This is a genomic window from Modicisalibacter ilicicola DSM 19980, from assembly GCF_900128925.1.
In the GTDB taxonomy this organism is placed as follows: domain Bacteria; phylum Pseudomonadota; class Gammaproteobacteria; order Pseudomonadales; family Halomonadaceae; genus Modicisalibacter; species Modicisalibacter ilicicola.
The window spans coordinates 1-55953 of record NZ_FQUJ01000018.1; the positions used below are offsets into that span (position 1 = coordinate 1).

The following is a 55953-nucleotide window of genomic DNA, read 5'->3' on the forward strand; positions in this document are numbered from 1 at the left end:
GGGAGGCCTACCATGCATCAGGAACATCGCCTTGGCGTCAGCGAAGCCAACCTAGTTACTCGGAAACTGAAGCTCGAGCCCTGCAGCCAACGAGAGCTCGAGATAGCGCTCCAGGAAATCGATCAGCTTTATGGACTCGACAGCGTGGCTTTCGATGAAAATAAGCGAATGCTTCGTCTGGCTTACGATGCATCGCGTATTTGTATCGAATGCGTCGAAGAGGTTCTGACAAGACATTCGATCGACATCAGCCACGGCTGGTGGAACCGCTTCAAGGAAGATCACTACCGGTTCGTCGACCAAAACATCAAGGACAATGCCGCCAAGGATCCCTGGAGCTGTCATTGATCCTTGTCGTCGGTTAAGACACCGAGCAATCGTTTATCAGGAGGTCAGTCAATGTCGACGACGCCAGCCATTCTGGTGGTCAACTGTGGCTCGTCCAGTCTGAAGTTTGCCGTGTTTGGTCTGGCTAATGGCCTCAACCGTCAGTGGTGGGGAGCGGCCAGTGGCATCGGTACCGAGCAGGGCCGGCTTCGCGTGATGGATACACGGGGGCAAGTACTCGTGAACAGCGACGTGCGACTCGAGGGTCATGCGGCGGCCATCGCGCGCCTCGACGAGATCCTGCGCCAGCAAGGCGAAGGGCTGGCTCTGGTCGGTATCGGGCACCGAGTGGTCCATGGTGGGCCGGACTGCGATTGTTCGCAGCGTATCGACGACGCGCTGCTACGCCGGCTAGAAACGCTGATCCCGCTAGCCCCGCTGCATCTGCCGCACAACCTGGCCGGCATCACCGCCATGCGTGTGCATTTCCCCGATGTGCCCCAACTCGCCTGCTTCGATACGGTGTTCCATCATGGCCTACCCGAGGTCGCCCGACACACCGGGCTGCCGCGCGAGTACGAGGCCCAGGGCGTGCGTCGCTATGGCTTTCACGGGCTCTCCTACGAATTCATCGTCGAGGACCTGGTGCGTCGCCACGGCCCTGCGGCACTTTACGAACGTCTGATCGTCGCGCACCTGGGCAACGGTGCTTCCCTGGCAGCCATTCGCGGTGGGCACAGCGTCGAGACGACGATGGGGTTCAGCGCCCTGGGTGGCATGCCCATGGGGACCCGCAGCGGCGATCTGGATCCCGGCATCCTACTGTATCTAGGCGGGCAGCAGGGGCTCGATCCCCAGGCGTTACAAACGCTGCTCTACCGGCGCTCCGGTTTGCTGGGCCTCTCCGGCGTCAGCGCCGATATGCGCGAACTTATAGCGCGCCGTAATGATATCCCGGAGGCCGCCCAGGCGATCGACTTCTTCTGCCATCGTGCCCGCCACTTCATCGGTGCCCTGAGCGCCGCGCTCGGTGGACTGGACCGGCTGGTCTTCACCGGTGGCATCGGCGCGAACGCGCCGTCCGTCCGTGCGCAGATCTGCGATGGCCTGGCGTACCTGGGCGTCACGCTGGACCCGCAGCGCAACCGCGAGCCGGAGCCGCTGATCTCCACCGCCGATGGTCCGGTCCAGGTGGAAGCCGTGACCACCGATGAAGAACTGATGATCGCCACGCACGTGCAACGCTTGTATGGCGACAGACGGGAGGACACATGACTCACAGAGCAGTTCAACGACTTGCCACGCTCGATGACCTGGTTCAACAGGCCCGGGGCGGGGACCCGATACGGGTCGCCGTGGTCAACGCGGCCCAGTCGGCGGTGCTAGAGACGCTGCAAGAGGCGACGCGGCTCGGGATCTCCGAGCCCCTGCTGATCGGACGTTCGGCCGAAATCGCCGAGGCCGCCTCAGCACTCGGCTGGGACCTCGACCTGGAATCGGTGATCGAGGCGAACTCGGAGATGGATGCTGCCCGCCGGGGCGTGGAGCTCGTGCGTGACGGCCACGCCGACGTGTTGATGAAGGGGCACATCCACACCGATACGTTCATGCGCGCCCTGCTCGATGGTGAACGCGGCCTGCGCCAGCCTGGCAGCCGCGTCAGCCACGTCTTCCTGCTGGACCTGCCCAATTGCCCACGCCTGCTCGCCATCAGCGACGCGGCGGTGAACATCGCGCCGGACCTCAACGCCAAGGCACAGATTCTACAGAACGCCATCGCGCTGATGCACATGGTCGGCGTCGAGACGCCTCGGGCGGCGGTGATCTCGGCGATAGAGACTGTCAACCCGGCACTTCCCTCCACCCTGGACGCCGCCTGCCTGACGCTGATGGCCCGTCGTGGGCAGATCGCCGGCGCCGAGGTCGATGGGCCGCTGGCCTTCGATAATGCCATCTCCGAGCGTGCGGCTCGGGAGAAAGGCATCGAGTCGCCGGTGGCGGGCCAGGCGGACATCCTGCTGATGCCGGATCTGGTCTCCGGCAACGTCCTCGCGAAGAACTTGGAGTACCACGCCGGCGCCACCGCGGCGGGGGTGGTCATGGGGCTGACGGTGCCGGTGGTGTTGAGCTCTCGGGCCGATCCGCCGGCGGCACGCCTGGCGGGGCTGGGAGTCGCGGCGCTGATGTACCGGGCGGGCCTTCGCCTGTCGGTTTCGGCTCCAACCGTATCGGAGACGGAATCCGCGTTCCCCTGCGCGCCGCAGCCCGAGTCGGCCTGCTGCCCCAAGGAGGTGTGCTGATGGACGCCACCGTCAAGAGGAACGATGCCACCACCAAGGCGAATACCACCGAAGCCTCGACAATGACCACATCAAAAGCGACCGTCGATCAGCAGCTGAACGCGATGTTCAGCATGCTCTCCGGCGGTCTGTCGCCGAGTGCCGTCCAGCAGGCCTGGTGGGACTGGGCACAGCATCTCGCCACCTCGCTGGACACGCAGGCCAGGCTTGCCAAAAAGGCGACCCGCCAGTGGGAGCGCTTTCGGGCCTACTCCGAGCGAGCTTGCCACGACCCCGGGTGCGAGCGTTGCATCGAGCCGCTGCCTCAGGACAAACGCTTTCGTGGCGACGCCTGGCAGCGCTGGCCCTTCAATGCCCTCTACCAGGGCTTTCTGCTGCAGCAGCAGTGGTGGCACGCGGCGACCACCGGCGTGCCGGGCGTCTCGCGCCATCACGAAGCTATGGTGGCCTTCGGCGTCCGGCAATGTCTCGACGTCTTCTCCCCGTCGAACTTCCTTGCCACCAACCCGGAACTGATCGAGCAGACGCTGCGCGAGGGCGGCGCCAACCTGGTCCGAGGCGCCGCCAACCTCCGGGAGGACTGGCAACGCCAGCTGGCGGGGCAAGGTCCGGCGGGGGTGGATAACTATCGGGTCGGCCAGGAGGTGGCGGTGACGCCGGGCCAGGTGGTCTACCGCAACCGGCTCATCGAGTTGATTCAGTACGCTCCTGTCACGCAGGTGATCCATGCCGAGCCGGTGCTGATCGTGCCGGCCTGGATCATGAAGTACTACATCCTCGACCTCTCTCCCGAGAACTCCTTGGTGCGCTATCTGGTGGCACAGGGCCACACGGTGTTCGTCGTCTCCTGGAAGAACCCGGGTAGCGACGAGCGGAATCTGGGCATGGCGGACTACCGGCGTCTGGGGGTCATGGCGGCGCTGGACGCAGTTACGGCCATCTGCCCGGAACAGCGCATCCATGGGGTGGGCTACTGCCTGGGAGGGACCCTGCTCTCCATCGCCGCCGCCGCCATGGGCCGGGACGATGACGAGCGCCTCGCCAGCCTCACGCTGTTAGCCGCACAGACCGACTTCAGCGAGGCCGGTGAGCTGATGCTGTTTATCGACGAGGACCAGGTGCGCTTTCTCGAGGATATCATGGCCGTGAAGGGGTATCTGGATACCCGGCAGATGGCCGGGGCCTTCCAGCTGCTGCGTTCCAAGGACCTGATCTGGTCGGCGATGGTGCGCAGCTACTTGGCCGGTGAGCGTTCCCCGATATTCGACCTGATGGCCTGGAACGCCGACGGCACTCGAATGCCGGCGCGCATGCACAGCGAGTACCTGCGCAGGCTGTTCCTCGACAACGATCTCGCCGGTGGGCGTTATGCCGTGGATGGCCGCCCCGTCTCCCTGACCGATATCCGCATCCCCGTGTTCGCCGTCAGCACTTGGAAGGATCACGTCGCCCCCTGGCGCTCGGTCTACAAGATTCAGTGGCTGGCCCGGGCGGAGGTAACCTTCGTGCTCTCCAGCGGTGGGCACAACGCCGGCATCGTCAGCCCTCCCGGCCACCCTCATCGCTTTCACCAGATCTCGACCATCTACCAGGGGGATCCATTCGTCGACCCGGATAGTTGGCAGGCTGAGGCAGTACACCACAACGGCTCTTGGTGGCCCTGCTGGCAGGGCTGGCTGGAGACGCACAGCGGCGAACGCGTCTCAGCCCGGGAGCCCGGCGTGACGGCCGACTACCCGGTCTTGGACGAGGCGCCAGGGCGTTATGTGCTAGAGCAGTGAGCCCGTTCCACGGGCTGGAAAGGGGCCGCTGCCATCGATGGCCCCGAGCAGCCGTCCCGAAGGGTACGGCCAATGCCATAGTCAGCGAGGTGAGCATCCATGAAAGAATCCAACGTCGTTCTCTGCGCCCCGGTACGCACGGCCATCGGTACCTACGGCGGCACACTCAAGGGTACGCCGGCACCCGAGCTCGGCGCCACCGCCATCGCCGAAAGCCTGCGCCGTGCAGGCCTGACACCCGAGGATGTGCAGAGCGTGATCCTGGGTCAGGTGGTCCAGGCCGGCGCCAAGATGAACCCGGCGCGCCAGGCCGCGATCCACGCCGGCTTGCCGGTGTCGGTGCCGGCGATGACGGTCAACCGGGTCTGCGGCTCCGGCGCCCAGGCCGTGGCCAGTGCCGCCCAAGAGGTGATGCTCGGGCATCTCGACTGTGCCATCGCCGGCGGGATGGAGAACATGGATCTCGCGCCCTATCTGGATCTCGCCGGGCGCTGGGGCCATCGCATGGGCAACGCCGAAATCTACGACAGCATGTTGCGCGACGGGCTCAATGATGCCTTTTCCGATCAGCACTCGGGGTGGCACACCGAGGATCTGGTCAGCCGCTTCGGCATCAGCCGCGAGGATCAGGACCGCTGGGCGGCGCGCAGTCAGCAGCGATTCAGCGAAGCGCAGGCAGCCGGGCGTTTCAACACCGAGATCGTGCCGGTCGAGGTCAACTCCCGCAAGGGTACGGTGGCCTTCGAGCGCGACGAGCACAACCGTCCCGACGCCACCGCCGAGGGCCTCGGTAAGCTGCGCCCGGCCTTCCGTAAGGAGGGCACCATCACCGCCGGCAACGCCCCGGGGCTGAACACGGGCGCGGCGACGATGATCGTCGCCGATCGCGCCTGGGCGGAACGCCAGGGTCTCGCGCCCATGGCGCGGCTGGTAAGCTACGGCGTCGGTGCCGTCGAGCCCGACTACTTCGGCCTCGGCCCGGTGCCGGCGGTGCAACAGGCACTGGCACGCGCCGGCTGGCGCATGGGTGATGTCGAGCGCATCGAGATCAACGAGGCCTTCGCGGCCATCGCCCTTGCCCTGGTTCGGGAGCTCGGGCTGGCCGAGGACATCGTCAACGTGGAAGGCGGCGCGATCGCCCATGGCCATCCCATCGGCGCCACCGGCGCGGTGCTGACCACCCGGCTGCTGCACGCCATGGCCCGAGATGACGTGCGCCGTGGCGTGGTCACCTTGTGCATCGGTGGTGGTCAGGGGGTGGCGCTGGCGCTGGAGCGTCTAGCCTAACCGCAAATTAACGCTTATGCGCGGCTCGCTATAAGGTGCCGAGCCGCACCACTCAAGGAGAAAGCATCATGAAAGCATTGGTATTTCATGGCCCTGGCAAGCGCCGCTGGGAGGAGAAGCCGCGCCCGGGCATCGACAAGCCCACGGACGCGGTGGTGCGCATCACCCATACCACCATCTGCGGCACCGACCTGCACATCCTCAAGGGCGACGTACCCGCCGTGAAGGATGGCCGCATTCTGGGCCACGAAGGCGTGGGAGTGGTCGAGGAAGTCGGTGATGGCGTGAGCAACATCCAGGTCGGCGACGAAGTGCTGATCTCCTGCATCACTTCCTGCGGCCGCTGCGACTACTGCAAGCGCGGCGTCTATTCCCACTGTCGAGATGGCGGCTGGATCCTCGGCCACCTGATCGACGGCACCCAGGCCGAGTACGTGCGCATCCCTCATGCGGACAACAGCCTCTACCCGCTACCCAAGGGGATCGATCACGCCGCGGCGGTGATGCTCAGCGATATCCTGCCCACCGGCCACGAGATCGGCGCCCTGAACGGGGAGGTCAAGCTCGGCGACACCGTGGCCATCGTCGGCGCCGGCCCCATCGGCCTGGCGGCGCTGATGACCTCACGCTTCTACTCGCCCGCGCGAATCATCATGATCGACCCGGACGAGAACCGCCTGGCCATGGCCAAGCAGCTCGGCGCCACCGACACCATCGCCCGGGACCCGCTCGAGGCCATCGACAAGCTGACCGGCGGTGAAGGCGTGGATGTGGCCATGGAGGCGGTGGGCATTCCCGAGACCTTCGATGTCTGCCAGCGCATCGTTCGACCGGGCGGCCATATCGCCAACATCGGTGTGCATGGCAAGAGCGTCGACCTCCAGCTTCAGGATCTGTGGATCAAGAACATCACCCTGCGTACCGGCCTGGTGAACACCGACACCATCCCGGTGCTGATGCGCGTCGTCGAGAGCGGCGGCGTCGAGCCCGCAGGACTGGTGACCCACCGCTTCAAGCTCGATGACATCGAGAAGGCCTACGATATCTTCAGCGAGGCGGCAAAGGAGCAGGCCATCAAGATGCTGTTGACCGCCGAGTGATGTTCACCCTCATCGGCAATGACGGCCACTTCGAGGCCACTGATATCGATCCTGTGAATAAGGAGCGCAAGCATGGAATTGAAAAACAAGACGATCGCGATCACCGGGGCCACCCAAGGGCTTGGCCGCGCCATGGCGGTACACCTCGCACAATACGGCGCGCATGATTGAGGCCCGAGCGGATGACACCACCCGCCAATCCCTTGGGCTGATCCTTACTATCGAGTATCAGCCGTGCGGGCAATATCGGCCAAACCAACTACTCGGCGGCCAAGTCGTGGGTGGATGCAATGACCGTCAACTGGGCCAAGGAGCTCGCCCGCCACAACATCCGCGTCGCGGCCATCGCTCCCGGGTTCTGCCGCACGGCCATGATGGAGGCAATGCCCGACAAGTCCTCGACAAGCTGTGGGCCCAAATTCCTGCGGGACGGTTGGGGGACCCCGAGGAAGTCGCACACGCGGTGCAGTTCATCTTCGAAAACGACTATTTCAATGGCCGCATCCTGGCGTTGGATGACGGGGTGCGTTTGTAGACAGGGGCGCAGCCAGCATGCGCCGTTCCGAATAATGAAAAGGAGTGAACAGCAATGAAACGCGAACGCGTGGAGCAAAAGTCTTTCGTGGACCCGGTGTGTGGTATGACGATCAGCTTCGAGACCGCCGCCACGGGGAGCGAATACCAGGGCAAGCGCTATTATTTCTGCGCGACGGCTTGCCGCGACCAGTTTCAGGCGGATCCCGAGCGATATGTTCATACGCACCGACAGCATGGGTCGAGACATGGGTGAACGTAGAGGCCTTCAGCCATGATCCAGGCCCCGCAGGTCTGCGCCGACCCCACGCGACGCCACGCCCAGCACGATCCCGACTGCTGCGACAATGTCTGCACTTGCCTGCGTTGCCTGTGCAGGCGCCATATCACCTCGAGGGCTGTCGCGTCGCGTTAGGATCCTCGGCCGCTGGAATTCTAGGGGGATAGAAAACGAACATGGAAACCATTGACCTGGAAGGACGCAAGGGCCTGGTCGTGGGCATTGCCAACGAACACAGCCTGGCCTGGTCGGCCGCTCGCCACTTCCGTAATGCCGGTGCGGAGCTGGCGCTCACCTATCTCAACGACAAGGCTAGGCCCCATGTCGAGCCTCTGGCCCGGGAGGTGAATGCGGGGCTCTTGCTGCCCTGCGGCGTGACGGTGCCGGGACAGCTGGAGGCGGTGTTCGAGGCGATCCGTCAGCGCTGGGGGCGGCTGGACTTTCTCCTGCACGCCGTCGCCTGGGCCCGCAAGGAGGAACTGCACGGGCGACTCACAGACTGCTCGGCAGAGGGCTTTGCCGAATCGATGGTGATTTCCTGCCACTCGCTGATCCGCATGGCCCAGCTGGCCGAGCCATTGATGGACCGCGGCGGCAGCCTCATGACGCTGAGTTACGTCGGCGCCGAGAAGATCGTCGATCATTACAACGTCATGGGCCCCGTCAATGCCGCGCTGGTGCTGGCCAGCGACTACACCACCGCGATCACCGGCGAGGTACTCTATGTCGACGCCGGCTTCCATGTCGCCGGGATGGTCTTTCACTGAGGTTTTCATGAGGTCATCAGCACTTCTCAGCCGCTTCATCCACGTGCCTGGGTTAGCAGGCGTGAAATGGAAACCTCCGGTAGCGGTGATAGCGGTATGAGTCTCGACCCTAGCCTTCTATCAGGCCCGCGCGACGATAAATCCGATCGTTCGATTCGTGGGAGGACGAACTCCAACGGTGGTTTCACCACATTGCTCGCCGCCACCTTCGTCGTCTTCCTCGGCTATGGCACGGTGTTGCCGATCTTGCCGCTGTTCCTCGATCGGGTGTTGTCGATGACCGGAGCCGACGAGGTCGCGCTGCACACCGGGTTGCTGACCGGGGTGTATACGCTGGCCTTGTTCGGCTTCGCTCCGTTGTGGGGCGGCGCCTCCGATCGGCTGGGCCGGCGGGCGGTCCTGCTGTGGGGTCTGGCGGGATTCGCGCTGGCGATGCTAGGATTCAGCTTGACCCGTAATCTGCCGCTTGCCTATGGCGCGCGGGCGCTGGCCGGCGCCTTCGCGGCCGCGGTGATCCCGGTGGCGCAGGCCCAGGCGGCCGAATATGGCGGCGCGGTGCTCCGCGCACGCCGTTTTGCCTGGCTCAGTGCCGCCGCTACCCTGGGTTTCTTGTCCGGCCCCATGCTCAGCGGTTGGCTTGCCAGCATTCCGATGGTGATGCCTCAGGCCGAGATGGTGCTCGGCGGGCCGGTGGCCTGGCCCTTCGTGGTCACGGCGGGCCTTGCCGGTGCGGTGTGGCTGGTGGTCTACCGTCACGTTCCCGGACGACCGGCTCGCCTCTACCCTGCCGGCAGGCATGCCCCTGAGGTGGCGTCGACCTGGCCAACGGGGGGACTCCTGACGCTGACGTTGCTGGCGATGCTTGGCCTGGGGGCCTTCGAGGTGGGCCTCAGCCTGCAGGCACGACAGTCGATCGGACTCGATCCCTTCAGGATCGGCTTGCTGTTCACCGTGTGCAGTCTGGTAATGCTGGTGGTGCAGATTCTGTGGTCGACGCATCCGCCCAAACGCCTGTCTAGCGGTCACCTGATTGGCGGGGCCTTTCTACTGATGGCGGTGGGCGTCCTAGGCCTCCCCTACGCCACGAACTTCTGGGGGGCATTCGTTGCCGTGGGACTTCTCGGCGCCGGGTCGGGGGTGTTGATTCCGTTGCTGGCCTATCAAGTCTCGCTGGCCAGCGGATCGGCGCAGGGTGCCGCGCTAGGCAAGCAGACCGCCCTGGCCAGTCTTGGGCAAGCCGCGGGTTCCACGGGTGCGGGATTGCTATTCGTCGGCAGCGCGCTAGGTACGTACTGGGGGCTCGCGATCCTGCTTTTTATTACCGCGGCGACCGCCTTCTGCGCCCGGCATCGGCTAATCGCACCGTCCTCATAAAGCTGATGGATTTTTCCATGCCAACCACGGCTGCTGCAGCCGTTTCAAGGAAGTCCGTTACGAGGTTGTCGACCAAAATATCACCTGATTACGCATATGACTCAGCTAGTTTCAGGAGCCGATACGGCATCGGCGGTGTTCTGGCCGCCACCGTCAGCAAGCGCGGCACCATGGCCTTGAGGTCATAGCGCCGATTGAAGCGGTACTCGAACTCGGCCAGGTAGCGCGGGGCATGGTGGCCACGGATCGCGTGATAAGTGCCGGTGATGGCGTTCTTGCGTTGGGTCAGCAGGTACATGGCCAGGAACCAGGTGGTCAGCGGTAAGTGCGTGGCGTGGAAGATGGTACCGGCGGTGAGCGAGGTCTGATGATGGCAGTGATGGCACTGGTAGAGGCCCCGGGAGAGCCGGCAGCCGGTGGTATTACCACAGTCGGGACAGACGAACCCCTTGGGCCAGCGGTGCTGGAAGAGGGCCGCCTGACACTGCGCTTCGGTGCCGTACTGCTCGAGAAATGCCGGCAGTGACAGGCCTGACTGGAACTGGATAGGATTGCGAGCCATGACGTTAACTCCTTGACCTACTATCTGATTCCAGTATAGCCGCCGGCTGGCGTGATGGCGGATCAACATGAGTAATCAAGACAGTCTTTGCAACAGCCCCGCTAAATACGTTGCACCGACTGGTTTTGGCTCACGGGCGATAGTGTTTCAGCACGGCATGGCACCACTGCGACTGTCCGCTGCGCACTGCTTGTCCTCTTGGCTCGCCTCCTTGACGCGGTGGGCCCAGGTCACAAGCCCGATGCTCGAGAAGACCAGTGCGAAACCTATCAGATGAATTGGATGGAACTCATCTCCGAGCCAAAGGTAGGACAGAACAAGCGCCGCTGCGGGCATAGCGCTCATGTAACCCGAAGCCGTACTTGCAGGCACTTGGCTCAGGCCACGGAACCAGATCAAAGTGCCGACTGCGAGCGGACCCATACCCCACACAACCAGTGCCAGCCACGCATTCAGCGAAGGTGTGGAGAAGTCGAAGCTCGTGGCTTGGTAGATACCGGGCCCGGCAAAAAGCAACGTCGCGACCCAGACGATGAGCGGCAAGGCAACCAGGGGGCTCAACTCCCTGATCATCTGCTTGCCCAGAATTGAGTAGAGCGTCTGGCTGGCCACCGCGCAGAAGACCAGCACGCTGCCAAGGATCAGATCCCAGCCCGTGGACTGAATCGACTGGCCCGAAACGTTGATTACAAGCACGCCAGCCACGGCCAGCATAACGGCCAGGATCTTTCGCCACCCCATGCTGTCACCCATAAAAAGCACTGCAGCGGTGGCCATCGCGGCGGGACTCAAGCTCATCACGATCGAACCGACCACGCCGTTCACGCGCTGCATACCGTTGAGTAGAAAGAGCGTGAATGCGACGATGCCCACGCCACCAATCACGATGATCTTGATCCAGTTCTGTCTGGATATCTGCGGCAGGCGCTTACGGTAGATGATCAAGAAGGGCGTCAAGGCAAGGGCGGCCACCCCAAGGCGGAGAAATGGCCCGAGAAACATGGGAAAGGCCTCTGATACGATTTTGGCGGCCGGGGTGCCGGTACCGAACAGCGCCATGCCGACGAAAAGCTGGGCATATGCCGTCAGCTGTTGCTTGAAATTAGCTTCCATTAAACTTTTCATCCCAGGCTATTTTGAGTTTCCTTTCAAGATTTTCCACAACAATCCGTAAGTCCACTTCAGGTAGGAAGGACGGTGTATCCTGTTGATTGATCACGTCCAAGATATCAACCAACATGAGTGGATACACCATGACCTACTCTACCCTCCGAGCACTTTCACAACCAGGCCCCCAGGTCACTGATCCTCTGCATGAACTGCTGCGCCAAGCGCCCGCGACCTGATTACCAAGGCCGTGGAGGCCGTGGAGGCCGTGGAGGCCGAGCTGGCCACCTTCCTGGCCCAATATGCCGATACGACCCCGGACGGAGTACGCCAATCTCCTCTGGCGTGCGGACCTGGTGGGTGAGTCTCTCGAAAGCCTTGCCGCCACGCTCGATATCACCATAAGTCATCTGCGGGTGCGCCTGCATCGCGCTCGCCAGGCGCTACGGCGGCGCCTGGAGGAAACCTGTCGAACCTGTCCCGTGCACGGCTACCTGGATTGTCAGTGTGATTACAGTCAAGGAGTGCGAGCCGGGATCCAGCAGGAGCCGGATGCACGATAACGCTATCGTGGCTGGCGCATCGATTGGACTGACCGTTCAGTATCGACAAAAATGCTTTATCAACGGCCACCCCTGCTGAGCCAAGCGTCGTAGATTTTATCGTTCCATTGGCTTTGGAAATAGGCGATGGCCGCCTCTTTGTCGTCTTCCGAAAACTTGTCCTAGAAGGCCGGCATTTGCCCGCCCACCGGCGCGCCACCCTCGTTGATAGTACGCATCAACATATCGAAGGAGTGATGCACCACCTTTGCTTCGCCGCAACCGCTAAGCAGAAATACCGAAAAAAGTAACAATATTCCCCTTGCTATTCGAATCGCCTTCCACCCCCGTTTTCTTTATATCAAGCACCTGACTCGCCCAAAAGTAGATGAAAATTCTATAAATGCCATCAAAGAATCAAGAACATAACGTCCTACTGGTGACTTCCGATGAAAAACGCATGGGAAGTTTTTGCTAGTCCCTTATTTCCATTCAGCGTTAATTCAGCTTGGCTGCATAGGCTGGCTATTGACGAGGATCACGAGAAGCCTACTTGCCCGCTTTTTTTGCTTGTTCCTTGGGTTGCCCATAAGTTCTAGCCTGAACATAAGCTTGCTTGTGCAACACCGCACGAGGCTGATGATAAAGGAGAAAAGTGATGAACGAACTGGTGTATTTCATGCTCTGGGCAGGAATCATCTTCCTGATGATGCGTTTTGGCTGTGGCGCTCACGTGATGGGCCATGGGCGTGGCAAGGCCAAGCATGGCAAGGGGGCACCGGAGCGCCAGGCGACCACCGAGGGCCTGCGTTGGATTCCGCCCGCCGACGACGTGGATCCCGTGTGTGGCAAGACCGTCAGCACCGAAACGGCCAAACCGAGCGTCCACGACGGTCATGTCTATTACTTCTGCTCCCGTGACTGCCGCGAGCGCTTCGAGGCCGCTCCCGAGCAATATCTCGCCGGTGATGACGCCACGCCCCCGCCCGCCCAACCGGAGAACGAGCATGCCTGACCTCGAGACCACTTCGAGCGCCAAGCCCAAACCGCGTTATGGCACCCCCTTGCCGGGGCAAGCCGTACCAAGAATCTCGGTGATCGCCCTGGGGATGAGCCTGGGGCTCTTCCTGGCCGTGACCTTCATCCTATGCGTCGGCTTCGATCTGCTGTTTCCCGACCAGGCGATGTATGAGAGTTGGTTGCGCCTGCTGCCCGGCTTCACCTGGTTGAGCTGGCCCAGTTTTTTCCTGGGGCTGGCGGAAAGCTTCGGCTATGGCTGGTACGTGGCGTTGGTTTTCGGCCCGCTCTATAACTTCTTTGTCGCTCGTACTCATCGTCGTAGTGACGCATAAGTCGATCTCGGCGCCCTGCATGCCTCGCCTAGCGCCAAGCTCGGCCCGGTACCAGCGTGTCCTGAGGGCATGTGCGCACTATCAATGCTGATCAATATAAGAGCAAGTTTTATGGGTTCTGAAAGCAGCAATCAGGGCCATGCGGGACACATGCCCACTAGCGGCCCCGGCATGGCGATCTCGGCCTGGCTGACAGGTATTTATTTCATTATCGAAATGGGCATTGGTCTCTGGACCGGATCGGTCGCGGTGATCTCGGATGCCTTTCATACCTTCTCGGCCGTTGGCGGCGTGCTGGTGGCGATCATCGCCGCTCGGCTTGCGCGGCGCCCTGCGGACGAGGCTCGCAGTTTCGGCTGGTACCGGGCCGAGATCGTCGGTGCGCTGGTCAATGGTGGCTTTCTACTCGGCATGGCACTCGTCGTGATCGCGATGGGCGCGATGCGGCTCACGAATCCCATCGATTTGCCCACGGGACCCATGTTGTGGGCGGCCGCCGGCGGTCTGCTGACTGAGTTCATCTCGCTGGGCCTGATCTGGAAGCAGAGCCAAAGCGATCTGAACGTGCGGGGCGCACTGTGGCATATCATCCAGACCTTCGTGGGTAGCATTCTGATCATTGTGACCGCCCTGGTGATTCGCTTCACCGGTTTTTTGCTCATCGACCCGATCCTCGGTATCGGCTTCGGCCTGGTGCTGCTCTGGGCGAGTTGGGGCATCCTGCGCGACGCCGCCCATTTGCTGATGGAAGGCACACCCGCCGAGATCAGCCTGGTCGAGGTGGTCGACGCCCTGGAAGCGCTCGACGGAGTTGCTGATGCACACCACGTTCATGCCTGGGCGCTGACCAGCGGACGCTACGTATTCTCTGGCCATCTGCGTATCGTCGAGAATGCCGATCCCGAGGGCGTCCTCAGGACAGCACACCACACGCTAAAGGAAAGATTTGGTTTTTTCTTCGTCACCTTGCAGGTGGAGCGCGGTTGTCTTGATGAATCCGGCGCCGAGGCGATCGATGTGACGCGCACTGCAGGCGCTGGGGGCTGGCCATGAAAACCCTGCTCCTGCTGTTGCTCATCACGGTTTCCGAGGCAACGATCGGGGTATTTGTGAAGCTCACCGACGGGCTCATCCCGATTCAGACGCTGACGTTCTATGCGATGGCCTTCGCGGCGGCGTTCCTGTTCGTCGCGCGCGCTCTGGCGAGCGGAGAATGGCCGCGATTCCCCAAAGGCAATGTGCGGGACACAGCCATTATCGGCGCATTGATCGCGGCTCAAGGCAGCGCCTTCAATTTCGCCATGACGCTGGTACCGATTGCCAATGCGGTAATCTTCTGGAGTATCGCGCCCTTTTTCGTATTCATTTTCTCGGCGCTGTTTTTGGGGGAAAAGGCGCGCAAGAGTTACCTTCTTATCTTCGCCATCGCCCTAACCGGCATTGCCATTGCCAATCCGCTCGGCAATGGCAATGCGCTGGGCAACTTCGTTGCACTGGCCACCGGCGCGATCTATGCCGCGATGGTGACCTATATGCGCTATGAAGGTAAGACCGAGACCGGTAACGACATTGCCTGGTCGCTGTTGGCCGCCGCGCTGGCGCTCTCTCCCGCCCTGATAATTGCCGGCCCCGGCAAGGTGGCGGCAACCATTTCGTATACGGCCCTGGGGATGGAGGTGCCGGTCATGCTCTGGGCAGCCGGTCTGGGCATCATCTCTACCGGGTTTGCCTACTTCGGCATCTCCATTGTGCTGAAGTCGATCAACGCCAATGTCTATGCACTCACCGATATCATCGTCTCTCCGGTCGTGGCCGCGACCTTGGGCTATCTGATCTTTGCCGAGATACCCGGAGAAGGGATGCTTTATGGCGGTGCGATGCTGCTCGGTGCCGGGTTCTGGCTATCATGGGAGATGTCGAAAACGGATCGGCAGCGTGCTGTTCATGCCTGCCAGTGTGCATAGGAAAGCCTTCTATGCCCAGTCCCATCCTTCTCCGGCTCCTTAACCTGGCGCGGTCTCGTAAAAGACAGCATCGGATCAGCCGATTTTTTAATCGACAAAATTAACGAGTTAAAACCATGAACGACGCTATCAACCATACCGGAGCCTGGGGCCTTGCACTGATCGTCATCGTGTTGGTGTCCTGGTTCTTCTATCGCTATTTCGCCCCGAAAAACTGGCGAGAATGGGCCGGTGCCGGCGCGGTGCAGGCGTTCATCATCGCGCTCTATGCCGAGATGTACGGCTTTCCGCTGACTATTTATCTGCTGGTGCGTTTCTTCGGTCTGGATAGCGAGTATGTCAGCGCCAGTCTCTGGTCGACGCTGGTGGGGCTGGGCGAGACCGGCATGCTGATCTCCATGCTGCTCGGTTACGGCCTGGCGTTTACCGGCATCGGGATATTTATCCAAGGCTGGCGGCAGGTGTACAAGGCGCGACGCGAGGACCATTTGGTGACCGGCGGCCTGTATGCCCTCGTACGCCATCCCCAATACACCGGTTTATTCATCGCCTTGTTCGGCGAAGGCGTGGTGCATTGGCCAACGCTGTTTTCGGTCGGTCTGTTTCCGGTGATCGTACTGGCCTATGTCTGGCTGGCCCATCGTGAGGAAAAGCAGATGCTGGCCCGCTTCGGCGATGCCTACCGCGCCTATCAGCGGCGGGTGCCGATGTTCATTCCGCGCAGGGGTCAGTGGTGGGAACTGACGGATACCTCACGATAAGCCGAGATTTCACGGATCGTTACGCAATTAATACCCAGTAAGAACCGAATGCACTGTAACGCTCAGCACACTGAACCGTCTATTGGCCGACCAAATCGATACGTTTGTGAGCTACTCGAGCAGCTCATGGCGCTCGAAGAATACGAAGCCATGAGTATCGCTCGGGACACGGCACGAATGGAAGGCCTGTGATGCCCCTTCAAGCGTCTCACCTTAACGCAAGTGCTCAGCGTTAATTCAGTTCCACCGCATAGGCTGACAGTTGACCGGGATCAAGCGTGGCATGCGCCCTGGCCTATCTAGCTTGACCCTTGGGTAACCTACAGGTTTTAGCCTGGTACTAGCATCCGTCGATATTGTGATCAACATCAAGGAGATCAAGCCATGTGGGGAAACATGATGACGCATATGGGGAATTACGGCTGGGGGCACATGTTCTTTGGCGGGCTCATGATGGTGCTGTTCTGGGGCGCCGTCATTGCCTTGGCGGTTTTTCTCGCGCGAGGCCTGGCCCGGGGCCGAAGTGAAGTTGGCGATGGCGTTTCTCAAAGGCGGCCAACCGCGCTTGAACTTCTGCAGGAGCGCTACGCCCGAGGCGAGATCGACCAGCACGAATACGAGCAACACAAGCAGGACCTTAGGCATTGACGATTTTTGTGTAGCCAATAGGGCTACATCGATCGCGGGAAACAGGACGTTGAGCTACCACCCGCACCAAGGTGACGGAGACGATTTCATGACTCAGCAGCAATCTATAAAACAGCCTCAGGGTAAGCAGGGGCGAAACGAAGTGACCGGCGCTATGAGCGACAACGGTCAAGAGGCTGTTCAGTACACCTGCCCGATGCACCCGGAAGTGGTCGCCGATCAACCGGGTGACTGTCCGAAATGCGGCATGCATCTCGTGGCCGTGGAAAGCAGCGACTCGCAGGCGCACGCCAACCCTGGTGACCATGGCCATGCCCATTGTCACGGGCACGCCCCTCACGCCAACCATGAGGCCCCCGCGCTGGCCCAGGCCGATGTCGGCATCGCCATGGGCACCGGCGCCGACGTGGCGATCGAGAGCGCGGGCTTCACGCTAGTCAAGGGCAACCTCGACGGCATCGTGCGAGCCCGCAAGCTGTCCCAGGCCACGATGCGCAACATCAAGCAGAACCTGTTCTTCGCGCTGGTTTATAACGCCACGGGTGTGCCCATCGCTGCCGGTATTCTCTATCCGTTCCTTGGCATCTTGATCGGGCCGATCTTTGCCGCCTTCGCCATGAGTGCGTCCTCGCTATCGGTGGTCTTGAATGCGTTGCGTCTACGCCGAGTGAGGGTCTGATCATGCGCTGGGCGGAGGTCGGGGCCCTCGCCAGACAAAAAGGTGCTCCCCATGATGCTTAAAAGAAACGTTTTCACCCTATAAGGCGAGGAGAACGACCATGCCAGACAAACATCGTCTCGGTGTATCCGAAGCCAATCGAGTGACACGGCATCTGAAGCTCGAGCCCAGCGATCGGCAAAATCGGCAAAGCGCGATTGCCGAAATCGATCGGCTCTATGGCCTCGACAGTGTGTCTTTCGATGAGAGTAAACGAATGCTCCATCTGGCCTATGACGCTTCACGACTCTGTATCGAGGATATCGAAAGCATTCTGTCCAAGTGCTCGATCGACATCAGCCACGGTTGGTGGAATCGCTTCAAGGAAGAGAATTACCGATTCGTCGATCAAAACATCAAGGACAATGCCGCCAAGGATCCCTGGAGCTGTCACTAGTTGGAGCCGTCACTAGTTCTGGCTCGAGCCGGCTTGCCGAAGAGCATTGATCAACAGATGCCGTGCGGCCTTTTGCCGCGCTGCAATACCGTTTTTCCGTTCAGCGTTCAGGTTCGATTCAGGGTTGATTCCTACATTAAAAATACCCGCTGCATAAGGGATTATGTCATGCAAGCCAAGGTGTCTTCACTCGAATATTCACTTACGGCGGTGGTTGACCTTGATGTTGCACATAGGTTCTAAGCTTAGAACCATGAGTGATTCCTCTTTTTCAAGCGATCCAGTACGCCCTGCGCGAGGAGAGTGTCATGCACATGAATGGTTACGGCTGGGACATGGTCGGCTTTGGGCTACTGCATATGGCGCTTTTCTGGGGGCTGATCGGCGCGGCCATCGTGATCCTGGTCAGAGCGGCTCGAGGCGATCGAGAAGGTGTCGCAGTGCCTTCGAAGCTGACCAGGCTGGAAGAGCGCTATGCCCGCGGTGAGATTGATCGCGGAGAGTTCGAGCGCGGGAAGTTGGACATCGAACGCTGATGTCCTTGCGGCAACGGGCCTGGGATGAACCCGCCCGTACCTTGCACACGTACCTTGCAAAAGGAGAGTGACATGATCAGGAAGCCGATGCAGAAGATCGCCTTGAGCGCCTTGTTGGCCGTCATGACCACCGCTGGCGCCGGCACGGTCCTAGCCCATGGAGGAGGCTATGGAGCCTCCAAGCATGGCATGCAAGGGCCCTGCATGATGGGGGGCATGGGTCAAGGCCAGATGGGCCCCGGCATGATGGGTGGCATGGGTCAAGGCCAGATGGGCCCCGGCATGATGGGCGGCCAGGGTCAAGGCCAGATGGGCCCCGGCATGATGGGTGGCATGGGTCAGGGCCAGATGGGCCCTGGCATGATGAGCGGCCAAGGCCAGATGGGTCCCGGCATGATGGGTGGCATGGGCCAGGGCCAGATGGGCCCTGGCATGATGGGTGGCCAGGGTCAAGGCCAGATGGGCCCTGGCATGATGGGTGGCATGGGTCAAGGCCAGATGGGCCCCGGCATGATGGGTGGCATGGGTCAAGGCCAGATGGGTCCCGGCATGATGGGTGGCATGGGTCAAGGCCAGATGGGTCCCGGCATGATGGGCGGCACGGGTCAGAACATGATGAGCCTGGGCATGCTCGATCTCAGCGATGACCAGCGCCAGGAACTCGTCGCCATCCAGCAGGACCAGATCCAGCAGCAATGGGACCTGATGCAGCAAATGCGGGAACGAACCGCCGCCTTGCAGAAGCTTTATCAAGCCGAGCAGCCGGATGCCCAGGCCATCGGGAAGGCTCATGATCGCGTCTTCGAGGTGCGGCGCAAGATGATCGAGAACCGCATCGAGGCGCAGAATCGGATGAGCGCCCTGCTCACCGACGAGCAACGCGAGGCGATGCGTAATATGCAAGGCGGCGGCATGCCAGCCAACTGAAAGAGCGTTTGGAAGCCGTCGAGGTCAGGCGGTTTTCAGGCAGCGGCTTGGCAAGTGAGAGCCGTACCGGGGGCAATGGGGGCATGCCCCGCCCCGGGTCGATGAACAAGGAGACTCGACATGAAGCGCTTGTGGCTGACCATTGGCAGTGTGTTGCTCGGCCTTTCTGCGGCTTTTCCGGCGCTGGCCCAACAACGCTATGACGATTCCTTCTGGCATCCCGCCTGGGGCTGGGGGCACATGTTTTTTGGAGGCCTCATGATGATCGTCTTCTGGGGAGGCATCATCGCTCTGGTGGTTCTGTTGGTGCGATGGCTGAGCCGGAACGATGCGCTAGGTCGTAGCGACACATCGGACTCTGGCTCCTCACGGCGCCCAACCCCGTTGGAAATCCTGCAGGAGCGCTATGCCCGCGGCGAGATAGACAAGCAGGAATATGAGGAGCGCAGGAAGGACCTTTCGCGCTGAGCGCCAGCAAAGTTGCAAGGTGCTGTTGCGTCTGGAATGCAAAAACGAGTTTCCGGTAACGACTCTTGGGAGTGATATTGGAATGAAGAGATTCGAGCTTACCCGACTGTTGCGCGCCATGGCCGGTCTGACAGTTGTAAGTCTGGCAATGCCGGCCATGGCCGATGAATCGCGTGTCTATATTCCTATGGGCAGCGCGGATAGCATAGCCATCATCGATACCGACAGCTATCAGGTAAGCGGCCAAGCGCAGGGGGTCGTCAACTCCCACGGGTCCGACCTGACCCCGGATGGCCGGTTTCTGGTTGCCGGTAGCCTCACTCCCCGCGAGAGTGGGGAAACGCCGGTGAAGCCGGCGAGTGTCTCGGCGGACGAACACGCGGCGCACCACGGTGGTGGCGGTGATACAGCCGCCTCGTCGAGCACTCAGGGCACGCTGTACCTGATCGACACCCAAAGCAAAGAGGTAGTGCGTCAATTTGAGGTCCCCGGTCCGGTTCATCATGTGGTGGTGACCGCCGACGGGCGCTACGCCGTATCGACCCACCCAATGGGGGGCGGTATCAGCATTGTTTCTTTGGAAAGCGGAGAGTTGATCGCGAACCTTGCGACGGGACCGGCGCCGAATTACATGGTCCAGAGTTCTCAGGATCAGTCCCTCTATGTCAGCAATTCCGGCAACGGCACGATCAGTGAGGTCGATACCGAGAACTGGTTCGTGCGCAAGAACATGCGCCTGGAGGGGAGCCCCGAGCATATGGTGCTGGACAATGAGCGTGGGCGTCTATACGCCAACGACGCGGCTGGGGGGCAAGCAGTCGCCCTCGATCTGGAATCTGGCGACGTGGCAGCGCAATACCCGGTCGGGGCGGACCCTCATGGTATCGACCTGTCGAAGGATCGCAATACGCTTTATGCCACGAGCCAGGGGGACAATCGTCTGGTGGCTGTGAGCCTTGACGATGGCACGGTTCGAGAGATGGTGCTTGCTCCGGCGCCTTATCATCTTGCCATCAATCCGACCGATGGAAGGCTATTGATATCAAGTCGCGACAAGCCCCAGCTCTGGGTGGTGGATCCGCGCACCCTGGATACCCTCGAAACGGTTCCACTTGCGGGGGTAGGCCACCAGATCGCCGTGGAATAATAATCTGGAAAAGACGAAAACCCCTGTCGGGATGAAGGGTTGATACTGGCCAGTGTCATCTATCACTCGATGGGGTTTTGGTGCGAGTATAAGTTGCCAATAACCTGTTGTATCGATCGAATAAAAAATCTCCATGAATTATTTATTCTTATTTTTTCTTAGTTTAACCGTCCTCTTGGTGGAAGCCTTTTCTGAAAATATTCTGAATATGAACCCATAAAAAAGTTTGATTTTTTCAGTTTAGTTTCAGGTAATGCGTTCATAGTAGACACATATCCACAAAGCAGAGGAAGTACCATGAACCTAGTCAAGAAATCAGTTGTCTTGATCGTTACCGTCGCCAGCCTTTCATCCGCGTCGATGGTGTTGGCATCATTTGATTATGAAAATACCACGGGGCAGTCCGCGCAACTCAATAAAGTCATGCAAAACCTCCCCAGTCAGGAAAAATTTGATCGGGGAGAATGGCGCAATCAAAAGATAGATGAGGAAAAGAAACAGAATGCCCTCAAGATGTTTAGAGAACATAACATGCAGGGTCAAAGTGGTGGAATGTCCGAGACAAAACCATACATCAATTTAAATAAAGAACAAGCTAATGGTTCCTCGGATCGGGGAGGTGCCGCCCATTCCCCTCTTCATGAGCAGCCCGCTGTTGGCAATCGTCTCGACAAGTGATAGGCAGAGAGCACCGTCATAGAATTCAGACGATAGTTCTCGTCGGAAAGCCATGGCCAGCCTATCTCTCGAAGAGGTTGGCCATTTTCTGGCAAGGCATGCAACAATTTCTCCTTTGCAAACCAAAGCCCGCCCATGCCAGCTCCGGCCCTGAATCACAGGCCTCTCTAGAAAAAAGAATAAGTTGACAGCGGTCAATTCTTCGATTCGATGTTTTCAGCTTCAATTCAGGAAGGTTTCCTAGGCTGGGGCAAACTAATCGAGAAGGTGTTTTCATGAGCAATAGAATGACGGCTTTATTGACTTCCAGTCTGCTACTACTTGGTGCTGCCGGCGTGCAGGCTGCAATGCCCGAGACAGCCACGTTGTACAAGAACCCATCCTGCATGTGCTGCGATGGCTATGCCGAACATCTGAAGGCCAAGGGGCTCGACGTCGAGGTCATCGAAGACCAGGAGCTTAGCCAGGTCAAGATGGACGCGGGGGTTCCCCATGGCCAAGGCTCATGCCACACGGTCATGCTCGGCGAATATGTCATCGAGGGTCATGTCCCCTTCGCGGCGATCGACAAGCTGTTCGATGAGCGTCCGGATGTCGATGGCATCGCCCTGGCCGGCATGCCGTCTGGCACTCCTGGCATGCCGGGACCGAAACAGGCGCCTTACGAGGTGATGAGTTTCGAGAATCGTGAAGCCTCGCCTTTTGTGACACTGTAGATCCGGGATCGGCGTGGATACACTTTCTTCCATCGGCCTGCTGGGTGCTCTTGCCGGCGGGCTGCTTTCCTTCTTTTCCCCCTGCACCTTGCCGTTGCTGCCGGCCTACTTGTCGGTAGTCACCGGCGGCAGCGCCGGCAAGCAGGACAAACGCCTCGAAGCCATGATCCTGAGCATGTTCTTCGTGCTGGGCTTCAGTGTGGTGTTCATCCTGCTAGGGCTCGGCGCCAGCAGCATCGGCCAGTTGCTACGCGGCTATCGCCAGGAGTTGAACTGGGTCACTGGTTCGGTAGTCATGCTGCTGGGGCTATTCATGACCGGCGTGCTACGCATGCCGCTCTTTCAGCGTAGCTTCCTGCAGCTTACCCCCAACTTTCAGGGGGGCTCGCCACTGGCCGCCACGGCCTTTGGTGTATCCTTTGCCATCGGCTGGACACCCTGCATCGGCCCCATTCTCGGCGCTATTCTGATGGCGACCTCCAGCGCCGCCAATGCCCAGGCAGGCATGGTCTATCTCAGCGCCTATTCACTGGGCATGGCGATTCCCTTCCTTGCCAGCACATTATTGATCAATCGCTTTGCTCGACATGGCCGACGGCTGGGCAAGTGGAGCGCCTATGCACGTCCTGTCGCCGGCGGCATTCTGATCCTGATGGGGCTGGCCATCGTCAGTGGCACCTTGACCCAACTGGCCAGTGTGCTGGTCGACTGGTTCCCCTTTCTTGCCACCATCGGCTGACAAGCGTCATCGAGTCAAAACAGCAGGCGGCTCGATTTTTGTCTTGAATTAATGCCCTTTAATTGTCGTCGTGGCGTTTCCCAGATAGTGTTATTTTTTTAATTATACAAAAAATTACATCATATAATTAAGAACATTCAGCTTGGCTTCAGATAATGCGTTCATAGTAACACCCATACCCACAAAGCAGAGGAAGTACCATGAACGCAGTCAAGAAATCGGCCGCCTTGATCGTCACGATGACCTCACTTTCAGTCGCCACCTTGGCGTTCGCGTCAGCTGGTTATGAAGATAACCCAGGGCAGTCCGATCAGCTCTCCAAGGTCATGGAACGTCTCTCCAGTCAGGATGCCCTTGATCGGGATGAGTGGCGCAACAGCAAGATGGATGAAGACAAGAAACAAAGCGCATTAAAGATGTTCAGAGAGCACAATATGCAAGGCCAGAGTGGCGGCATGTCCAGCACCAAGCCATACGTCGACTTGAACAAGGAACAGCTCGATGGTCCCTCGGACCGGGGTGGCGCCGCCCACTCTCCTCTCCATGCCGAGCCCATCGTTGGCAATCGTCTCGACAAGTGACATTTGGAGATTCTTCTTCATTGAGGCACCGCGATAGTTCCCTATGAAGCCTTGGCCAGCCTCTCTCTTTTCAGGATGCTGGCCATTTTTTTGAGGTTGGGCACGCGCGCCGGGATGTCGGACGAGAAGCCTCCTGCGCTCCAGCGCTTGAGCTTCTGCGAGGCAATATTTCTCATGCATTCAGTTTCGTTTCAGCAATGGCCAATATACTCGCCATGGCGCCTGAAATGGGTGAAAGATTTCTTTCGCCCCCCTCTGGCGGTTTTCGGGCGTTCAGGCCAAGGGGGCGTCAGCGGTCGGCTTCAAGGATGAGTCAGCGGAACGATGTTTTTATCCCACGCAGGTAAGGTCAGGAACAATACGCATGAGACAGGGTTGGCGAACATCCATAGTGGCGCTGTCGATTGGGGCGGTGGTGATGCCTTCCGCCTGGGGCGAAGAGGCGGGGCTGGAATTGAACCAGGCGGTCCAGATGGCACAATCCCGTGACCCGTGGCTCAGCGGTAGCCAATACACCCAAGATGCGCTAGAAGCCGAGGCAACGGCGGCGGGGACGCTGCCTGATCCGATGATTTCCCTTACCGCGGCCAATCTTCCCACGGATACCTTCGACACCGGGCAAGAGCCGATGACGCAGTTCAGTGTCGGTATCACGCAGATGTTTCCTCGCGGGGACAGTCTCGAGCTGATGGAGAAGCAGAAAGAGCAACTCGGCCAGCAACACCCCTTCCTGAGGCAGGATCGCAAGGCAAAGGTCGCGGCGACGGTGAGCCAGCTGTGGCTCGAGGCCTACAAGTCTCAACAGACGATCGCACTCATCGAACGGGACATGGATCTTTTCGAACAGCTGGTGGATGTGACTCAGGTCAACTACTCCTCCGCCCTGGGCAAGGCGCGTCAACAGGATGTGATTCGCGCCCAGTTGGAGCTGACTCGGCTGGATGACCGTCTGACGTCGCTCAATCAGCAAATGGAAGCCTCCAGGCAGCAGTTGTCCGAGTGGATAGGTGACGCGGCTATTGCACAACCGCTGGCAGGCGAGTTGCCCGAGCTTGCCCTGGCCATGCCGGAATTCACCCAGGCGTCGACACGGCTCTCCAGACAAGAGGCGGGGCAGGCGCTGGTGCATCATCCTGCCGTACAAGCCCTGGATAGGAAGATCGAGGCGGTCAAGACCGGGGTTGATCTTGCCTATCAGAAATACTGGCCCGAGTGGAGCGTCACGGCAAAGTATGGCTATCGCGCCGATGACCCCATGGGTAACGACAGGGCGGCACTCTTTACTGCCGGCGTGGCGTTCGATTTGCCCATTTTCACGGAAAAGAAACAGGATAAGGAGGTAGTGGCTGCTGTCGCCAAGGCCGAATCCATCAAGACGGATAAATCGCTGCTGCTGAGAAATATGCTGGCCAAACTGGAGAAAAGCAAGGTGCAGCTCATTCGCTTGAATGAACGAATGTCACTTTACAGCAATCAGCTTCTTCCCCAGTTAGATGAACAGGCAGAGGCGTCCCTTGAGGCCTATAACAACGATGACGGCGACTTTGCCGAGGCCGTCAGGGCCTATATCGACGAGCTTGATGCCAAGATCGAATTTCTGAATATCGCGGTCGAGCGCCAGAAGTTGATCGCGACGATCAACTATTACCTTGAAGGTATCGAGTAACCGGTTATTGTTTTCTTGGTTCAAGAGGTCGACATGAAAAGAGTCGTGCTTTACATGCTGTTGCTGATCGTGGGTGCCGTGCTGGGTGTCACAGGTTATGGCACCTATGCGAAGCTGATAAAGGACCCCATGGCTGAGGAGCAGGATAGCCAGGAGCCCCTTTACTGGGTGGCGCCGATGGACCCCAATTACCGGCGAGACCAGCCCGGGAAGTCCCCCATGGGCATGGACTTGATTCCCGTCTATGAAGAAGAAGGCGATGAGCAGGATGATGGTGCCGGGGTCGTGCGCATCTCACCGGCTATCGAGAACAACCTTGGCGTTCGCACGGCTCATGTGGACAAGGGCGTCTTCGACTCCGAGATCAGGACGATCGGCTATGTGCAGTATGACGAGGATCAACTGGTGCATATACACCCTCGAGTCGAAGGCTGGATCGAAAAGCTGTACGTGACGTCGGAAGGCGATCCGGTCGAGAAGGGAGAGCCGCTTTACGACATCTATTCCCCCACCCTGGTGAATGCGCAGCAAGAGCTCGTGCTGGCGGTCAATCGTGGCAATCCACGACTGATACGGGCCGCGGAAGAAAGGCTGCAAGCATTGCAGGTGCCTGCCACCACCATTCAGGCAGTCAAGAATTCGAAGCGGGTCCACCAGTCCATCACCATCTATGCCCCCCAAGACGGGGTCGTCGATAACCTGAATATTCGCGAGGGCTTCTTCGTCAAGCCGGGTACTTCCATGCTGTCGATCGGTGCCTTGGAAGAAGTCTGGGTGGTGGGCGAGGTATTCGAGCGTCAGGCGGCCCTAGTCGAAGAAGGAGACGAGGTCACGCTCACCTCGGAGTATCTCCCTGGCAAGACCTGGAACGGCACGGTGGATTACATCTACCCGACGCTGAATAGCAAGACGCGCACGGCACAGGTGAGAACGCGGCTCGACAATAGCGACAGGCTACTCAAGCCCAACATGTTCATGCAGCTGACAATTCATAGCCGTAGCGATAACACCGCCCAGCAGATTCCCCGTGAGGCGCTCATTCGTACCGGTGAGCAGAACCGGGTCGTCCTGGCCCTTGGGGATGGCAAGTTCAAGTCAATCGAGGTGGAAGTCGGTCGCATTGGCGAGGATGTCGTCGAGATTCTCGACGGGTTGGCGGTCGGCGAGCGTATCGTTACCTCCGCGCAGTTCCTGCTCGATTCCGAGTCCAGCAAGACTTCGGACTTCATGCGTATGGATCACGCTCAGAACGACTCTGCCCAGGCGCAGGACGAGCATGCAGGAATGGACCATGTCATGGAGGACGACGCTGCTCAGGACCAGAAGATGGACCAGGACGCTCACGCAGGCATGAATCACACCATGGAAAGCGACAGCGAATAAGGAAACGTTGAACAATGATTGCCTCCATTATTCGCTGGTCCGTCAGCAACCGCTTCTTCGTGTTGCTGGCCACCTTTATCGTGATTGGCGGTGGGCTGTTCTCATTGAAGAACACGCCGGTCGATGCGCTTCCCGATCTCTCCGACGTCCAGGTGATCGTCAAGACGAGCTACCCCGGCCAGGCGCCCCAGGTGGTGGAAGATCAGGTCACCTATCCGCTGACTACCGCGATGTTGTCGGTGCCGGGGGCGGTAACGGTACGCGGCTATTCGTTCTTCGGCGACTCCTACGTCTACGTGATCTTCGACGAAGAGACCGACCCCTACTGGGCGCGCAGCCGGGTCCTGGAATACCTGAGCCAGGTGGCGCCGACGCTACCTTCCAACGCCCGACCGCAACTCGGCCCGGATGCGACCGGCGTGGGCTGGGTCTATCTCTACGCCCTGGTGGATAGAACCGGCGAGCACGATATCAGCCAGTTGCGTAGCCTCCAGGACTGGTTCCTCAAGTTCGAGCTGCAAACCGTGCCGGGGGTGTCCGAAGTCGCGGCCATCGGCGGCATGGTCAAGCAGTATCAGGTGCAGGTGGACCCGGAAAAGCTGCGGGCCTTCGACATTCCGCTGTCGAAGATCCAGGTGGCGATCGAGCGGGGCAACCAGGAGGTCGGCGCCTCGGTGGTGGAAATGGCCGAGGCCGAGTACATGATTCGTGCCACCGGCTATATCCAGAGCGTCGAGGATCTCGCCAGTATTCCCTTGGGGATGGACGCCAACGGCACGCCGCTGCTGTTGAAGGATGTGGCCGACATCAGTCTTGGCCCGCAGATGCGCCGGGGCCTGGCGGAGCTCAACGGCGAGGGTGAAACCGTGGGTGGCGTCGTCGTCATGCGTTTCGGCGAGAACGCGCAGAAGACCATCGAAGGGGTCAAGGCCAAGCTCGAGGAACTCAAGCAGGGGCTGCCCGCGGGGGTCGAGATCGTACCTGTCTACGACCGCTCCGGCCTGATCGATAGCGCGGTGGAGAATCTCTGGTACAAGCTGTTGGAAGAGTTCATCGTCGTCGCCCTGGTGTGCGTGGTGTTTCTTTTCCATGTCCGCTCTTCCCTGGTGGCCATCGTCAGCCTGCCCGTGGGCATCCTGGTCGCCTTCATCGTCATGCACCTGCAAGGCATCAACGCCAATATCATGTCCCTCGGCGGTATCGCCATCGCCATCGGCGCCATGATCGACGGTGCCATCGTGATGATCGAAAACATGCACAAGCACATGGAGCGAACGCCGCTGACCCGGGAAAACCGCTGGAGGATCGTCGCGGAGTCCGCCAGCGAAGTGGGCCCGGCACTGTTCTTCAGCCTGTTGATCATCACCGTCAGCTTCGTCCCGGTGTTCACCCTGGAGGCCCAGGAAGGTCGCATGTTCTCGCCGCTGGCCTTCACCAAGACCTATGCCATGGCGGCCTCCGCGGCCCTGGCCGTGACCCTGGTGCCGGTGCTGATGGGCTACTTCATCCGTGGCAAGGTGTTGCCGGAGCACAAGAACCCGCTCAACCGGTTGCTCATCGCCCTGTACATGCCGGTATTGCGCGGGGTCCTGCGGTTCCCGAAGTCGACCCTGGCGGCGGCGGGGCTTGTCACGGTGGTCGGGCTCTGGCCGGCGACGCAGATCGGCAGCGAATTCATTCCAAATCTGGATGAGGGCGACCTGATGTACATGCCCACCACCTACCCGGGCATCTCCATCGGCAAGGCCCGCGAGCTGCTGCAGCAGACGGACAAGCTTATCTATACCGTCCCGGAGGTGAAGACGGTGTTCGGCAAGATCGGGCGTGCCGAAACCGCCACGGACCCGGCGCCGCTCACCATGATCGAGACGTTCATCCAGCTAAAGCCACGGGATGAGTGGCGCGAGGGCATGACCACCGAGAAGCTAAAGCAGGAACTGGATAGTCTGGTCAAGTTCCCGGGGGTCACCAACGCCTGGGTGATGCCGATCAAGACCCGTATCGACATGCTGGCCACTGGTATCAAGACCCCGGTGGGCATCAAGGTCGCCGGGCCCGACCTGAAGACCATCCAGGGCATCGGCCAGCAGCTCGAGACGATCCTCGCCGACGTGCCGGGCACCGCCTCGGTGTACTCGGAACGGGTCGCCGGCGGCCGTTACATCAAGGCGGACATCGATCGCGAGAAGGCCGCTCGGTACGGGCTGAATATCGCCGATGTGCAGCAGGTTGTTTCGACGGCGATCGGCGGCATGAACGTCACGCAAACGGTCGAGGGGCTGGAGCGTTACCCGGTCAACCTGCGTTATCCCCAGGATTATCGCAGCTCCCCCGAACAGCTCTCCCTGCTGCCGATCGTCACGCCGGACGGCCAGCGTATTTCCCTGGGTGATGTGGCGGAGGTCGTGGTAGAGGATGGGCCGCCCGGCATCAAGAGCGAGAACGCTCGCCTCAACGGCTGGACCTTCGTCGATATCGCCGACGTGGACATCGGCAGTTATGTTCGGCAGGCTCAGGCGGTGGTGCGTGAGGAACTCGACCTGCCCGCCGGTTATTCCGTCACCTGGTCCGGTCAGTACGAGTACATGCAGCGCGCCAAGGCCAAGCTGACCTATGTGGTGCCTCTGACCTTAGCAATTATCATCATATTGCTGTACATGAACTTCCGCAGTCTGGCCGAGGTGGCCATCATCATGGGCACCTTGCCGCTGGCAATGGTGGGGAGCATCCTGCTGATGTATCTGCTGGGCTACAATTTCTCGGTAGCCGTCGGTGTGGGGTTCATCGCCCTGGCCGGGGTCGCCGTCGAGATCGGCGTCATCATGCTGGTCTACCTGAACCAGGCTTACCGCGAGATGCTGGAGCGTTGCCGGAGTCACGAGGTCGAGCCGCGAACGGAGACCTTGCGCCATGCGGTGCTGCATGGCGCCGGGTTGCGCGTGCGACCGGTGATGATGACCGCCGCCGCCATCATCGTGGGCTTGTTGCCCATCATGTATGGCTCGGGGACCGGCTCCGAGGTGATGAGCCGGATCGCCGCCCCCATGGTAGGAGGAATGATAAGCGCGGTGCTGCTGACGCTGCTGGTCCTGCCGGCCTCCTATTTCCTGTGGCGCAAGGCGGCTCTGCGGTGAGGGCGAGGTATCATCAAGCGTAGAGTCGTAGCGAGTGGGCATCGATTTGATTTCAAGACAAGTAGCGTCGGGAGGCGAAGATGCAAGTTGAGACCATAGGTGACGTGCTGGACTGGACGCGTGCCGTGCACGGCAATCTGGCCGACTGCATGGCCCACTGTTCGAAAGGGGCCGACCAGGAGAGGGTCAGGATGCTGCTGGATTACCTGGCCGAGCATGAACGGGAGCTGAGTCGTGTCCTCGAGCTGACGAAACAGGACGCCTCTCCCTCGGCGCTGCACACCTGGTGCTACGAATACTTCGAGCGCTACCCGGTCAAGCCTCACGAGCAGTGCAACGAGGATTTCCGCAACATGGACACGCGCGACATCATGTCCGCCGTGCTGGCCTTGCACGAGAAGGTCACCGACCTCTATCGCTATCTGCACTCGCGTGCCGAGGTGAACTCCACTCGGGAGCTGCTGGCAAACCTCATCGAGCTGGAGGAGCATGAGGCCATGCGCATGGCTCGCGACGCCGGGAGGATGGAGGATCTCTGAAGAGGAAGCTGTTCAGCTTCTATTCAGGAAAGAAGGCTAGCGTTTTACGCGAGGTGCTTATTGATCTAGCTTTATAGGCGTCTGCCATATAACGGCTTTCTATCGTGCCAGGAAGACAGGGACGAGCTGGCTGCTGTCGTCGGGCCAGCAACGCGAGGGATTCGCATGGAGCTGCTCACACTCTTCTTCATTCTGCTGATCGCTGCCGGCCTGGGGCTGCTGATCCAATGGCTGCCCCTGCGCCGTCAGCCGATGCCGACCTATCCCCAGCGGGCGCCCTTTCTGGGGGGCGGTCTGCCCGAGACCCACGCCTGGAGCCGCTTCCACGTCCGCTACTACCCCATGACGCTGCTGCTCATCGCCTTCGAGATGGAGATGATGTTCATGTACCCGTGGGCGGTGGTGTTTGTCGAGCAGGGCATGAAGGCGGTGATGGAGATGGGCATGTTCCTGGCCATCTTGTCCGTGGGCATCGTCTACGGTTGGCGCGAGGGGGTGTTCAAGTGGCAGTGAGCTGGCTTTCTCGCCTGGCGGCGCAATCCAGCGTGCCGGTGTTTCCGGTTCGCGGAATCCAGGGCGAAGCGGCCCTGCATCGCCTGACGCTGACGCCGGGCGTCGAGCTGGTGGATTCCCCGCGCCATGCCAGCATCCTGCTGGTGGCGGGAGGCGTGCCGCCGGATCAGCACGACGCCCTGCGCCGGGTGCACGATCAACTGCCCAATCCCTTTGCCACCCTGTGGTACCGCAGCGAGCCCCTGGCCGAACTCGCCAGTGCCACCCGCGTCGATGACCCCGACGCCCTGCCCGGGACGCTGATGACCGCCCACCAGGAGCTGATGCGTGGGAAGCGCGGCAGCTCGCCGCGCCTGTTGCCGGATGAGCCCCCCAACCCCTGGGAAGGGCTGGGGGACGACGGTCATGGCGGCGAAGGCATGATGGGCGGCGTGCCCTACGGCCGGCCCATGGCCATGAACATGCACGATGACATCCGCGATGGCCTGACCCTGGATTCGCTCACCGTCACCCTGGGCCCCTTCCTGCCCATGCTGCCCCCCGGGTTGGGCGCGAAGGTGACCCTGCAAGGGGATCTCGTGCAGAGCTGGATCACCCAGCACGCTCCATACCCCATCGCACTCGAGAGTGTGTTTCTTGAGGCCCGAGAGCACCCGGTGCCCATCGCGGAACTCGAGCTCGCCCGGGCGCGTTACCACCTTCAGCGACTGGCATTTGCCCTGCGCCTGGCCGGCCTCGAACGCCTGGCACTGGAAAGCTTGCGCCTGGCCCAAGGATTGAGCCCCGACAGCCGGTTGGAGGGGCTGCGCCGACGCCTGACGCGCTGCGGCTTCTTCCGCCTGACGACCACCGGGCGCGGCTGGCTCGACGAAACGTTGGCCCGTCGGGTAGGCGGCGTTGCGGCCAGGGCCGCGGGGCTCGAGGAGGATCTGCGCAGTCAGGACGCCGCCTATGGTCGATTGAAGTTCACGCCGGTCGTACAGAGCGACGGCGATACCAATGCCCGCTGGTGCCAGACCCTGGCGGAAATCGAGCAGTCCTTGCAGTTGGCGCGCCAGGCCGAACGGGAGGGGCTGTACAGTGAGACGACTGAAGCCATCGAGACGCCGCGCGGCCCCTGGGGAGAACAGCGGCCCGGGGATGCCAGCGGCGTGATTGATGATCTGCTGCCCGGCTTGGAATGGGACGAGGCGATGACCACCCTCGCGAGCCTGGATCTGGCGGCGGTCTCGGAATGGCCCCAGGACGTGACGCAAGAGCTTGGGGAAGCGCCTGGGGATGGGGCCGACGCTGCCGAGGAGCGCCGGGCATGATAGTCAATGAGCTGATCCTGCCGGTGATTCTTGTGACGATCGTTCTCGTGGTCGGCGCCTATCTGGTGGCGGTCATCGATGGGATGATCGCCGCCGCCCTCGGAACGCCTCAACGCGGGGGGGCCTGGTTGGCGCCGCTGACCCAGGGCGCCTGGCTGCTCACCCAGCAGGCCAATGCCACCGAAGCGCCGGACTGGCGTGCCTGGCGTCTGGCCCCGGCACTCTATCTGGCCCTGGCCGCGACCGGGCTGGCGGTGGTGCCCTTCTCGCCGACGCTGATCCCCACCGATCTGGTCACCAGTGTGGTGCTGTGGGGCAGCGTGGAGGCCCTGGCCACGGTGGTGATCTTCCTGCACGGCTGGTCCGCCAATACCTTGCTGGCGCTGATAGGTGCCTACCGTTACGTGGCCCTGGGGCTCTCCTACATCCTGATCAGCATGTTCGTGCTGATCGGCGTGGCGCTGCCGGCGGAGTCGCTGCAATTCAGCCAGGTGGTCGCTTCCCAGGAGGGGCTCTGGAACGTGATTCGCCAGCCGTTGGGGCTGCCGCTGTTCCTGATCGTCGGGCTGGGCATGACCTTCTGGGGGCCGTTCAACCTGGCGGACTCCCGGGATCTGGCCGGGGGCACGGCATCGACGGTATCCGGCCCGTCGCGGCTGGTCTGGGAATTGGCCCGGGCGGCGATGCTGGTGGCCTTCAGCGGCGTGGCGGCCAGCGCCTTTCTCGGGGGCTGGCTGGGCCCCTGGCTGCCGGGACCGCTGTGGGTAATGCTCAAGATGCTCGGGGTGCTCGCCGTGCTGTTGCTGCTCGGCCGGCTACTGCCTCGCGTGCAGCCGGAGCGCTGCGTCACCCTGATGTGGGTGGTGCTGTTGCCATTGTCCTTCGTCGATCTGATCTGGGCGGGCGTGGAGGCTCTTCTTTAATGGATTATCCGCTTATCGTCGATATCTTCTTTCTGCTGCTGGCCACCCTGGCGGTGGTCTCGGGCTGGCGGGTGTTCTGCACCGATTCCATGGTGCGCGCCTCCTTCTTCCTGCTGGTGTCGTTCATCGCCGTGGGCGTGATCATGATCCTGCTGACGGCGGAATACCTGGGGGTGGCGATGTTCTTCATGATGGCCGTGGAGATGATGGTCATGGCGATCTTCATGGTCATGTTCATGATGAACCCGGCGGGGCTGAATCCGATGATGATGGTTCACCAGCACAAGTTTTCCATCGCCGCCGGGGTGGCGATCTTCGTCGTCCTGGGGGGTGTGGCGCTGCTGTCGGAGTTTCCCGACAACCCCCTGCCGGCGGATCTCGACCCGGTGGCGTCCCTGGGCAACGAGCTGCTCGGCGACTCGATGCTGATCTTCGAGTCCGCGGGCATCGTGCTGCTGACCACCATGATCGGCGTGGTGGTGCTGTCGAGTCATCGGGGGCGCTATGGCGCCGCCGAGGAGGGCTCGATGCCGCCGGGGCTCGAACCGGGCGGCGACCCGGCGGGCATGCCCGAGGAAGGGGATGAGGGTGGTCATCATCATTGCCATTGAGGGGAGTTGGACACGGAGCAGGGCTATTGAAGTCGGTTTGAACACTCGGAGCTGATCCGGCAACAGGTCTACGAGGGGGCGCTATGAATCCATCCCTGGACGCTACCTGCGCCCTACCTGGCGCAGGACCCCCTCTTCGACCTGTCCCCGGCGCTCCTCGCCGCGACTAACTGCAATAGCCTGCAGCACAAGGAGGTAAAAATGACACTGGCGACTCTCTTATTGCTCGCCGCCGCACTGATCGGCATCGGCTTCTACGGCGCGCTCTCCCAGCAGTCCTTCGTGATGCTGATGATGGGCCTCGAGCTGATCTTGAACGGTGTCATGCTGGCCGCCGTGGCCTTCTGGGCCCTGAGCGGCGCCGGCGCACCGGAGGGCCAGTTGCTGACGATCGTGGTCATGGCGGTGATGGCCATCGAGATGGCCATGGGCTTTGCCCTGGTGGTGGCGGTGTTCCGCACCAAGCAGGCCGATGTGACCGAAGGCATCACGGGGTTGAAGCACTGATGCTGTGGACGCTTGCGCTGTTTCCGTTACTGGGCGCGACCCTGCTCTATCTGGGTGGCCGACACCTGAGCCGTGGTGGACTGGCGCTTGCGGCGGCACTTGTCCTGCTGGTCACGCTGGGGCTGGCCGGGCTGGCGGTGACGAATGACTGGCAGGGCGGCCATGCCTGGAGCGAGACCCTGGTATTGACCCTCGAGCTCTCCACCGCCGGTAGCGTCTTTGCCCTTACGATACCGCTGATTGCACTGCCCATCGTCGTCTACGCCGGGTATCACGAGGTGGCCCTGCGCACCGGCTATCGTCGTGGCAGCCGCCAGGGCGCGCGTTTGATCGGGTTGCTGCTGGGCTTCGTCGGCGCCATGCAGCTGCTGGTGTTGGCGGGTGATTTCTTGACGCTGCTGATCGCCTGGGAACTGGTCGGCGCCTGCTCCTGGGCGCTGATTTCCCATAAGTGGGGGCAGGCGGAAGTACCCAAGGAGGCGGTTCAGGCCTTCCTGGTCACCCGCTTCGGCGATCTGGGGTTGTATATCGCCGCGGCGGCGGTGTTCGCCGGCACGGGCGGCTTCGGCTATGCCGATCTGGCGGCACTCGACGGCGACTTGTTGAGTATGGCAGTGGCCGGCATCCTGCTGGCGGCGGCGGCCAAGTCGGCGCAGCTGCCGTTCTCTTCCTGGCTGTTCGCCGCCATGGCGGGTCCAGTGCCCGTCTCGGCCCTGTTGCATTCTGCGACCATGGTGGCGGCAGGCATCTATCTGCTGTCACGCCTGCAACCCGTCCTATCCGCCGTCGACTGGTTCGCGCCGCTGGTCATCGGCCTGGGGCTTGCCACCGCGCTGGCCGGTGGCGTGGTCGGGGCATTCCAGGATCATGCCAAGAAGCTGCTGGCGGCCTCCACCTCGGCCCAGTACGGCTTGATGTGGGTTGCGGTGGGAGCAGGTTTTCCCGGCGTGGCCCTGTTGCACTTTGTCGCCCATGCCTTCTTGAAGGCCGGCTTGTTCCTGGCGGCGGGGCTTGCCGAGCGCCAGACCGGCAGTTACGACCTGCGCGACATGCGCCAGGGAAGTCGCTTGCCGGGCATCGCGCTGGCCACCGCCGTGCCGAGCCTGGCCCTGGCGGGCGTGATTCCCTTGGGGGCAGCCTGGAGCAAGGAGCAGATCGCGGCAGCAGCGGGCCATCAGGCGGCCTGGCTGGCGGTACTGGTGGTGCTCGCCGGAGGCTTGAGCGCGCTGTATGCCACGCGCTTTCAGTTGCTGGCCTACGGTCGCCCGTTGCGCCGTGACCCCACGATGCTGCCGCAGGGCCCTCGTCCGTCCCGGGCTGAAAGCGGGGCGCTGGTGTTTCTGGCCGGGGTGACGCTACTGCTGTCGCTGGCCTGGTGGCCCGGGGCACAGACGTGGCTGGCCGAGGCCTTGCCCCGGCAACTGCCAGAAGGAAAGCCCTGGGAGCTGATCCTCTCGCTAGCGCTGGTGGTGCTGGGCATCGCCGTGGGATTCATCCTGACGCGCCGCCGACGCCGGTTGAGTGCCTGGGAATCCTGGGCATCCACCTGGTTCGGCCTGCCGGCAGTGATTCAAGGCGTCGCGATGGGTGCCCTGCTGCTGGGCCGCGCACTTGCCCGTTTCGATGACCGGGTCGTGGATGCCGGGCTACGCGGCACGGCACGCTTCGGCCAGTGGCTGGCACGGCGCCATGCTCGGGAAGGAGAGGCCTTCGCCGAGGGCGTGCCCGGCATGGCGACCCGCCTGAGCGAATGGGGCGGCCGCTGGGCGCGCCAGGCCCAGAGCGGCCAGACCCATCATTACTACGCCGGCATTAGCCTGGGCCTCGTCGTCATTTTCGCCATCCTGTTGATAGGAGCCTTGCTGTGATTCTCACCGTCGCCTGGATCGTCCCCCTGCTGGGCGCTGTCGCGCTTGCCGCTTTCCCCCGCTGGAGCGAGGCGCGGGCACGGCTATGGGCGGCGGTGATGGCCGCGCTGTCGCTGCTGGCGCTGGTCGTCGCCTGGGTCGGCTTCGATCCGGCAGGGCCGCTCTTCCAGCATGTCGACGAGTTGCAATGGGTGCCGAGCATCGGGGTCGCCTACCGGGTGGGGGTGGATGGCATCGCCCTGGCGGTGGCGACCATGAGCGCGCTGCTGTTCGTCGCGGCCATCGTCTATCCCGTGGATACCCTGGGCCAGCCTCGCCAGTATTATGCCTGGCTGCTGTTCCTGCAGGCGGTCTCCCTGGGCGTCTTCCTGACCCTGGACCTGCTGCTGTTCTACGTGTTCTTCGACCTGACCCTGGTGGGCATGTTCTTCCTCATCGGCCGCTGGGGGCACGGCACGCCCCAGGTCTCGGCGCTCAAGTTCTTCCTCTATACCTTTGCCGGCTCCCTGCTGTTGCTGCTGGCGATCATCGGCCTGTATCTGTCGATCGAGCCGCACAGCTTCGATATGCGCGTGCTGATCGAACGCCAACCCCTGGCCGGGACCGGACTCTACGCCGGGCTGGTGTTCCTGGCGCTGATGCTGGGCTTTGCCATCAAGACGCCGCTGGTGCCGCTGCATACCTGGCTGCCCCAGGCCCACGTCGATGCCCCGGGCCCGGCCTCGGCGATCCTCGCCGGGGTGCTGCTCAAGATGGGCACCTACGGCATGATCCGCCTGCCTTTTGCGATGATGCAGGAAACCTTCGCCGAGTATTCGCTGACCATCGCCATCGTCGCGCTGGTGGCCATCCTCTACGGCGCCCTGGTGGCCCTGGGGCAGAGCAACCTCAAGCGGCGCATCGCCTACACCTCGATCAACCACATGGGGTATACGGTACTGGGTATCGCCGTGGCGGCGGCATTCTTTGCCGATAACCAGGCCGCGCGGCAACTGGCGCTAACCGGGGCGACGGTGGAGATGGTCGCCCACGGCTTGATCACCGGGGCGCTGTTCCTGATCTGCGGCTCCTTCTGGCAGCGTACCGGCGACTACGAACTGGATCACTACGGCGGCCTGGCCCATCGCGCGCCCTTGCTGACCGGCTTCACGGTGCTGGCCGCCTTCGCGAGTCTCGGCATGCCGGGGCTGGCCGGTTTCGTCGCCGAGTTCCAGGTGTTCGCCGGTACCTTCGCCGTCTATCCTTGGCTGGCGGTGCTTGGGGTGCTGGGTATCCTGATCACCGCGGCGCTGTTCCTGGACATGCTGCGGCGGCTGTTCTTCGGTCGGCTGCCCTCGCATCTGGGAGGGTTTAGCGAGCTGAAACGGGCCGAGTGGGGCGTGCTGGGCGTTCTTTCCCTGGGCATCCTGGTCATCGGTGTCGCGCCGCAGTTCCTGCTGACCCTGATCGAGGCGTCTTCCGCATTGCTGGTGGGAGTGCGCTGATGCCCATCGGTGACCTGCTCCCCGAGACCATCCTGCTGGTCGGCGCGGTGCTTATCGTGCTGTTCGCCTCCTTCGCGCCGCACCAGCGCCAGGCCTGGGCCGCCGGTCTGGCGCTGGTCGCCCTGGCGCTCGCGGCGGGGTTCGGCCTGCTGCAATGGCGACAGCCCCCGGCAGTGACCTTTTCCGGTGTCTGGGCACTGGATACGCCAGCCGTCGCTACCAAGCTGCTGGTGCTGTTGAGCGGAGCAATCGCCGTGGCACTGTCGCCGGACTGGATGCGCAGCGATCGGCGCCACGGCGAGTACTATGCCCTGTGCCTGTTCACGTTGCTCGGCGTGATCATGATGGCCTCGGCCAACGACAGCATGGAACTGGTGGTGGGCATCCTGCTCTCTTCCACGGCCAGCTACCCTCTGGTCGCCTACCATCGTCGCTTCACGCCGGCCCTGGAGGCGGGCATGAAGTACTTCCTGATCGGTGCGCTGACCAACTCGCTGCTGGTGGTCGGCGTGGTGCTTCTGTTCGGCCTGGTCGGCGATACTGATTACGCACGCACGGCCGCCGTGTTGAGCGCCTCGCCGGATGCGGCGCCGCTGGCGCTGAGCGTGGCGGTGGCCTGTATCGTGCTGGGGCTGACCTTCAAGCTGGCGGCGTTTCCCGGCCATGCCTGGATGCCGGATGTCGCCCAGGGCGCCCCGGCGCCGGTCGCCGCCCTGCTCACCGTGGCGCCCAAGATCGGCGCCGCGGTGGCCCTGGCGCGGTTCGTCTCGCTGCTGCCCGAGTCGCAGCTCTGGCCGATCATCGTCGCCTTGATCGCCGTGGTGACCATGACCCTGGGCAACCTGGCGGCTTTGCGGCAGACCGATGTGCGGCGCCTGCTCGGCTGGTCCTCGGTCTCCCAATCGGGCTATGCGCTGATGGCGGTGGTGGTGCTGGACAGTGCGCCGCGAGCATTGCCGGCGCTGCTGGCCTTCCTGGCGGCCTATCTTGTCGCCAATCTCGCCGCCTTCGCCGTGGTGACCCACCTGCGTGGGCGCACGGCGCTTGCGGATTACCATGGCCTGGGGCGTACCCAGCCCATCGCGACAGCGATACTGATCCTTGCGCTGCTCTCGCTGGTCGGTATCCCGCCGCTGGTGGGCTTCTTCGGCAAGTTCCTGTTGTTCGAGGTGACCATCGCCGGCGGCTATGCCTGGCTGGCGGTGATCGCCGCCGTCAATACCGTGCTGTCGCTGTTCTACTACCTGCGAGTGATCATGGCGACCATGTTCAAGCCACTCGAAGGCGAGGTGCATGTACTCGGCGCCTGGTCCTGGCTGGCCCTGCTGGCAAGCGGTGTCCTGCTCGTCGTGGCGAGCCTGGGGGCGGAGGCCGGCCTGGGGCTGATGGGAGCCATTCGCTTCGCGGGCTAAGGTGGTATGGCTTGCGACGCGGTCAGGAAATGGCGCGCCTCGCGCAGCACCAGCCAGCGCCCCCGGTAGCGAAACGCTTGGGCATCGGCAGGGATGGTCGAGGCATCTTTCACTGTGGTGACAATAAGGCCGTCGGGATGCCGCTGACTCCACGCTTGGATATCTTCTTCGTCGATCTCCTGCAAGGGCTTCGCCAGGCGCCCGGCAAAGCCAAAAGTGGCCTGATAGTCGAAATCTGCGATGCTTACGGCCTTGCCGTCGGCCTGCCAATCGGTGATGACCCGCGATGGCGCGCCGATGTCATAGGCGCTCCACAAGGGGCCGAGCATCACATAAGCGGCCAGGACCCAGGCCAAGATGTTGAGCAACACCATGCTACGCAGCGTTCCCGTCGTTGATCGGGGGTGTCGATAAACGCTTCCGATGGCCAAGGCGAGCAGCAGCAGCGCACCAATAGGATCGATACCCTCGCGCAGCAAGGGTTTGCCCGTGATGCTGAGCAGTAACCCCGCTACGGCTAACAGCCCCCAACCCAGCCCCCAACCCAGCCCCAGGCCCAGCCATACCCCGGCCTCGAGCCACTGATTTCGTGCAGGAAGGGAGTCGAACGAGACCAGCGGCAAGATCGTCCCGAGCACGCAGGCGGTGAGCAGCACATCGAACATCATCACGCCGCTGTAGGTGAGCCACAGTAGTGTGGCAGCCAGGATGAGCGTTGCCTTCCAGGCGTAGTCGGCGTCACCCAGGCGCCGCGCGATACGAAGAAGGTGCAGCTGAGCCACGAGGGCAGCCAGCGGCGAGATCAGCTTGGGCCAGGTGTCATTGACGCCGAAGAGCTGCCAGCCGAGGTGGATCAGCCAGAACAGCAGCGGTGGCTTGTCCGAATAGGGGGTGCCGTTCATGTGTGGCACGAGAAACTGGTGGTGCTGCCACATCTCCCAGGCGACGCTGATATAGCGGGTCTCGTCGATGGGAATGTACGGACGTGCCAAGGCCACCAGGCCGATCAGCAGGTAGATGACCGCCAACGTGAGCGTATTGAGAACAAGTGCTGACAGCTTCATCGGGTGATTGTTATCGAGCCACGCCATTGGACCTCGACGTCCCTTGCAGCAGCGGTCGGTGTCCGTTGCCCAAGTCAGAGCAACGACAGCAATACGATGCTCGATATGGCCAGCACGGACATGGGCACCGGGCTTCCATGGGAACGGTACGTCACGGCGACGATCGCTGCCTCGAGGAGCAAAAGTGTCGTTCTATTCATGCAGCGCAGACTCTCTGTGGCCCAAGGTTTTCAGGCAGTCAGTATCGACCCGCGATCTTAATGTTTTCTTACCGCTGCCATTTTGGGGGTGAGGCCGGCGTGGCGATGCCGCGGCCCTGGTTGCACTGGTAGAGGGGTGGTATAAGGGAAGCCATGGAGTCAAAGCGTTAGGCTTCGTCCTAGCCATTCGGCGATCTTCGCGTGCAGGCACTTGAAGCCGTGGCTTCCTTAAAAAGCGTCGCTGGGCGACGAAGAGGATATGACGTCTCAACCTCCCGTTTCACCTGGCCGCATCGTGGCCATCGGCGGTGCCGAGGACAAGACCTCCGATCTCGAGATCCTGAAAAGGGTCTTCGACCTGGCGCCCGAGGCCAATGCCGAAGTCGCCGTGATCGCCACTGCCAGCAGCATTCCCGATGAGGTGCTTCCCGACTATCAAGCGGCCTTCGAGCGCCTGGGCGCGAGCCGCGTTCATACCCTGGACATACAGGATCGTCAGCAAGCAGCCGACGACGCCACCCTTCGTCTCATCAATCAGAGTGGCGTGATCTTCTTCACCGGCGGTGATCAGCTTCGCCTGACCAATGTGATCGGCGGTTCGGCGGTGCTGAACGCCATCCGCGAACGCCTGATGGCCGGCGCCGTGGTGGCCGGCACCAGCGCGGGGGCGGCGGCCATGCCGGGCACGATGATCTACGACGGCGCCGCCGCAGATGCCCTGCGCAAGGGCGCCGTCAACATGACCTTCGGTCTCGGCTTCGTCGACGGCCTTGTCATCGATAGCCACTTTCTCGAGCGAGGACGCTTCTCGCGCCTGATGCAAATCGGGGCGACCAATCCGGAGCACCTCGGGGTTGGGCTGGGCGAGGATGCCGGCGTGATCGTGCATCCGAACCGAGTCCTCGAGGCCATCGGTCCGGGCCATGTCATCATCATCGACAGTCGGGACCTAGCGAGCTCCAACATCGCCGATCTATCGATGGGAGAGCCGATAGCCATCGAGAACATGATCCTCCATGCGATGGTCAGCGGTCACGGCTTCGATATCGAGGCACGGCGCTATCTCGTCGCCGACGCCCTCGACGCCCTGCTCGAGGAGTCGCGATGAACATCCTCGAACATCGGGCCCTGCGCGGTCCGAATTACTATAGCCGCTACCTGACCATCTTCATGCGCCTGGACATCGGCGAACTCGAGGCGCGCCCGAGCGATACCGTTCCCGGCATCGTCGAGCGCATCAGCGGGCTCTTGCCTACACTACAGGAGCATCGCTGCTCGATCGGCCGGCCCGGTGGCTTCCTGGAACGCGTGGCGCGGGGCACTTGGGCCGGACATATCGTCGAGCACGTGGCGATCGAGCTGCAGAACCTGATCGGCTTCTCGGTGGGATACGGCAAGACGGTGGATTCCTACGAAACCGGGATTTATAACGTCGTCTATCGCTACCGGGACGAGGCTTGTGGGCTGGCGGCGGGCGTCGAAGCCGTGGCGTTGGTCGAGCGACTATTCGATGGTGGCGACATCGATATGCCGGCGATCATCGCTCGACTGAAGGCGGTGCGCGATGCCCATATGCTGGGGCCGTCCACGGCCTCGATCGTCGCTGCCGCCGAGCGGCGTGACATACCCTATACCCGCTTGAGTGAGGACAGCAGCTACATTCAACTGGGCCATGGCCATCGTCAGCAGCGCATCCAGGCGACGGTGACCGGCCGCACGGATCTAATTGGCCATAGCATCGCCGGCGACAAGGACTGGACCAAGCAGGTGCTTGGCGATGCCGGGATCCCGGTCCCCTACGGCAAGGTGTGCGGCTCCCTCGATGAAGCGCGCGACGCCGCACGGCTCATCGGCTATCCCGTCGCGGTGAAACCGTTGATCGGTAACCACGGTCGTGGGGTGAGCACGGACATCCAGAACGACGCCGAATTGCAGGAGGCCTTTAGCATCGCGTCTCGGCGCAATCCATCGGTGATCGTCGAGCAATTCATCAAGGGTGAGGATCATCGCCTGCTGGTGATCGATGGCAAGCTGGTGGCCGCGGCGCGGCGGCGTCCGGCGCATGTGATCGGTGATGGCAGCGCCACGCTGCAAATGCTGGTGGACAGGGAAAACCAAGACCCACGCCGTGGCGTTGGGCACGAGAACCTATTGACGCAGATCGAACTCGACGAGCAGACCGAGCGGCTGCTCGGCCAACGGGACCTGACCTTGCAAAGCGTCATCCCCAAGGACCAAATCGTCTATCTGAAGCCCACCGCGAACCTCAGCACCGGGGGCACCGCCACGGACGTGACCGACGACGTCCATCCGGAGGTGCGCTATGTGGCGGAGCGCATCTCGCGCCTGATCGGACTCGACATCATCGGCATCGATCTGTTGGCCGAGACCCTGACCCGGCCGCTGGAGGAGCAGTCCGCCGCAGTGGTCGAGGTCAACGCCGGGCCCGGCTTTCGCATGCACCTGTCACCCACCCACGGCAAGGGGCGCGAGGTCGGCCACCATGTGATCGACATGTTGTTTCCGGACAGCGACGACACCGGACGCATTCCCATCGTCGCGGTCACCGGCACCAACGGCAAGACGACCACGGTGCGCCTGCTCTCGCATCTGGTGCGCCAGGCGGGGCGCAATGTCGGCATGGCCTGTACCGGCGCGATCGAGATCGACAACCACGTCATCCTGCGCGGCGACTACAGCGGGCCCCAGGCGGCGGCGATCGTCCTGCGCGAGCCCACGGTCGAGTACGCCGTCCTCGAGGTGGCGCGGGGCGGCATCATGCGGCGTGGACTCGGTTTCGACGAATGCGATGTCGGTGTGCTGCTCAACATCGCCAGCGATCACCTGGGCGAGCACGATATTCACACCCTCGATGAGTTGGCCCGCTGCAAGACGGTGGTGATCGATGCCGTGCGCCCGGGAGGGACGGCCGTCCTCAATGCCGACGACCCGCGGGTGCTCGAGGGGCGTCGATGGGCCCGAGGCGACGTCATCTTCTTCACCCTCGATCCCGACTCGCCTGCCGTTCGTGAGCATGTCGCGGCGCATGGTGTCGTCTTCACCGTCCATCACGAGCGACTCGTGATGCGCCAGGGTCAGGTCGAGGCCGAGGTCATCCCGATCGTGGATGTGCCGATCACCTTCGAGGGGTATGCCCGCTTCAATGTCGCCAATGCGCTGGCCGCCAGCGCTGCTGCCTATGCCCTCGGACTTTCCATCGCCGACATTCAGATGGGCCTGCAGACGTTTCACCCGACGACGGGACAGAATCCTGGGCGTACCAATCTCATCGAAGTGGATGGCATGCAGGTGCTGATCGATTATGGGCACAACGTGCCGGCTCTCGAGGCGCTCGGCGAGCTCGTGAGCCGCATTCCGGCGAAGCGCCGCATCGGCGTGGCCAGCGCCCCAGGCAACCGCCGCGATGAGGATCTCTTCGCCCTTGGCGCTCAGCTCGCCAGAATGCACGACAGGGTGTTCATCTACGAGACCGACCCGCGTGGGCGTGCCGTCGGAGAGGCCGTCGCGCTGCTGCGCGATGGCGCCGAGTCGGTGCCAGGTGACTGCCAGGTCGCGGTCGTCATGCAGGAGGATCAGGCCGTCGGGAGGGCCTTGGACGAGGCCGATGAAGGTGACTTGCTGGTATTGCTGATCGACGATATCGATGGCGCCATCGAACGCCTCAAGGGACGCCGTTTCTCGACGAGCCTGGCGAGCAGCGGCAGTTGAACATCCTTATTTTCTTCATCCACCGTCACAGGTGACCCTTCGTGATGATCCGACATGCTGACGACGCTCCGCTGATGACCCTGTTGCGCGTCGGTCGTATTTACGCGCCAGAGCCCCTCGAGCAGACCGATATCCTGATCGCGGATGGACGAATCGCCGCCCTGGGACGCGATCACGAGGTGCCAGAAGGGTGGCCGGTGAACCTGGTCGAGGCTCGCGAGCTCATTGCCGTGCCGGCCTTCATCGATCAGCACGTGCATGTCACCGGGGGCGGTGGCGAGGGCGGTTGCGGCACTCGCTGCCCCGAGATCACAGCCCGCGAGATCGTCGCCATGGGGATCGGAACGGTCGTGGGGGTCCTCGGCACCGACGGCATCAGCCGCTCGCCGGCGGATCTGCTGGCCAAGGTCCGCGGATTACGCGCAGAAGGCGTCTCGGCCTATATGTACACCGGTGCCTACCGTGTGCCGCCGCCGACCCTCACCGGCGATCTACAGCGCGACCTGGCCTGGATTCCCGAAGTCATCGGCCTGGGTGAGCTGGCGATCTCGGATCATCGCTCGAGCCAGCCGCGTCAGGATGAGATCGCGCGTCTGGTTAGTGATGTGCGCGTTGGCGCCATGCTGGCGGGCAAGCGCGGCATTTGCCACTTCCATGTCGGCGACGGCCAGCGTGGGCTAGAACCGCTACGCCGGCTGCTGTCGGAGACCGAGATCCCCGCCGATCAGGTGATTCCTACCCATGTGAATCGCCATCGTGCCTTGCTGGAGGAGGCTGTCAACTATGCGCTGACCTTCGATGCCTGCGTGGATGTAACCGCCTTCGAGGGCGCCGGGGAAGAGGGTCTTTCGGCTTTTGACGCGGTGGTGTCGTTGCTCGATCGGGGGGTTCCGCGAGAGCGCATCACCCTGAGTTCCGATTGCAACGGCAGCCTGCCGGAGTTCGACGCCAAGGGCACGTATCTGGGCATGCGGGTGGCGCGCAACACCGCCTTGATCGCCGACTGGCAACGCCTCGTGCACGAAGAGGTGCTGCCGCTCGAAGAGGCCTTGGGCCTGATCTCTGGCCATGTGGCCCGGGTGCTCGGGTTGCACGACCGCAAGGGGTGTCTGGCCGTCGGTTTCGATGCCGACGTGACACTGCTCAACGACGCGCTGCAGCCGCAATGCACCTTCGTGGGTGGTCGCTGTCTCTACGACGGGCGCTAGGAAATCACTGCATAAATGGCTGCGCAAGCGAATTGCTGCGTTGCGCGGTGCTGGTGCGCCAGCCCGGTCGAAGATCGCCTAACCCCATGTTATGTCTCGTCTTCTGTGCTCCGGGCGCCTTGCACTTCATCTCGCTCAGCGATTCATTCAACAATTCCCTAGCCTTCACTCAGTGTCGTGGGCGCTACATACAGCGGTGCCGCCTCCTCGTCGCCGCCGCAATCCGTGACGGCGGCGCCCGGAATCAACCACCAGTCGTCGCTATTCTGATGCCCCATGTCCCAGGCCTGAGTCAGATCGATGCAGGGGTAGTCGCGGGTGCGGCGCTGTTCGGTGAGCATCCAGCGCTGACTCGGTGCCTTTCCGAGCCAGGCGAAGGCGCGCTCGAACTGGGCATCGACCGGCGTCTGGTCGCCGAAGTGCACGCTGGGCTGGCGGGACTGCAGCAGGAATTCCTCGTCGAAGCTCGGCAATGCCAGCCAGGCATCGTCACCGGTGATCGAGACGATCTCCTGCATCATGCGCCGCGGCGAGCGGGTCTCGTTCTGCAGTGCATAGCCCCAGGTGGACCAGGTCACCCAGAACACTGCCAGCCACAGCGGCAGGGCCAGCATGCCACGTCGCGGTCGCAGCCAGATCAGCAGCCCCGCCGCCGCGACACCGAGCAGGATCCACCAGGCCCAGGGCACGATGTCGTGACGCTCGGCGAGCCTGGCCAGCGCCGGCAGCCCCAGGGCACCGAGCAGGCCGGCGGCAAACAAGACGCCACCCAGCAGGGTCAGCACGCCGGCTCCTAGCCAATGTAGGCCCCGCTTGCCCAGCAGGCCCGGCAGCAAAGGCGCCAGCGCCAGTACCAGTAGGGGAATCGTCGGCAGCACATAGACGCCGCGCTTGCCCGGCGACAGCGAAAAGAACACGAGGATCAGGATCACCCCGCTCAACGGCAGCAGCAGGCGAGCATCGTGACGCCGGGCGCGACGCCACCAGGCGGGAATCGCCCAGGGCAGCGCCAGCACCAAAGGCATCCAGGCCCAGGGGAGCACCTCGAGCAAGTAGTAATACCAGGGCTTGAGATGGTGCCAGGCATCGGCGTAACGCTCGCCGGTCTGCTTGAAGAGGATGTTGTCGCGATAGGCCGCGAGGCTCGGATCGTCACCGAAGGTGGCGATGAAGATCATCGGCAGTGCCCATAGCGCCACAACGGCGAGTAGCACGGCCAGGCCCAACCCCATGTCCTTCCAGGTGATTCGGGTTACCTGCCCACGCCAGGCACACCATAGCCAGGCAGGCAGCAGCAACAGGGGCAGAAAGCCGACCCCCTTGGTGAGGATGCCCAGCCCCATGGCGCCGAAGCCGATGAACCACCAGGCCCTTGCCGGGCCGAGCAGGGCATGGCGCAGCAGTCCGTAGGTGCCCAGGGTGGTGAAGAAGGTCAGCAGCATGTCGATCTGGGCGGCCTTGGCCTGGAGCACGAACTGTAATGTGGCGAGCAGGGCCAGGCCGCTTAGCAGGGCGATGCGCTGGCCGTGCAGTCGGCGTGTCAGGTCCATCACCAACGCCAGGGTGCCCAGGGCGCCGACCAGCGACGGCACCAGGAAGCCCAGACGCAACGAGCCGGTGATGGCGATACTGAGCGCCGAGGCCCACATGAACAGTGGCGGCTTGTCGGGATAGGGTTCGCCGCCCCGGTGGGGAAACCAGAACTGACCGGTCTCGAGCATCTCCAGGGCGTTCAGCGCGAAGCGCGGCTCGTCGGCGGGCCAGGGGTCACGCAGGCCTATCCCCAGGCCGAGCAGCACCAGGGCGAAGGCCATGACCACGAGCCATGACCAGCGATAGGCATGATTCAGGTGACGCAGATAAGGGGGGCGAAGCATGGCAGCCGAATCCCGGTCAGGAGGAGGAGTCTGGGGTTTCTGCCCGTTGACGTGTTTCGCGGCGAATCAGCATCAGGTTGCGGGCATAGATGAAGAGCCCGGCCCCCTGGCCGGCGATGAACACCGGGTCGCGGCGGTACAGGGCATAGGCCAGCAGCGTGGCGCCACCCCCGAGGCTGAGGAACCAGAACGCCGTGGGGACGATGCTGCGCTTGGCGCGTTCGCTGGCCAGCCACTGCACGAGAAAGCGCGCCGAGAAGAGGGCCTGCCCCAGGAAGCCGATAGCCAGCCAGAGCCATTCATTGGTCATGGATGCTCCTTGGGAACCACTGACTAAATGCCTGCACGGATGAATTACGGCGTTGCACGGTACTCAAAGACTCGCCTAACCCCAAGTTATGTCTCATCTTTTATGTTCCGTGCGCCTTGTTCTTCATTCCGTTCGGCTATTTATTCAGCGATTCCTTGTTGTGTGTGGATGAAACGCCCTTTTCGGCTGGAATGGCTGCATGATTCTCCAGAGGTGACGGCAGCCGGGTACGCCGACGCAGCCACATGACGCCGACGATATCCACCAGGCCGACCCAGAGGCGATTGTTCAAGCCGTAGTGGGACTTGCCCGTGCCGCGGGAGCGGTGATTGACCGGCACGGAAACGCACTTGCCGCCCTGGGCCATGACCAGCGCGGGAATGAAGCGATGCATGTGGTCGAAATAGGGCAGTGCCAGGAAGGCATCGCGGCGAATGACCTTGAGGCCGCAGCCGGTGTCCGGGGTATCGTCCTTGAGCAGCGCCGATCGTACGCGGTTGGCGACCCTTGAGGAGAATCGCGTGAACCAGGTGTCGCGACGTTGCACGCGGTGCCCATTGACTAGGGTGATGCCTTCCTGGCGGGCCTTGTCATAAAGGCGTGGCAGATCGGCGGGATCGTTCTGGCCATCGCCATCCAGGGTCGCAAGCCAGGTGCCCCGGGCCGCCCAGGCGGCCTGCCATAGCGAGGTGCTCTGACCGGCGCTACGAGCATGACGCAGCGGGCGCAGCCGTGCATCCTGGGCGGCACGCTGGCAGAGCAGCGTCCAGGTCGCGTCCGTCGAACCGTCGTCGACCACCAGGATCTCGTAATCCGCCTGAGCGTAATTCTCCTGAGACAGCGCGGCGGCGATCTCGTCCAGTAACTGGGGCAGATTGCCTGCCTCGTCCTTGGCGGGAATGAGGATCGAGAGAGAGGGCTGCGGCATGGGTGAAGGTTCCAAAGAAGTAATGGCGTGATAGGCGTATTTAACCAAGTCTTGAAGAAGACTGCCTGGCGTCGGACGAAACGGCGATGCCATCATGATAGCGACGATACCAGGCAACGAAGCGTCGCACTCCCTCGGCCACCTCGATGCTTGGGCGAAAGCCCGTGGCGGCGAACAGGGGCTCGGCGTCTGCCCAGGTGTGCTGCATGTCGCCCGGCTGCATGGGGAGATAGTCGCAACGGGCCTCGAGGCCGGTGGCCTCCTCGAGGGTGCGTACCAGCTCCACGAGATTGACGGGGCTGCCGTGACCGATGTTGTAGAGTCGATAGGGCGTATTGTCGCTGGTCTCGGGTTCTGGAGCGAGATCCATGATGCGCACGATGCTCTCGGTAATATCGTCGATATAGGTGAAATCCCGGGACATGACGCCCTGGTTGTAGAGTTCGATGGGTTTGCCGTCGAGGATGTTGCGAGTGAACTTGAACAGGGCCATGTCGGGGCGCCCCCAGGGACCATAGACGGTAAAGAAGCGCAGTCCTGTGGTGGGCAAGCCGTAAAGATGGGAGTAGGCATGGGCCATCAGTTCGTTGGATTTCTTGGTGGCGGCATACAGGCTGACGGGCTGATCGACGCTATCCTCGACCGAAAAGGGCGCCCTGGCATTGAGCCCGTAGACCGAACTGGATGACGCATAGACCAGATGGCCGACTCGTTGCCGGCGACACCCCTCCAGCACATTCAGGTGGCCGATCAGATTGGATTGACCATAGACCTGCGGATGATCGAGGGAGTATCTCACCCCGGCCTGGGCCGCCAGATGCACGACACAGTCGAATCGAGGTCCGGCGAACAGTCGCTGCATGCCTGCCTCATCGGTGAGATCCAGGCGCTGGAAGCGCACGTTGTCGAAGTCGGCGAGATCGTTCAACCGCGCCTGCTTGATGGCGACGTCGTAGTAATCGTTGAGGTTGTCGATTCCTACGATCTCATGCCCGTGGTTCCTGGCGAGCCGACGCGCCAGGGCATGGCCGATGAACCCGGCCATGCCGGTGATGAGGACCCTCATGAGCTACTCCTGATGATAAGCTCGATCAGTGTGCATCGATTGCCTTAAGGGAAGCTTAAGCATCCCGTCGCTACACTCGGCCTTGTACGGTGGATGTCCGTGTCCATGTGTATTAGGTAAAAGCAAGGCCCAAGGGGCGTGTTCCTGGTGGGGTCGCGGGGATAAAGCATGCGCATACTGTTGGTGGAAGACGATCCGTTGCTGGGTGACGGCATCAAGATCGCCCTGGAACGAGAGGGCTATGTGGTCGACTGGTTCACCAGGGGGAGCGAGGCGATCGCGGCCCTCGGCGGCGAGGCGTTTTCGATGATGATCCTCGATCTGGGGTTGCCGGACATGGATGGCATGCAGGTGTTGGGTCGCGTCAGGCAGCACTCATCCCTGCCGATACTCATCCTGACGGCACGGGACGCCGTGGAGGAACGCATTCGCGGGCTGGATGCCGGGGCCGATGACTACGTGCTCAAGCCCTTCGATCTGCAGGAGCTGCTGGCCCGGCTGCGGGTGGTCACGCGCCGTGCCGAGGGGCGGGCCTCGCAGGTGTTGACCCTCGGCGAGCTGTGCATCGACGAGGCGCGGCACTGCGTGAGCTGGCAGGGCCGCGAGATCAAGCTGAGCCGGCGCGAATACGCGCTGCTGCTCGAACTGGCCCGACATCCGGACAAGGTGCTCTCGCGGCCGCGGCTGGAAAGCCTGCTCTACGGCTGGGGCGAGGAGGTGGAGTCCAACGCGGTCGAAGTGCATGTGCATCACCTGCGCAAGAAGCTCGACCGGGGCCTGATCGTCACCGTGCGAGGCATCGGCTACCGACTGGATAGCCAGGCCGCATGAGATCCATTCGTCGCTACCTTGCCCGGACCCTGGCGCTGGTGCTGGCGGTGACCGCGCTATTGACGGTCACTGCGGCCTACCTGATCACCGATCATGAACTCGAAGAGATTCTCGATGCCCAGCTGAGCCTGCAGGGGCGCATCATCGCCGGGCTCGTTTCCCCGACGACCACTCGCGAGGAGTATCGTCGCATCGCCCGGCGCCTCTCGCTGCCGGGGCACGAGGCCAGGGCCTACGCCGACGGCCAGCTCGAGCCCAGTTCGCCGCAGGCTCCACCCGCGGCACTCTACCACGAGGAAGAGCGGGTGTTGTCGATCGGCTTCTGGAACGCCGACGGTTCCCCGCGCCTGCTCGGTGCCAGATGGAATGGCGACACTCCCTTTCCTGCCCCGGGCGAGGAGGGCTACCGGTGGGTCGATTATGCCGGTGATCGCTGGCGGGTATTCAGCCTGTTCGATGCGCCCAGTGCAACCTGGGTTCAGGTGGGCGTGCGTGGTGATTTCCTCGAGGAGATCGTCGAGCGCGTGGCGCTCAACAATCTCTGGCCGATGCTTCTCCTGCTGCCGCTATTGTTGTGGCTGATGGTTCGTATCATCCGTCGCGGGCTGTCGCCCATTGCGCTGCTGTCCCGCCAGGTGCAAGGACGCGATGGCTGTGACCTGACCCCGATCGAGCTGACGGTCCCCCAGGAGCTCGGCGGCTTGCATCAGGCGCTGAACGATTTCATCGCCCGGCTGGGCAAGACATTGGAGCGCGAGCGGCGCTTTACCGCAGACGCGGCCCACGAGCTGCGCACGCCCCTGGCCGCCCTCAAGATCCATCTCGACAACGCCCAGGCTGGCGAAGGTCAATCGCTGCAGAAGGCCGCGATCGGCGTGGAACGGCTGCAGCGGGTGGTGGAGCAGCTGCTGGTGCTGGCGCGCTTGGACCGTGCCTCGACCGTCCAGGCGGAGACACTCGACATCTATCCCATCGTGGTGGAACTCACGGCCGAGCTCTGGCCGCTGGCCCACGCACGGCGACAGGAGCTGCTGGTGATGGGCGAAACCCGGCTGGAAGTGCAGGCCGATCCGGTGGAGGCGGGTATCCTGTTGCGCAACCTGCTGGACAACGCGCTGCGCTATACCCCCGAGGGTGGCTGCATCGAGGTGGAGCTCTGCCGCCGGCAGGACAGGCCGCAAGTCATCGTGCGGGATAACGGCCCGGGGATCCCCGAGGAGCTGCTCGACAAGGTCACCGAACGCTTTCGCCGCGCTTCGGATCAGCGCACCACGGGCAGTGGGCTCGGGCTATCCATCGTCGTGGAACTGGCCCGACGCCAGCATGCCGAACTGAGATTGAAAAATCGCGCCCCCCAGGGGCTGGAGGCCAGCCTGCTCTGGCCAACGCCATGAGTGGTGCAGGCCAGGCATGGGAACCGTCGAGGATGACATCATGTCACCGTCGGCCGTTCAGCGAGGCGAGTGCTTATCAGGTATCATGCGCACGGCAATGACCTGTGGATTGAACGCATGACGCTCGTATCGAATTTCTTCATGGCCGTGGGGCTCTCGGCGGATGCCTTCGCGGTAAGCGTTGCGCGCGGTGCGTGCAGCTGGCGTGCCGACCTGCGCGTGGCACTGCGCACGGGACTGGTGTTCGGCGGTGTCGAGGCCAGCATGGTGCTGCTGGGCTGGCTGTTGGGCGCAGGCTTTGCCGGCCTGATCGCCGACATCGATCACTGGATCGCCTTGGTGTTGCTGGGGGCGGTGGGTGGCCACATGATCCATGAAGGGTTGGGCGATGGCGACGAGGACGTCTGCGAGGAAGCCGGGAAAGGGGGGCTGAAGACCTTGCTGGCAGCGCTGGGCACCAGCATCGATGGGGCCGCCATCGGGGTGACCCTGGCCTTCATGTCCGTGCATATCTGGAGTGCCGTGGCCATCGTTGGCGTGGTGTCGTTCTGCATCAGTACCCTCGGGGTGTTGATCGGCCCGCGCATCGGCGCGTTGCTTGGCCGTCGGGCCGAGATCCTGGGCGGCCTGGTGCTGATCACCATCGGTGTCACGATCTTCTATTCACACATGCGTGATGCCGGCCTGTTCTAGACACCACTACCCTAGCCCGCTCAGCGCCAACAGCACTTGCAGGTACCAGGGAATCAGCAGCGGCGCGGCCAGGGTCGTCAGCAACACGGCAATGGTGCCCTTCTCGGGGCGTATGTTCAGCTCCATGGCGACCACCACCACGTTGGCGGCCATCGGCACCACGCCCAGCAGCAGCAAGGCCGAGGCCAGCGTCTCCGAAATCCCGATGCTCGCCTGCAGCAGCAGGACCGCGGCCAGGCTGACCAGCGGCCAGAGCACATAGCGGGCCGCGACGCAGGCGCCGATGAAGCGGGCGTCCACCTCGTGCAGGGTCACCCGCCCCAGGGTCATGCCGATGATCATCATGCCCAGCACCGTGTAGCTGTACTTGAAGTAGTCGAGCCCTTCCATCACGGCACCGGGAATCGGCAAAGAGAGACCGCTGACCAGAAGGGCGGCGGCGAAGGCATAGACCAGCGGCAGGCGCAGGATCTTGGCAAGACTGTCGCGCACCGAGAACCGACCCCGGGCGATGAGGTAGTAGCCGACGGTGAATTCATAAAGCGTGACGCCCAGCAGGCAGAACAGGTACTGGGTCACCCCCTCCGGCGGCAGCAGCACCATGGCGATGGGCAGGCCGAAGTAGCCGGTGTTGCCGGTGCCCGACGAGAAGGCCAGCAACGCCGCTTCCTCCGAGGCGAAGAAGGGGCGTGCAGCATGGCTGACCGCCAGGCCGATGGTGCTCGCCAGCAGGAACAGTGCCGCGGTCAGCAGCAGGTAATCGATGCTGGGCCCGCCCAGGGTCAGGCCGCGAAAGAAGGTCAGCGGGGCGATGATGTAGATCAACAGCGTGGCGATGGGGCGCGGGTCCACGGCCAGACGCCTTGCAGCGAGCCAGCCGAGGCCGACGAAGGCCAGCAGCATCCACAGTGGTTGGGAAAGATCGACGTCGAGCATCGGCGGTTCCGGATGAACAAAAGGCACATGGTGCCTGTGCCGGGGCGCAAATGGGAGAGCCCGAGAGCGGCTTGACGCGGCCATCGGGGGAAGGCGTTACACTGGAGTCGTCGTCCCACATCGAGGGAGTTCCAGATGGCGCAGCACGCCTCATCGCAGGAGAACGGTTCACGCGTTGCATCGCATGATCCTGATCACGCCCACGCACACGAGCATGCCCCGGCGGTGACCGCCGACAGCGAGAAGCGGGTGTTCTGGGCGATGCTGCTGACCGCGGGGTTCATGCTCGCCGAGATCGTCGGTGGCATCGTCTCGGGATCACTCGCCCTGCTCGCCGATGCCGGTCACATGTTCAGCGACAGCGCCTCCCTGGCCATGGCGCTGGCAGCCTTTCGCCTCAGTGCCCGCTCGCCGGATCCTCGTCGCACCTTCGGCTATCGGCGCTTCCAGGTGTTGGCGGCCTTCGTCAACGGCCTGACGCTGTTCGCGATCGCCCTGTGGATCTTCTATTCCGCCATCGAGCGCCTGATGTCGCCGGTCGAGGTGATGGCCGGCCCGATGATGATCATCGCGATCATCGGCCTGTTCGTGAACATCGTCGCCTTCGTTATCCTTCATCGCGGCGACAGCGGCAATCTCAACCTGCGCGGGGCGGCGATGCACGTGCTCGGCGATCTGCTGGGCTCCGTGGCGGCCATCGCCGCCGCGTTGATCATCATGTTCACCGGCTGGAACGCCGCCGACCCGATCCTCTCCGTGCTCGCCGCCGGGCTGATCCTGCGTGCCGCCTGGCAGATATTGCGCCGTTCCTCCCATACCCTGCTCGAGGGCACCCCGGACGGGGTCGAAGTGGCCGAGATTCGCACGGCGCTGGAGTCGATCGAGGAGGTCGAGAGCCTGCACGACGTGCATCTATGGGGCCTGACGCCCCAGGACCCGCTACTCAGCCTGCACCTGGTGGTGCGCGACGGTGCCGATCATGCCGGCGTGCTCAGGCAGGCCTACAAGCTGCTTCGCGAGCGTTTCGGCATCACCCATGCCACCCTGCAGCTCGAGGGCGAGGCCTGCCTGACCGGGGGCGACTGTGAGACGAGTGTTTCCTCGGCCCCGGAGAATAGAGAGTCTGTATGAAAGATTTCGATGTTGCCGCGCGAAACTTTCATTGGAGCCTCGCGCCGCTGGCAGACACAATACGGCTTTTCGAGGGCTCGGCAGCGTAGCGCCAAGCATATACTGGTTGAAAACGATTCATAAAGGTTGGGAACGATGAGCAAGAACGAGCATCCGCTGGGCATCAGTTTCGAATTCTTTCCGCCGAACACCGATGCGGGCCGTGAGAAACTGATGCAGACGCGCGATGCCCTGGCGGAGTGCAAGCCGCACTTCTTCTCGGTGACCTATGGCGCGGGCGGTTCGACCCAGGCGAGGACCGTCGATACCGTCAAGCAGGTCAGCGAATGCGGCATCACCACCGCGCCCCATCTCTCCTGCATCGGCAGCGACAAGGGCGAACTGCGCGCGCTGCTCGCCATGTACCGCGAGCGGGGCATCGACAGCCTGGTGGCGCTGCGCGGCGACCTGCCCTCCGGCATGGCAAGCATCGGGGAATTGCGCTATGCCAACGAACTGGTGGAGTTCATTCGTGCCGAAACCGGGGATCACTTCGAGATCGCCGTGGCGGCCTATCCCGAGTCTCATCCCCAGGCGCCGAGCTTCGACCGGGACCTGGAAAACTTCGTGCGCAAGATGCGCGCCGGCGCCAACCTGGCGATCACCCAGTACTTCTTCAACGCCGACGCCTACTTTCATTTCGTCGAGCGTGCCCGCGCCCTGGGCATCGAGGCGCCGATCGTGCCGGGCATCATGCCGATCACCAACTACACCAAGCTGGCACGCTTCTCCGATGCCTGCGGGGCCGACATCCCGCGCTGGATACGCAAGCAGCTCGAGGCCTACGGCGATGACCGGGAGAGCATCGAGGCCTTCGGCGAGGAGGTGGTGACGAGGTTGTGTCAACGACTGCTCGACGGTGGCGCGCCCGGTTTGCACTTCTACACGCTGAATCAGGCGCCCCCCAGCCTCAGGATCGTCGACAACCTGGCTTGAGCAGCGCTGCCGTGTTGGCAGAGGGCGTGGCCTCGACTAGCCTGAACAAGCGAGTCGAACTCATGGACAGGAGGAAGACATGATGCGTTCAGGCAAGCTGATAGGAGGCATGGGGGCACTGCTGCTGGCAGGCCTTGCGCAGGCGCAGCCGATCATCGAGATGCACGAGGTCAGTGCCGAGGGTGTCGGTGACAGCATTGGCACCATCAAGGTCGAGGACAGCGAGTATGGGCTGTTGCTCACACCGGAGCTGAGCGGGCTTGAACCCGGCATGCACGGTTTTCATGTGCACCAGAACCCTAGCTGCGACCCTGCCGATAAGGAGGGCGAGAGTGTGGCGGCAGCGGCTGCTGGCGGGCACTTCGATCCGGAGAATACCGGCACTCACGCCGGACCCTATGGCGACGGTCACCTCGGCGATCTGCCGGTGCTCATGGCGGGCAAGGAAGGCAACGTCATCACGCCGGTACTGGCGCCGCGTCTCAGGGTGTCGGAGCTGAAGGGGCACGCCTTGGTGATCCACGAGGGCGGCGACACCTATTCCGACCAGCCCGAGCTGGGCGGCGGCGGACCACGCGTCGCCTGCGGCGTCGTCGAGGAGTAGTCCCGGCTCGGCAAGTTGCTGGCCGGTCCGAAATCGCCAGCGCCCGCCGGGATTCCTGGCG

At 62.4% G+C, this 55953-nt stretch carries 57 protein-coding genes and 3 pseudogenes; 49 read left to right on the forward strand and 11 right to left on the reverse strand.

Annotation, left to right across the window (positions count from 1 at the left end; genetic code table 11):
* The 10 genes from BUA41_RS16200 to BUA41_RS16245 form a co-directional block, all read left to right on the forward strand.
* A partial coding sequence (locus BUA41_RS16200) for a cation transporter (protein ID WP_340641253.1) occupies window positions 1-348 on the forward strand: 348 nt, incomplete at its 5' end.
* Window positions 349-399: 51 nt separating this feature from the next.
* Window positions 400-1602: an acetate/propionate family kinase gene (locus BUA41_RS16205; RefSeq protein ID WP_072824760.1), complete on the forward strand. Its 1203-nt coding sequence runs from the start codon at window positions 400-402 to the stop codon at window positions 1600-1602.
* The gene (locus tag BUA41_RS16210; RefSeq protein WP_072824762.1) at window positions 1599-2627 is read left to right on the forward strand and encodes a bifunctional enoyl-CoA hydratase/phosphate acetyltransferase; all 1029 of its coding nucleotides are present in this window, start codon (window positions 1599-1601) and stop codon (window positions 2625-2627) included. Before BUA41_RS16205 ends, BUA41_RS16210 begins: the two co-directional genes overlap by 4 nt.
* Window positions 2627-4408 (forward strand): PHA/PHB synthase family protein, encoded by a 1782-nt coding sequence (locus BUA41_RS16215; RefSeq protein WP_072824764.1) that lies wholly within the window; start codon window positions 2627-2629, stop codon window positions 4406-4408. Before BUA41_RS16210 ends, BUA41_RS16215 begins: the two co-directional genes overlap by 1 nt.
* Window positions 4409-4507: 99 nt before the next feature.
* The gene (locus BUA41_RS16220) at window positions 4508-5695 is read left to right on the forward strand and encodes a thiolase family protein (protein ID WP_072824767.1); all 1188 of its coding nucleotides are present in this window, start codon (window positions 4508-4510) and stop codon (window positions 5693-5695) included.
* A gap of 68 nt (window positions 5696-5763) precedes the next feature.
* Window positions 5764-6795, forward strand: coding sequence for a zinc-dependent alcohol dehydrogenase family protein (locus BUA41_RS16225; protein ID WP_072824769.1), 1032 nt, complete (start codon window positions 5764-5766; stop codon window positions 6793-6795).
* A 281-nt stretch (window positions 6796-7076) separates the two neighbouring features.
* Complete coding sequence (locus BUA41_RS19535; RefSeq protein WP_072824771.1) at window positions 7077-7388, forward strand: SDR family NAD(P)-dependent oxidoreductase; 312 nt, start codon at window positions 7077-7079, stop codon at window positions 7386-7388.
* Window positions 7385-7585 carry a YHS domain-containing protein gene (locus tag BUA41_RS16235; RefSeq protein ID WP_072824773.1) on the forward strand — a complete coding sequence of 67 codons (201 nt, stop codon included), beginning with the start codon at window positions 7385-7387 and terminating at the stop codon, window positions 7583-7585. The genes BUA41_RS19535 and BUA41_RS16235 overlap by 4 nt, the downstream gene beginning before the upstream one ends.
* Before the next feature lie 200 nt (window positions 7586-7785).
* On the forward strand, window positions 7786-8376 hold the full coding sequence (locus BUA41_RS16240) for an SDR family oxidoreductase (RefSeq protein ID WP_084671735.1): 591 nt from the start codon (window positions 7786-7788) through the stop codon (window positions 8374-8376).
* 96 nt (window positions 8377-8472) lie between these two features.
* Window positions 8473-9750, forward strand: a complete 1278-nt coding sequence (locus BUA41_RS16245) for an MFS transporter (protein WP_175546997.1) — start codon at window positions 8473-8475, stop codon at window positions 9748-9750.
* Window positions 9751-9838: 88 nt separating this feature from the next.
* Here BUA41_RS16245 and BUA41_RS16250 read toward each other — a convergent pair whose 3' ends face one another.
* Complete coding sequence (locus BUA41_RS16250; protein WP_072824777.1) at window positions 9839-10312, reverse strand: transposase; 474 nt, start codon at window positions 10310-10312, stop codon at window positions 9839-9841.
* A gap of 147 nt (window positions 10313-10459) precedes the next feature.
* Complete coding sequence (locus BUA41_RS16255) at window positions 10460-11425, reverse strand: DMT family transporter (RefSeq protein ID WP_072824779.1); 966 nt, start codon at window positions 11423-11425, stop codon at window positions 10460-10462.
* 140 nt (window positions 11426-11565) lie between these two features.
* Between BUA41_RS16255 and BUA41_RS19780 the strand changes: the two are divergent.
* From BUA41_RS19780 to BUA41_RS16300, 11 genes and pseudogenes are all read left to right on the forward strand, one after another.
* Window positions 11566-11771: pseudogene (locus BUA41_RS19780) on the forward strand (IS256 family transposase); the annotation flags it as partial.
* Between the two features lie 848 nt (window positions 11772-12619).
* Entirely contained in the window at window positions 12620-12976 is a 357-nt protein-coding gene (locus tag BUA41_RS16260; RefSeq protein ID WP_072824781.1) for a YHS domain-containing protein, read from the forward strand.
* Window positions 12969-13313 carry a DUF5676 family membrane protein gene (locus BUA41_RS16265; protein ID WP_084671743.1) on the forward strand — a complete coding sequence of 115 codons (345 nt, stop codon included), beginning with the start codon at window positions 12969-12971 and terminating at the stop codon, window positions 13311-13313. The genes BUA41_RS16260 and BUA41_RS16265 overlap by 8 nt, the downstream gene beginning before the upstream one ends.
* A gap of 84 nt (window positions 13314-13397) precedes the next feature.
* The gene (locus BUA41_RS16270) at window positions 13398-14366 is read left to right on the forward strand and encodes a cation diffusion facilitator family transporter (protein WP_217652836.1); all 969 of its coding nucleotides are present in this window, start codon (window positions 13398-13400) and stop codon (window positions 14364-14366) included.
* Window positions 14363-15277 carry a DMT family transporter gene (locus tag BUA41_RS16275; protein WP_072824786.1) on the forward strand — a complete coding sequence of 305 codons (915 nt, stop codon included), beginning with the start codon at window positions 14363-14365 and terminating at the stop codon, window positions 15275-15277. Before BUA41_RS16270 ends, BUA41_RS16275 begins: the two co-directional genes overlap by 4 nt.
* Before the next feature lie 116 nt (window positions 15278-15393).
* A complete protein-coding gene (locus BUA41_RS16280; protein WP_072824788.1) occupies window positions 15394-16038 on the forward strand; it encodes a methyltransferase family protein in 645 nt (214 codons plus the stop codon).
* 384 nt (window positions 16039-16422) lie between these two features.
* Window positions 16423-16686 carry an SHOCT domain-containing protein gene (locus BUA41_RS16285; protein WP_072824790.1) on the forward strand — a complete coding sequence of 88 codons (264 nt, stop codon included), beginning with the start codon at window positions 16423-16425 and terminating at the stop codon, window positions 16684-16686.
* A 196-nt stretch (window positions 16687-16882) separates the two neighbouring features.
* Window positions 16883-16936, forward strand: a pseudogene (locus BUA41_RS19620) (heavy metal-binding domain-containing protein); the annotation flags it as partial.
* 96 nt (window positions 16937-17032) lie between these two features.
* Window positions 17033-17365, forward strand: a pseudogene (locus tag BUA41_RS16290) (haloacid dehalogenase); the annotation flags it as partial.
* A gap of 100 nt (window positions 17366-17465) precedes the next feature.
* The gene (locus tag BUA41_RS16295) at window positions 17466-17801 is read left to right on the forward strand and encodes a hypothetical protein (RefSeq protein WP_072824792.1); all 336 of its coding nucleotides are present in this window, start codon (window positions 17466-17468) and stop codon (window positions 17799-17801) included.
* A 314-nt stretch (window positions 17802-18115) separates the two neighbouring features.
* Window positions 18116-18337, forward strand: coding sequence for an SHOCT domain-containing protein (locus tag BUA41_RS16300; protein ID WP_139249156.1), 222 nt, complete (start codon window positions 18116-18118; stop codon window positions 18335-18337).
* Between the two features lie 150 nt (window positions 18338-18487).
* On the opposite strand, the gene BUA41_RS19315 is transcribed toward BUA41_RS16300, so the two are convergent.
* On the reverse strand, window positions 18488-18907 hold the full coding sequence (locus tag BUA41_RS19315; RefSeq protein ID WP_072824796.1) for a hypothetical protein: 420 nt from the start codon (window positions 18905-18907) through the stop codon (window positions 18488-18490).
* A gap of 45 nt (window positions 18908-18952) precedes the next feature.
* Here BUA41_RS19315 and BUA41_RS19320 point away from each other — a divergent pair, with 45 nt between their 5' ends.
* The 7 genes from BUA41_RS19320 (at window position 18953) to BUA41_RS16340 (ending at window position 23593) form a co-directional block, all read left to right on the forward strand.
* A complete protein-coding gene (locus BUA41_RS19320; RefSeq protein ID WP_507236279.1) occupies window positions 18953-19264 on the forward strand; it encodes a Spy/CpxP family protein refolding chaperone in 312 nt (103 codons plus the stop codon).
* Between the two features lie 120 nt (window positions 19265-19384).
* Window positions 19385-19732, forward strand: a complete 348-nt coding sequence (locus tag BUA41_RS16315; protein ID WP_084671748.1) for an SHOCT domain-containing protein — start codon at window positions 19385-19387, stop codon at window positions 19730-19732.
* 82 nt (window positions 19733-19814) lie between these two features.
* Window positions 19815-20879 carry a YncE family protein gene (locus BUA41_RS16320; protein WP_072824801.1) on the forward strand — a complete coding sequence of 355 codons (1065 nt, stop codon included), beginning with the start codon at window positions 19815-19817 and terminating at the stop codon, window positions 20877-20879.
* A 297-nt stretch (window positions 20880-21176) separates the two neighbouring features.
* Complete coding sequence (locus BUA41_RS16325) at window positions 21177-21557, forward strand: hypothetical protein (protein ID WP_072824803.1); 381 nt, start codon at window positions 21177-21179, stop codon at window positions 21555-21557.
* Between the two features lie 275 nt (window positions 21558-21832).
* Window positions 21833-22273: a DUF411 domain-containing protein gene (locus BUA41_RS16330; protein WP_084671751.1), complete on the forward strand. Its 441-nt coding sequence runs from the start codon at window positions 21833-21835 to the stop codon at window positions 22271-22273.
* Between the two features lie 13 nt (window positions 22274-22286).
* Window positions 22287-23012: a cytochrome c biogenesis CcdA family protein gene (locus BUA41_RS16335; RefSeq protein WP_072824807.1), complete on the forward strand. Its 726-nt coding sequence runs from the start codon at window positions 22287-22289 to the stop codon at window positions 23010-23012.
* Window positions 23013-23212: 200 nt separating this feature from the next.
* Window positions 23213-23593: a hypothetical protein gene (locus tag BUA41_RS16340; RefSeq protein WP_072824809.1), complete on the forward strand. Its 381-nt coding sequence runs from the start codon at window positions 23213-23215 to the stop codon at window positions 23591-23593.
* 41 nt (window positions 23594-23634) lie between these two features.
* On the opposite strand, the gene BUA41_RS19625 is transcribed toward BUA41_RS16340, so the two are convergent.
* A complete protein-coding gene (locus BUA41_RS19625) occupies window positions 23635-23769 on the reverse strand; it encodes a hypothetical protein (RefSeq protein WP_281247859.1) in 135 nt (44 codons plus the stop codon).
* Between the two features lie 188 nt (window positions 23770-23957).
* Between BUA41_RS19625 and BUA41_RS16345 the strand changes: the two genes are divergently transcribed.
* The 12 genes from BUA41_RS16345 (at window position 23958) to BUA41_RS16400 (ending at window position 38946) form a co-directional block, all read left to right on the forward strand.
* Window positions 23958-25259: a TolC family protein gene (locus tag BUA41_RS16345; RefSeq protein ID WP_072824811.1), complete on the forward strand. Its 1302-nt coding sequence runs from the start codon at window positions 23958-23960 to the stop codon at window positions 25257-25259.
* 33 nt (window positions 25260-25292) lie between these two features.
* Window positions 25293-26642: an efflux RND transporter periplasmic adaptor subunit gene (locus BUA41_RS16350; protein ID WP_072824813.1), complete on the forward strand. Its 1350-nt coding sequence runs from the start codon at window positions 25293-25295 to the stop codon at window positions 26640-26642.
* A gap of 14 nt (window positions 26643-26656) precedes the next feature.
* A complete protein-coding gene (locus tag BUA41_RS16355; protein ID WP_072824815.1) occupies window positions 26657-29776 on the forward strand; it encodes an efflux RND transporter permease subunit in 3120 nt (1039 codons plus the stop codon).
* Between the two features lie 80 nt (window positions 29777-29856).
* Window positions 29857-30315, forward strand: a complete 459-nt coding sequence (locus tag BUA41_RS16360; protein WP_072824817.1) for a hypothetical protein — start codon at window positions 29857-29859, stop codon at window positions 30313-30315.
* A 165-nt stretch (window positions 30316-30480) separates the two neighbouring features.
* A complete protein-coding gene (locus BUA41_RS16365) occupies window positions 30481-30828 on the forward strand; it encodes an NADH-quinone oxidoreductase subunit A (protein WP_072824819.1) in 348 nt (115 codons plus the stop codon).
* Complete coding sequence (locus tag BUA41_RS16370) at window positions 30819-32141, forward strand: NADH-quinone oxidoreductase subunit D-related protein (protein WP_072824821.1); 1323 nt, start codon at window positions 30819-30821, stop codon at window positions 32139-32141. The genes BUA41_RS16365 and BUA41_RS16370 overlap by 10 nt, the downstream gene beginning before the upstream one ends.
* Window positions 32138-33064 carry a complex I subunit 1 family protein gene (locus tag BUA41_RS16375; RefSeq protein ID WP_072824823.1) on the forward strand — a complete coding sequence of 309 codons (927 nt, stop codon included), beginning with the start codon at window positions 32138-32140 and terminating at the stop codon, window positions 33062-33064. Before BUA41_RS16370 ends, BUA41_RS16375 begins: the two co-directional genes overlap by 4 nt.
* The gene (locus BUA41_RS16380; protein ID WP_072824825.1) at window positions 33064-33675 is read left to right on the forward strand and encodes an NADH-quinone oxidoreductase subunit J family protein; all 612 of its coding nucleotides are present in this window, start codon (window positions 33064-33066) and stop codon (window positions 33673-33675) included. Before BUA41_RS16375 ends, BUA41_RS16380 begins: the two co-directional genes overlap by 1 nt.
* 201 nt (window positions 33676-33876) lie before the next feature.
* Entirely contained in the window at window positions 33877-34182 is a 306-nt protein-coding gene (nuoK, locus tag BUA41_RS16385) for an NADH-quinone oxidoreductase subunit NuoK (protein ID WP_072824827.1), read from the forward strand.
* Window positions 34182-36050: an NADH-quinone oxidoreductase subunit 5 family protein gene (locus tag BUA41_RS16390; RefSeq protein WP_072824829.1), complete on the forward strand. Its 1869-nt coding sequence runs from the start codon at window positions 34182-34184 to the stop codon at window positions 36048-36050. The genes nuoK and BUA41_RS16390 overlap by 1 nt, the downstream gene beginning before the upstream one ends.
* The gene (locus BUA41_RS16395) at window positions 36047-37534 is read left to right on the forward strand and encodes a complex I subunit 4 family protein (protein WP_084671754.1); all 1488 of its coding nucleotides are present in this window, start codon (window positions 36047-36049) and stop codon (window positions 37532-37534) included. Before BUA41_RS16390 ends, BUA41_RS16395 begins: the two co-directional genes overlap by 4 nt.
* On the forward strand, window positions 37534-38946 hold the full coding sequence (locus BUA41_RS16400) for an NADH-quinone oxidoreductase subunit N (protein ID WP_084671757.1): 1413 nt from the start codon (window positions 37534-37536) through the stop codon (window positions 38944-38946). Before BUA41_RS16395 ends, BUA41_RS16400 begins: the two co-directional genes overlap by 1 nt.
* Here BUA41_RS16400 and BUA41_RS16405 read toward each other — a convergent pair.
* Both BUA41_RS16405 and BUA41_RS19630 read right to left on the reverse strand, forming a co-directional pair.
* Entirely contained in the window at window positions 38943-40037 is a 1095-nt protein-coding gene (locus BUA41_RS16405) for an ArnT family glycosyltransferase (protein ID WP_072824831.1), read from the reverse strand. The genes BUA41_RS16400 and BUA41_RS16405 overlap by 4 nt on opposite strands.
* A 47-nt stretch (window positions 40038-40084) precedes the next feature.
* Window positions 40085-40210, reverse strand: coding sequence for a hypothetical protein (locus BUA41_RS19630; protein WP_281247860.1), 126 nt, complete (start codon window positions 40208-40210; stop codon window positions 40085-40087).
* A gap of 259 nt (window positions 40211-40469) precedes the next feature.
* On the opposite strand from BUA41_RS19630, the gene BUA41_RS16410 reads away from it, so the two are divergent.
* The 3 genes from BUA41_RS16410 to iadA are packed head-to-tail and all read left to right on the forward strand — an operon-like array spanning window position 40470 to window position 45147.
* The gene (locus BUA41_RS16410) at window positions 40470-41318 is read left to right on the forward strand and encodes a cyanophycinase (protein WP_072824833.1); all 849 of its coding nucleotides are present in this window, start codon (window positions 40470-40472) and stop codon (window positions 41316-41318) included.
* Window positions 41315-43939, forward strand: coding sequence for a cyanophycin synthetase (gene cphA / locus BUA41_RS16415; RefSeq protein WP_072824835.1), 2625 nt, complete (start codon window positions 41315-41317; stop codon window positions 43937-43939). The genes BUA41_RS16410 and cphA overlap by 4 nt, the downstream gene beginning before the upstream one ends.
* Window positions 43940-43983: 44 nt before the next feature.
* Window positions 43984-45147, forward strand: coding sequence for a beta-aspartyl-peptidase (gene iadA, locus BUA41_RS16420; RefSeq protein WP_084671760.1), 1164 nt, complete (start codon window positions 43984-43986; stop codon window positions 45145-45147).
* A 158-nt stretch (window positions 45148-45305) separates the two neighbouring features.
* Here the strand turns inward: iadA and BUA41_RS16425 are convergent, their stop codons facing one another.
* The 4 genes from BUA41_RS16425 to BUA41_RS16440 form a co-directional block, all read right to left on the reverse strand.
* Window positions 45306-47024: an ArnT family glycosyltransferase gene (locus BUA41_RS16425; protein WP_072824837.1), complete on the reverse strand. Its 1719-nt coding sequence runs from the start codon at window positions 47022-47024 to the stop codon at window positions 45306-45308.
* 16 nt (window positions 47025-47040) lie between these two features.
* Window positions 47041-47334, reverse strand: a complete 294-nt coding sequence (locus tag BUA41_RS16430; RefSeq protein ID WP_072824839.1) for a lipid-A-disaccharide synthase N-terminal domain-containing protein — start codon at window positions 47332-47334, stop codon at window positions 47041-47043.
* Between the two features lie 136 nt (window positions 47335-47470).
* Window positions 47471-48262 carry a glycosyltransferase family 2 protein gene (locus tag BUA41_RS16435; RefSeq protein ID WP_084671762.1) on the reverse strand — a complete coding sequence of 264 codons (792 nt, stop codon included), beginning with the start codon at window positions 48260-48262 and terminating at the stop codon, window positions 47471-47473.
* A gap of 40 nt (window positions 48263-48302) precedes the next feature.
* Window positions 48303-49328, reverse strand: coding sequence for an NAD-dependent epimerase/dehydratase family protein (locus BUA41_RS16440; protein ID WP_072824841.1), 1026 nt, complete (start codon window positions 49326-49328; stop codon window positions 48303-48305).
* 168 nt (window positions 49329-49496) lie between these two features.
* Between BUA41_RS16440 and BUA41_RS16445 the strand changes: the two genes are divergently transcribed.
* The 3 genes from BUA41_RS16445 (at window position 49497) to BUA41_RS16455 (ending at window position 52246) form a co-directional block, all read left to right on the forward strand.
* A complete protein-coding gene (locus tag BUA41_RS16445) occupies window positions 49497-50159 on the forward strand; it encodes a response regulator (RefSeq protein ID WP_072824843.1) in 663 nt (220 codons plus the stop codon).
* Entirely contained in the window at window positions 50156-51553 is a 1398-nt protein-coding gene (locus BUA41_RS16450) for an ATP-binding protein (protein WP_072824845.1), read from the forward strand. The genes BUA41_RS16445 and BUA41_RS16450 overlap by 4 nt, the downstream gene beginning before the upstream one ends.
* Window positions 51554-51670: 117 nt before the next feature.
* Window positions 51671-52246, forward strand: a complete 576-nt coding sequence (locus BUA41_RS16455; protein WP_072824847.1) for a manganese efflux pump MntP — start codon at window positions 51671-51673, stop codon at window positions 52244-52246.
* A gap of 6 nt (window positions 52247-52252) precedes the next feature.
* Here BUA41_RS16455 and BUA41_RS16460 read toward each other — a convergent pair whose 3' ends face one another.
* Window positions 52253-53182 carry an AEC family transporter gene (locus BUA41_RS16460; protein WP_072824849.1) on the reverse strand — a complete coding sequence of 310 codons (930 nt, stop codon included), beginning with the start codon at window positions 53180-53182 and terminating at the stop codon, window positions 52253-52255.
* A 135-nt stretch (window positions 53183-53317) separates the two neighbouring features.
* On the opposite strand from BUA41_RS16460, the gene BUA41_RS16465 reads away from it, so the two are divergent.
* The 3 genes from BUA41_RS16465 to sodC all read left to right on the forward strand — a co-directional run bounded on the left by BUA41_RS16465 (window position 53318) and on the right by sodC (window position 55892).
* Complete coding sequence (locus BUA41_RS16465; RefSeq protein ID WP_084671764.1) at window positions 53318-54313, forward strand: cation diffusion facilitator family transporter; 996 nt, start codon at window positions 53318-53320, stop codon at window positions 54311-54313.
* Between the two features lie 135 nt (window positions 54314-54448).
* Window positions 54449-55288 carry a methylenetetrahydrofolate reductase [NAD(P)H] gene (gene metF / locus BUA41_RS16470; protein ID WP_072824851.1) on the forward strand — a complete coding sequence of 280 codons (840 nt, stop codon included), beginning with the start codon at window positions 54449-54451 and terminating at the stop codon, window positions 55286-55288.
* A 79-nt stretch (window positions 55289-55367) separates the two neighbouring features.
* Window positions 55368-55892 carry a superoxide dismutase family protein gene (gene sodC, locus BUA41_RS16475; protein WP_072824853.1) on the forward strand — a complete coding sequence of 175 codons (525 nt, stop codon included), beginning with the start codon at window positions 55368-55370 and terminating at the stop codon, window positions 55890-55892.
* Window positions 55893-55953: the final 61 nt, after the last annotated feature.

Bases quoted from the DNA above. Each gene is read 5' to 3' on its own strand.
- BUA41_RS16215 (WP_072824764.1), top strand. From the start codon at position 2,627: ATGGACGCCACCGTCAAGAGGAACGATGCCACCACCAAGGCGAATACC.
- BUA41_RS16285 (WP_072824790.1), top strand. From the start codon at position 16,423: ATGTGGGGAAACATGATGACGCATATGGGGAATTACGGCTGGGGGCAC.
- BUA41_RS16225 (WP_072824769.1), top strand. From the start codon at position 5,764: ATGAAAGCATTGGTATTTCATGGCCCTGGCAAGCGCCGCTGGGAGGAG.
- BUA41_RS16355 (WP_072824815.1), top strand. From the start codon at position 26,657: ATGATTGCCTCCATTATTCGCTGGTCCGTCAGCAACCGCTTCTTCGTG.
- BUA41_RS16330 (WP_084671751.1), top strand. From the start codon at position 21,833: ATGAGCAATAGAATGACGGCTTTATTGACTTCCAGTCTGCTACTACTT.
- BUA41_RS16400 (WP_084671757.1), top strand. From the start codon at position 37,534: ATGCCCATCGGTGACCTGCTCCCCGAGACCATCCTGCTGGTCGGCGCG.
- BUA41_RS16450 (WP_072824845.1), top strand. From the start codon at position 50,156: ATGAGATCCATTCGTCGCTACCTTGCCCGGACCCTGGCGCTGGTGCTG.
- BUA41_RS16240 (WP_084671735.1), top strand. From the start codon at position 7,786: ATGGAAACCATTGACCTGGAAGGACGCAAGGGCCTGGTCGTGGGCATT.
- BUA41_RS16435 (WP_084671762.1), bottom strand. From the start codon at position 48,262: ATGCCGCAGCCCTCTCTCTCGATCCTCATTCCCGCCAAGGACGAGGCA.
- cphA (WP_072824835.1), top strand. From the start codon at position 41,315: ATGAACATCCTCGAACATCGGGCCCTGCGCGGTCCGAATTACTATAGC.
- BUA41_RS16205 (WP_072824760.1), top strand. From the start codon at position 400: ATGTCGACGACGCCAGCCATTCTGGTGGTCAACTGTGGCTCGTCCAGT.
- BUA41_RS19625 (WP_281247859.1), bottom strand. From the start codon at position 23,769: ATGAGAAATATTGCCTCGCAGAAGCTCAAGCGCTGGAGCGCAGGAGGC.
- metF (WP_072824851.1), top strand. From the start codon at position 54,449: ATGAGCAAGAACGAGCATCCGCTGGGCATCAGTTTCGAATTCTTTCCG.
- BUA41_RS16410 (WP_072824833.1), top strand. From the start codon at position 40,470: ATGACGTCTCAACCTCCCGTTTCACCTGGCCGCATCGTGGCCATCGGC.
- BUA41_RS16250 (WP_072824777.1), bottom strand. From the start codon at position 10,312: ATGGCTCGCAATCCTATCCAGTTCCAGTCAGGCCTGTCACTGCCGGCA.
- BUA41_RS16220 (WP_072824767.1), top strand. From the start codon at position 4,508: ATGAAAGAATCCAACGTCGTTCTCTGCGCCCCGGTACGCACGGCCATC.
- BUA41_RS19320 (WP_507236279.1), top strand. From the start codon at position 18,953: ATGAGCCTGGGCATGCTCGATCTCAGCGATGACCAGCGCCAGGAACTC.
- BUA41_RS16345 (WP_072824811.1), top strand. From the start codon at position 23,958: ATGAGACAGGGTTGGCGAACATCCATAGTGGCGCTGTCGATTGGGGCG.
- BUA41_RS16405 (WP_072824831.1), bottom strand. From the start codon at position 40,037: ATGGCGTGGCTCGATAACAATCACCCGATGAAGCTGTCAGCACTTGTT.
- BUA41_RS16375 (WP_072824823.1), top strand. From the start codon at position 32,138: ATGATAGTCAATGAGCTGATCCTGCCGGTGATTCTTGTGACGATCGTT.
- BUA41_RS16295 (WP_072824792.1), top strand. From the start codon at position 17,466: ATGCCAGACAAACATCGTCTCGGTGTATCCGAAGCCAATCGAGTGACA.
- BUA41_RS16280 (WP_072824788.1), top strand. From the start codon at position 15,394: ATGAACGACGCTATCAACCATACCGGAGCCTGGGGCCTTGCACTGATC.
- BUA41_RS16270 (WP_217652836.1), top strand. From the start codon at position 13,398: ATGCTGATCAATATAAGAGCAAGTTTTATGGGTTCTGAAAGCAGCAAT.
- BUA41_RS19630 (WP_281247860.1), bottom strand. From the start codon at position 40,210: ATGAATAGAACGACACTTTTGCTCCTCGAGGCAGCGATCGTCGCCGTG.
- BUA41_RS16430 (WP_072824839.1), bottom strand. From the start codon at position 47,334: ATGACCAATGAATGGCTCTGGCTGGCTATCGGCTTCCTGGGGCAGGCC.
- BUA41_RS16460 (WP_072824849.1), bottom strand. From the start codon at position 53,182: ATGCTCGACGTCGATCTTTCCCAACCACTGTGGATGCTGCTGGCCTTC.
- BUA41_RS16245 (WP_175546997.1), top strand. From the start codon at position 8,473: ATGAGTCTCGACCCTAGCCTTCTATCAGGCCCGCGCGACGATAAATCC.
- BUA41_RS16425 (WP_072824837.1), bottom strand. From the start codon at position 47,024: ATGCTTCGCCCCCCTTATCTGCGTCACCTGAATCATGCCTATCGCTGG.
- BUA41_RS16465 (WP_084671764.1), top strand. From the start codon at position 53,318: ATGGCGCAGCACGCCTCATCGCAGGAGAACGGTTCACGCGTTGCATCG.
- BUA41_RS16320 (WP_072824801.1), top strand. From the start codon at position 19,815: ATGAAGAGATTCGAGCTTACCCGACTGTTGCGCGCCATGGCCGGTCTG.
- BUA41_RS16380 (WP_072824825.1), top strand. From the start codon at position 33,064: ATGGATTATCCGCTTATCGTCGATATCTTCTTTCTGCTGCTGGCCACC.
- BUA41_RS16440 (WP_072824841.1), bottom strand. From the start codon at position 49,328: ATGAGGGTCCTCATCACCGGCATGGCCGGGTTCATCGGCCATGCCCTG.
- BUA41_RS16360 (WP_072824817.1), top strand. From the start codon at position 29,857: ATGCAAGTTGAGACCATAGGTGACGTGCTGGACTGGACGCGTGCCGTG.
- BUA41_RS16300 (WP_139249156.1), top strand. From the start codon at position 18,116: ATGAATGGTTACGGCTGGGACATGGTCGGCTTTGGGCTACTGCATATG.
- sodC (WP_072824853.1), top strand. From the start codon at position 55,368: ATGATGCGTTCAGGCAAGCTGATAGGAGGCATGGGGGCACTGCTGCTG.
- BUA41_RS16365 (WP_072824819.1), top strand. From the start codon at position 30,481: ATGGAGCTGCTCACACTCTTCTTCATTCTGCTGATCGCTGCCGGCCTG.
- BUA41_RS16255 (WP_072824779.1), bottom strand. From the start codon at position 11,425: ATGGAAGCTAATTTCAAGCAACAGCTGACGGCATATGCCCAGCTTTTC.
- BUA41_RS16235 (WP_072824773.1), top strand. From the start codon at position 7,385: ATGAAACGCGAACGCGTGGAGCAAAAGTCTTTCGTGGACCCGGTGTGT.
- nuoK (WP_072824827.1), top strand. From the start codon at position 33,877: ATGACACTGGCGACTCTCTTATTGCTCGCCGCCGCACTGATCGGCATC.
- BUA41_RS16445 (WP_072824843.1), top strand. From the start codon at position 49,497: ATGCGCATACTGTTGGTGGAAGACGATCCGTTGCTGGGTGACGGCATC.
- iadA (WP_084671760.1), top strand. From the start codon at position 43,984: ATGATCCGACATGCTGACGACGCTCCGCTGATGACCCTGTTGCGCGTC.
- BUA41_RS16455 (WP_072824847.1), top strand. From the start codon at position 51,671: ATGACGCTCGTATCGAATTTCTTCATGGCCGTGGGGCTCTCGGCGGAT.
- BUA41_RS16315 (WP_084671748.1), top strand. From the start codon at position 19,385: ATGAAGCGCTTGTGGCTGACCATTGGCAGTGTGTTGCTCGGCCTTTCT.
- BUA41_RS16390 (WP_072824829.1), top strand. From the start codon at position 34,182: ATGCTGTGGACGCTTGCGCTGTTTCCGTTACTGGGCGCGACCCTGCTC.
- BUA41_RS16260 (WP_072824781.1), top strand. From the start codon at position 12,620: ATGAACGAACTGGTGTATTTCATGCTCTGGGCAGGAATCATCTTCCTG.
- BUA41_RS16325 (WP_072824803.1), top strand. From the start codon at position 21,177: ATGAACCTAGTCAAGAAATCAGTTGTCTTGATCGTTACCGTCGCCAGC.
- BUA41_RS16275 (WP_072824786.1), top strand. From the start codon at position 14,363: ATGAAAACCCTGCTCCTGCTGTTGCTCATCACGGTTTCCGAGGCAACG.
- BUA41_RS16340 (WP_072824809.1), top strand. From the start codon at position 23,213: ATGAACGCAGTCAAGAAATCGGCCGCCTTGATCGTCACGATGACCTCA.
- BUA41_RS16265 (WP_084671743.1), top strand. From the start codon at position 12,969: ATGCCTGACCTCGAGACCACTTCGAGCGCCAAGCCCAAACCGCGTTAT.
- BUA41_RS16210 (WP_072824762.1), top strand. From the start codon at position 1,599: ATGACTCACAGAGCAGTTCAACGACTTGCCACGCTCGATGACCTGGTT.
- BUA41_RS16350 (WP_072824813.1), top strand. From the start codon at position 25,293: ATGAAAAGAGTCGTGCTTTACATGCTGTTGCTGATCGTGGGTGCCGTG.